This is a genomic window from Bacteroides stercorirosoris, from assembly GCF_900142015.1.
In the GTDB taxonomy this organism is placed as follows: domain Bacteria; phylum Bacteroidota; class Bacteroidia; order Bacteroidales; family Bacteroidaceae; genus Bacteroides; species Bacteroides stercorirosoris.
The window spans coordinates 1-42,448 of record NZ_FQZN01000041.1 but is presented as its reverse complement, the minus strand read 5'-3'; the positions used below and the strand labels follow the sequence as shown (position 1 = coordinate 42,448).

The following is a 42,448-nucleotide window of genomic DNA, read 5'->3' as shown; positions in this document are numbered from 1 at the left end:
GATAACCTTTGCTATGTAGTGGAAGGACTGCTTACAAAAGATATTGCAAGTGGCATTTACCATATGGGTGATGATGAAGCTCTGTCTACGAATGAGTTGATTGCCCTTATGTGTGAAGCTATGGGCAAGGAACCACATATATGGAAGATGAACAGGAAGATGATGGAAGGTTGTGCGGGTTTAGGGACATTGCTCCATCTGCCCTTGAATACTGAGCGTCTCCGGAAGCTGACGGAGAATTATGTGGTAAGTAATGAGAAGATAAAGTCTGCGCTTGGCATAGAGAAGATGCCTGTTCGTGCGGCTGAGGGGATTATGAAAACGATAAGGTCGTTTTCAGATTAAAAATTAAAGGGAAAAGTACTGTTATGTATTACTTGGTTATATTGGTTCTGCTATTTTTAGCAGAACTTTTTTATTTTAAGCTGGCTGATAAGTGCAATATCATTGATAAGCCTAATGAGCGTAGTTCACATACGAAAGTCACTTTGCGTGGTGGCGGGATCATCTTCTATTTCGGTGCATTGGCTTATTTCCTGACCAATCATTGGGAATATCCTTGGTTTATCGTGGCATTGACTCTGATAACATTCATCAGCTTTGTAGATGATATCCGTTCCACTTCTCAAGGTCTGAGACTGGTATTCCATTTTTCCGCTATGGCCTTGATGTTCTATCAATGGGGATTGTTCTCCCTTTCCTGGTGGTGGATAATCGTAGCATTAATTATCTGTACAGGTATTATCAACGCTTATAATTTCATGGATGGCATCAATGGGATCACCGGCGGTTATTCCTTAGTTATTTTAGTTGCATTGGCTTATATCAATGTTCAAATAATACCATTTATTGAGCCAGTTTTGATTTACACTGTTTTATGTTCTGTCCTGGTCTTTTGCTTCTTCAATTTCCGCAAGAAAGCCAAGTGTTTTGCCGGTGATGTCGGTTCTGTTAGTATCGCTTTTATTATCCTTTTCCTGATAGGCAAATTGATTATAACGACCGGAGATTTCAGTTGGATAGTCCTATTATCTGTTTATGGTGTCGATAGTGTTCTGACCATTACCCATCGCCTGATGCTTCATGAGAACATAGGTTTGCCCCATCGTAAACACATGTATCAGTTGATGGCGAATGAATTGAAGATGCCGCATGTAGTGGTATCGCTGATTTATATGGCGGTGCAGGCATTAGTCATATCGGGTTATTTCTGTTTTGAGGAATATGGATATTGGTATCTATTGGGAGTGGTTGTTTCATTAGGTATTGTTTATGTGTTATTTATGAAGAGGTATTTTCATTTGCATAAATAATTGAAATGCAACTAAGATCATAATAGGTTCTATTTGCTGAAGAAGTAGAGGAAACCTCGTACTGCTAAATAACGAGCGGCAAGAATATAGTGTGATAAACTATATCTTGCCGCTCGCTCTATAAATTATGGTTTAAATTCTACAACTTTTTTTCTATCCTTATAACTTTATTGTATATTTGCCGAAACAAACCTCTATATTCACTGAATGGGCTTATTTAGGAAAATAATATATAGCTTTTTGCTTTTCTTGCTGGTATCCCTTATTGGCCTATCACCGACCTTGGCGGTAATCGGAGAACATCCGGTGCTAATTATCAGCTCGTATAATCCGGATGCACGTCAGACTTCCGGAAATATCTACGACTTTATGGAAGAGTTTGAGCGTCTGGGCGGAAAAGCTCCGATAGCTTTGGAAAACATGAATTGCAAGAGTTTCTCGGAATCTCCTTTATGGAAATCTAAAATGAAGGAGATATTAGATAAATATCAAGGAAAACGTGCCCCTGTATTGCTTGTCTTGATCGGGCAGGAGGCTTGGGCGGCCTATTTGTCGCAGGAAGACTCCATACGGGGAAGCGTCCCGGTGCTGACTGCGTTGGCAAGCCGTAATGCCATTATTCTTCCTGATGATTCTGTTGATCTGAAGACATGGATGCCTGATGCTGTCGATTTCTTCGATGACTATGCCGGTTCTGCAATTAAGGCCGGTTTCGTTTATGAATATGATGTGGAAGCCAACGTCAACCTGATAAAGAAATTATATCCGGACACAAGGAATATTGCTTTTATTTCTGATAACAGCTATGGAGGTGTCTCTTTGCAAGCACACGTAGTGTCGGAAATGAAGAAGCACCCGGAACTGAACCTGATTCTGCTGGACGGGCGGACTAACACGATTTACACAATAAGTGATAAATTGCATGAATTGCCACCGAATACAGCCGTATTGCTGGGCACCTGGCGGGTAGATATGTACGACGGATATTTCATGCGGAACGCCACGTACACGATGATGGAGGCTGCCGGCGATATACCCACATTTTCCATAACCTCCATCGGCATTGGTTATTGGGCTGTCGGGGGTGTCAATCCTGCCTATCGTCCATTAGGTAAGGATATGGCGCGTCAAGTAGTGCGCCTGTTGCAGAGCCCTGACAGTGATAAGGTGGAAGTGGAGGTCATTCCGAACAAAGTGATGATGGACAGCAAGATTGTGAAAGAAAAGAAACTGGATTTATCTTTCATCCATCAGCCGATAGAAATGGTGAATGAGACTCCGTCATTCTACGAGCAATACAAATATCATATCTGGACGGTTGCCACTATTCTGGTTGTGTTGTTGAGCGGATTGTTTGTTTCGCTATACTTCTACTATCACACCAAGAAACTGAAAGATGAATTGGAGGATTCGGAGAGTGCTTTGAGAGAAGCAAAAGACCGTGCGGAAGAGTCCAGTCGCCTGAAGAGTGCTTTCCTCGCCAATATGAGTCATGAGATACGCACTCCGTTGAATGCGATTGTCGGTTTCTCGGATGTGCTGGCGTCGGGTGGAAGTTCGGAAGATGAACAGCAGGGATATGTGGATATCATCAAGACCAATTCGGATTTGTTGCTCCGTCTGATTAATGACATATTGGACGTTTCGCGTCTGGAGGCAGACCGGGTTACTTTTACCATTGAAGAGTGTGACGTAGTTCCCTTGTGTCAGCGCGTATTAGCCTCTGTCAGCCAGGCCCGTAAATCGGAGAATGAGTTTATCTTTGAGTGTGACCGTGAAAGTGTAGATATGCGTACTGATACGCAACGCTTGCAGCAGGTCATTATAAATTTGCTTTCCAATGCCGATAAGTTCACCAGAAACGGTAAGATAACCTTGAAGCTGGAAGTGGATGAGGATAGGAGAGTGGTTGTATTCTCAGTGTCGGACACGGGCACAGGCATTCCGTTGGAAAAACAGAAGTTAGTGTTCGAAAGGTTTGAGAAACTGAACGAGTATGTTCAGGGGACAGGACTGGGACTGTCCATCTGTAAACTGACGGTAGAGAAATGGGGAGGGGAAATCTGGGTAGATCCGGGATATACGGAGGGAGCCCGATTTATGTTTACGCATCCATTAGATATAGAACAACCAACGAAATAACTTATTACTATGAAGAGAGTTTGCTTTTTTTTAGGGTGGATATTCTTCCTGATAGGAGCCGTATCGGCTCAGGATAAGGTCGTAAAGCTGAAAATCATAGAAACCAGCGATATACATGGGAATTACTATCCTTATGACTTCATACTTCGCCATGAAGCTGAGGGGAGTCTGGCACGTGTGTATGCTCTTGTACAGAAAGAGCGGGAGGTTTATAAAGATAATCTGTTGCTGTTGGATAACGGGGACATTCTGCAAGGCCAGCCTTGTGCCTATTATTACAATTACATAGACACCGTTTCCCTGCATTTGGCTGCCGAGGTGCTGAACTTTATGGGATACAGTACCGGAAATATGGGAAATCATGATGTGGAAACCGGACGTGCCGTGTTCGACCGTTGGGCAGGTGACTGCAAATTCCCGGTTCTGGGTGCTAATATCATCGATACAATCACGGGAAAGACGCATTTCAAACCTTATGAAGTATTGGAACGGGACGGCGTGAAGATTGTGGTGCTGGGTATGATTACTCCTGCCATCCCCGTATGGCTATCGGAAAATTTATGGAAAGGTCTGCGCTTTGACGATATGGAGGAAACCGCCCGCAAATGGATGAAGATTATACGGGAAAAAGAGAAGCCCGACTTAGTGATCGGCATTTTCCATGCCGGACAGGATGCTCAGTTGATGGGAGGCAAATATCATGAGAATGCTTCGGTGGAAGTGGCTCGTAATGTTCCCGGTTTTGATATTGTTTTGATGGGGCATGACCATGCCCGTGAACTGAAAAAGATTAAAAACGTAGCAGGGGACTCGGTATTGATAATGGATCCGGCAAGCAAGGGAGTCGTCGTGGCAAACGCAGATGTCACCTTGAAACTGCGTAACGGTAAGGTGGTGGATAAACAGATTAGCGGAGCACTGACAGAAACAAAAGGTTATGGCGTGAGTGAAGAATTCATAAAGCATTTTGCTCCACAGTTTGATGCCGTTCAGGACTTTGTGTCCAAAAAGATAGGCCGCTTCACTGAGACGATTTCTACACGGCCTGCCTACTTCGGTTCATCGGCATTCATCGACTTGATTCATACATTGCAGCTTGAAATAACCGGAGCTGAAATATCTCTTTCCGCTCCTCTGTCATACGACACGGAGATTAGCAAAGGAGATGTCTTTGTGAGTGATATGTTCAGTCTGTATAAGTATGAGAATATGCTCTATACTATGCTGTTGTCCGGCAAAGAAGTAAAAAATGCCCTGGAAATGTCATATGACTTATGGACCAACCAGATGAAATCTCCGGACGACCATTTGCTGTTGCTTCGCAAGAAACGTCGTGAAGGGGCTAATGATCGCGCTTCCTTCCAGAACTTCAGTTTTAACTTTGATTCGGCAGCCGGAATCATTTATACGGTGGATGTGACGAAACCCAGCGGGGAGAAAGTGACAATTGTCAGTATGGCCGATGGTTCTCCTTTCTCGATGGACAAGATGTATAAAGTGGCATTGAATTCGTATCGTGGCAATGGCGGCGGGGAATTATTGACCAAAGGAGCCGGCATTTCTCAAGATGAATTGAAAGATCGCATCCTGTTCTCTACGGATAAGGATTTGCGCTATTATCTGATGCAGTATATCGAGAAAAAGGGGGTGATTGAGCCACATGCGTTGGGACAGTGGAAATTTATTCCTGAAGAATGGACCGTGCCTGCCGCTAAACGCGATTATGAGTACTTGTTTGGAAAAGTGGAAAAATAATCACTATCTTTGCAGTCGCAATTTTTAATGGACTGTAGGGACGTGAAGAAAGAGGTAAAAAGAATCATTGGAGCTGTATGCTTGTTGGTGCTGTTTGTGGCATATCAGGCAAGTATTACGGCTTTTACCCATGTCCATTACGTTAATGGAGTGATTATCACGCATTCCCACCCGTTTCATGGTAAACACACGCACTCCAAATCCGAACTTGTCGTTATAGGTCGCTTGTCGACTTTCCATGCTCCGGAAGTTGAGATATATGAGGAACTGCATCCCATGCGGGTGTTTTTGGCCGTGCTGGAGGCTGAACGGCTGACTCCCTTGGTGAAGGGAGAGCTAAAACAGTTAGTGTCTCTTCGTGCCCCGCCGGTGCTCGCGGCGTAAATGATAATTTATCAGCGTGCATCCCCTAAGCCTGAAAGGCTTTTATCTTATAGCTCAGGGTAACACCCTGGGTAATGGATGATCCCACAATCTTACGCCCTGTAAGGGCAAAAACCTATGTGTGCTGTAGTGCCCTTACAGGGCGCAAAGAGAAACACATGGCAATCCCCCAGGGCGTTGCCCTGAGCTATAAGATAAAAGGCTTTCAGCCTACCAGGTACTATCACGTCAATGAGTATGCCGAAAGGAAACCTTGATCCAGCGCTACGCCGCTAAATTATCATTTACTTACTTTCTCTTTTAATTTTACCAATACATACATTTTGAGCGCAAATTAATGAAAAAACATATACTTGCGCTGGTGCTTGCAGTGGCTTGCATCAGCCTTTATGCCGTAAATCCTATTAAGGAAGGTAACATGATTTCCGGACACGTGATAGTGAAAGGAACCGAAGAAAATATACCCTATGCAACCATATTAATCAAAGAAAATGGGCAGGGAACAGTATCTAATGAAGAAGGACAGTTTGAATTCCGTAAGTTACCTGCCGGGAAGTATACGCTTCGCGTATCGGCTGTGGGATATAAAACACAAGAAAAGGAAGTGACCGTCAGCAAGGATTTCACTGCGGTCATACATTTTCAGATGACTGAAGAGAGCTTCATGACCGATGAAGTCGTGGTGTCTGCCAACCGCAATGAGGTAAGCCGGAAAGAAGCTCCGGTAGTTGTGAATGTGATGAGTGCCAAACTTTTTGAAATGGTGAATTCGACCGACCTTGCGAAAACGCTGAATTATCAGTCTGGCCTGCGTGTGGAGAACAATTGCCAGAACTGCGGTTTCCCCCAAGTGCGTATCAACGGTCTGGAAGGCCCTTACTCTCAGATTCTGATAAACAGCCGTCCTATCATCAGTGCCCTTAGCGGTGTATACGGTCTGGAGCAAATTCCCGTGAATATGATAGAGAGAGTAGAAGTGGTACGTGGTGGTGGTTCCGCCTTGTTTGGAGCGAATGCGGTGGGCGGCACTGTCAATATTATCACTAAAGATCCTATCAGCAATTCTTTCCAGGTATCGAGCATGTTCTCTTGCATGGACGGGCAATCGTGGGAGCAATATATGGGTGGTAACGTTTCCTTGGTAGCGAAAGATAACTCTTATGGTGTCGCCTTGTACGAAAGCTACCGTAACCGTAATCCTTACGACCGTGATGGTGATGGCTTTTCCGAACTTGGCAAGCTGAACATGAATACTTTCGGTTTCCGTGCCTATTATCGTCCTACGCATTTCAGCCGCATTAATCTGGAATATCATACTACTAACGAGTTCCGTCGTGGCGGTAATAAGTTTGACTTTCAGCCGCATGAATCGGACATCACGGAACAGACCAAGCACATCATTAATAGCGGTGGTGCCAGCTACGATCTGTTCTGGCGCGAGTACAAACATAAAATTTCTCTCTATGGCTCTATCCAGCACACGGACAGAAACAGTTACTATGGTGCCCAGCAAGATATGAATGCCTACGGTAAGACCGATGACCTGACCTGGGTTGCCGGTGGAATGTATGTTGGCAATATGAATAACTGCTTTTTTGCTCCGGCCACCTTCACCGGCGGTTTGGAATACCAAAATAACTCCCTCCACGACGTCATGACCGGTTATCACCGCGATATGAAACAGGATGTGCGCATAGCCAGTGCTTTTGTACAGAATGAATGGAAAATGCGTCAGCTTACTATGTTGGTAGGTGCCCGTCTGGACAAGCACAATTTAATTGATAAGCTGATTTTCAGTCCCCGTATCAACTTTCTCTACAAACCGACTGATGATTTCCAGGCACGCTTGACATATTCCACCGGATTCCGTGCACCGCAGGCTTATGACGAAGATTTACATGTAACGGCAGTAGGCGGCGAAGGTGTTCAGATTAAGCTGGCGGACAATCTGCGTGAGGAGCGTTCCAATAGTTACAGTGGTTCTGTGGACTGGAGTACAAACTTGGGACATTGGCAGGCAAACATCTTGCTGGAAGGGTTCTATACTGATTTGCGTCATGTATTCGTATTGGAAGATATCGGAAAAGATGAGAACGGAGACAAGATAAAAGAACGCCGTAACGGTAATGGTGCGCGCGTATATGGTATCAATCTGGATGCTAAAGTGGCGCATGGCAAAGAAGCACAGTTCCAGTTGGGCTTTACGGCGCAACGTAGCCGTTATACGGAGGCAGAGGTCTGGACAAAAGTGGATGGTGAGGAACTGACCACTAAACGCATGATGCGTACACCGGATTATTACGGTTATTTTACTTTTTCTTCCGCGCCGTTGAAGAACTTCGACTTCTCCTTGTCCGGCATTTATACCGGAAAGATGATTGTGCCCCACTACGCACCGGTAGATGCACCGGAAGGAGCTTTCTGCAACATCGAGGAAGACCGTATGGAAAACACTCCCGATTTCTTCGACCTCAATCTTAAACTCAATTACACATTCATTCTGCATGATCATATCAAATTACAGCTTAATGCCGGTGTGCAGAACATCTTCAACAGTTTCCAGAAAGACCTGGATAAAGGTGAGTTCCGCGATTCCGGTTACTTCTACGGGCCTACGCAGCCTCGTACCTTCTTTATCGGCTTTAAGATTATGAATTAGATTCAGGTCAAAATTTAATATTGCGAGGTTCTGTGAGATAAATCAAGAGGATATGTTAAAAGTACTGAACTTGTATGCGGGCGAATGATTATTCGCCCCTACAAGTGCTTTTACAATGCCTGTAGGGGCGGAAAATGATTTGCTCGGTATACGCAAAGTAACTTTTGACGTAAGCCCTTTCTTGTGATAAATGTTCCCTTTTTCTTTTTTTAGGATAATTCGGACGGTTTTCAAGGAAATATTGCTTATGTTTGCCACAGAAATAAGAAAGGGAGATGAAAAATATAAAAAACGTAGATATCGCAACTATCCGCCGTTTTCCGGCAATGGATTTTATAGGAAATGACTTTGCCATATTCGACAATATAGGAGACATCCCTTTATTCGGTTATCCTACCCGCCTGAATGCGTCTTGCCTTACACTTTGCCTGAAAGGACATTGTCGGATACGCATCAACCTGAAAGAGCATGAACTTACCGAAGGTGTTCTTGTGGTTACCCTGCCCGAACAGATTTTGCAACAAGTGGAACGTTCGGATGACTTTACCGGAGTTTTTATTGTGGTTTCCGGACAGTTCATAGATGATGTGCTTCCTACGGTTCAGCAGTTGTTCCCATTGTTCTTTATGATTAAGGAGCAACCTTGTGTGCGCCTCAGACCGGAGGAAATGGAAGCTGTACAGGAATATTACTCTTTCCTCCAGAAGAAAGTGAAGCTGAAAGACAACCCTTTCCGCAAGGAGATTACGCAGGGGCTGATACTTTCCCTTTTCTATGAGATATATGGCATTTATCAGGGTAATGAACCGGCAATACGCAAGACGAAAACCCGGAAAGAAGACCTTTTCGAACGTTTCATCCGTGCCATCTCCGAATCGTATAAGGTGGAACGCAGTGTTGCTTACTATGCCGACAAGATGTTCCTGACCGCCAAGCATCTCTCTACGGCTGTGAAAGAAGTCAGTGGAAAGACTGCCGGAGAGTGGATTGACAGTCTCGTGATTCTGGAAGCCAAAGCCTTGCTGAAATCTTCTGAAATGAGTATTCAGGAAATATCCGATGAACTTCATTTCGCCAATCAATCTTTCTTTGGTAAATATTTCAAGCATCACACCGGTATGTCACCGAAAGAATACCGCAAGCAATAATTATCAATTATTAATGTGAATCAGGAGTTAAAACAGATTCATAACTGTGTAGAAATGAGTTTTCACCACAGAGTAACACAGAGTCTCACGGAGTTCTATTCTTTTGATTTCAAATTGATTAAACTCTGTGATACCCTGTGTTACTCTGTGGTGAATTAATTCATAACCGTTACAAGAAGGAGTTTATTTCAATTCCTGATTCGCATAATTAAATATATTCTCCCAAAAAATAAATAAAACATGGAAAAAAGAGAAATTGACCTTGCTGTTTCCTGCTATGGAAAAGTGAAGGAGGTGAAGTATGATGTTGTCATACTGCCTTGGGGTGCGACGGAGCCTCATAATCTGCATCTTCCGTATCTTACAGATTGTATTTTGCCTCATGACATTGCTGTGGACGCGGCAACTTTGGCACTGGAACGTTCCGGTGTCCGTTGTATGGTGATGCCGCCGGTAGGCTTCGGTGCGCACAATCCCGGGCAACGTGAACTGCCTTTCTGTATACATACCCGTTACTCCACCCAGCAAGCCATCCTGGAGGATATTGTGGCTTCTCTTTCTGCCCAGGGAATGCGTAAGCTTATTATTGTCAGCGGACATGGTGGCAACAACTTTAAAGGTATGATACGCGACCTTGCCTTTACCTACCCCGATTTCATGATTATTGCCTCCGACTGGTTCAGTCTTGTCCCTACCAAGGATTATTTCGAGGCGGAGATAGATGACCATGCCGGCGAACAGGAAACGTCTGTGATGATGTATTACCATCCGGAGCTGGTAAATCTGGATGAAGCGGGGAATGGAGATTCCAGACCTTTCGCCATCCCTTCACTGAACGAAAAAGTAGGTTGGGCACCGCGCCATTGGGATAAGGCTACTGTGGATAGCGGGGTAGGGAACCCCAAGAAGGCTTCGGCTGAGAAGGGCGAACGTTATATGAAGCCGGTGATAGAGAAACTTGCCAGACTCTTTGAGGAAGTCGGTCGGAACGAACTCTATTAAGATGAAATAAAAACCGGACGGTATGACCTGAAATCTTCCTGGTCAAACCGCCCGGTTGCTTATGCTGAGATGAAAAGTTTACTTATCTATTGACATCAACCATTTGCCGTCTCTTTTCACCATTGACTGCGAACCTTCTTGTGTTTCTCCGTTTCCGTAGGTTTGCTTAATCTTTACTGTTGCTGTGTTTCCATCAGCGGATATTTCTTCCGACAGAACTTCTATGCTTTTCAGTCCGCCCATCTTCTCATATTCTTTGGACACTTTTTCCTTCAACATGGAAACCAGACCTTCTTTCTGCTCTTTTAGTTTCTCAGGCGTTGCGCCTTCCTCAAAAGCAAGTCCGTCTACAAACTTCTCATAGTCACCTTTGATGAGATAACTACCATACTTTTTCATAGCATCTCCGGGACTGCTTGAAGAAGAACAAGCTGTCATTACGAACATAGCCATTACCATCAGACTAAAATAAAATACCTTTTTCATACGCTTTTTTTTAAAGTGATTAATGTGTATTTAAAAATAGTATATCAAACAGAGACGTTTGCTCTGTGCAATATCATTGGGCAGGAGATAATCTCCCTTGAATCCGGGAATATTTATATGGCTGATACGCCCTTCGGGCAAGTCGACCCCTTCTTTTCTGTATACGAAGTCGATAAACTCCGTACAGTACATCTTAGTTGTATCAGCCAGGTCGTAATCATGGTCGAATAACACACGGGCGTCATAAAGGCGTTCTGCATGGACTGCTGCCCGGTATGCGGCTATGGAGTCCTCTTGTACGCGCATGATAGCTCCGCTAACAGCTTTTCTCTTCTCAAAAAAGGCTTCTATGGTTTCCATTTTTACACGGTCCGGATCATCTTTGAAGTCCGGTTCACCGGGCACAGCGTGTATCACATACCATTGTCCGTCTTTCTTTTTGAGGATGCCGGTATGCGAATAGTTCCCTTCCCGGTCTGCTGCCAACACCACTCTGCTGGTAATTCCCGTTCCTCTTCTGAAAGCGATGTCTCCGTCCCGGAACAATGCTTGCGGCAATTGCACCGGTGGCGTTTCTTTATCAGAACTTCCCTGGCAACCTGCCAGTACAAGTGTGAGTATGAACGTTATCTTGGGTAGAGATACGTGTGTTTTCCTTTCCATCCGTACAAATATATGAATTTATTTGCACGATTACATATATTTTAATTGTTTTTTGTGGGGTAAACGAAAAAAGAGGTAACAACCTTCCTTCAGTTGTTACCTCTTTTTTAATTTATACCCTAAAAACTAATCTCTTTCCTTATAAAAAACCAAATCTATTTCTTTTTGCTGCAAAGTTAGGGAGTTCTTGAGTAAATTGATTTGATATAAATCAAAAACTGTATTTCTTATCGTATTTCCTACAATGTACCTGCGCGTACTCGGCTCAGGGTTTCGGGCGTCATCAGCAAATAAGATGCGATATGTGATAATGGTGCCCGTTTGATGACTTCCGGGTGGGTGTGCATCAGCATATTGTAGCGTTCGCGTGCTGTTTCGAACCGCCAGGAGTCAGCTTTCACCTGAGATACTATGAGCGAGTATTCCAGTATCTTGCGGTAGAACATATTGATTTCCCAGGAGATTTCGGTCAGTCTCATGAATTTGTCGTAGGGGAGAAGGTAGACTGTGCAAGGTTCCAGAGCTTCTGCCATCAGGCGGGTAGGCTCTTGTTTCAGGGTGCTCTCTATACAGATAATAATACAACCTTCGTAGGAAAAGTGTTCGGTGACGTCCTTGCCGTTTTTGTAATAGAACTGGCGCATCATGCCTTTGCCCACAAAGGCTATATGATGGCAGACTTGTCCTTCTTTAAATAGGAGTTCACCCTTTTCCAGCTCTTTGCGGATCAGAATTTCTTCTATCAGTTTTCTACCTTCAGGTGCCATGCCCGGATAGCGGGAGTTCACAGTGGCATTAACTGTCTCTTTTAATAGTGTATCCATAATTGTTCGCTGGTATTTGTAACCGTTTCCGGAGGCAAAGGTACGAAAGATTTGATTTAAATCAAATCTTATTCAGTGATTAGTGCCCTAGTATTACATAGCCTGCTTAATCGCTTATTGCTAACTATTAATCACTTAATAAATCCTTTCGTCGTCCACTTCATGCTATACCAGCGACGTACAAAGATAGCCCCCCGTATATTCTCGTCCAGCAGGAAAGCAACCCACATACCGCAAATTCCCCATTCCAGAGGAATGCCGAATATATATCCCAAGCCTACGGCGACGCTCCACTGAACTACCAGGCCGACATAGAAAGGATAGGTGACATCTCCGGCAGCACGCAAGGCGTTGGTTGCAAAGATATTGATGGGACGTCCGATTTCGAGAATGACATCAATGATGAGAATGGTAGTCCCCAACCGGATAATCTCCTCATTGGAAGTCAGCCAATGGAAAATGGTGTTTCCGAAGACGGCGAGGACAGTGGAAAGTATGACGGTGATCATCACAGACTTTTTCATCACATATTTCCCCATCAGGAAAGCGGCATGCGGCTTTTTCTCCCCGATAAGATGACCGATACAAATGGCGCCCCCTTGCGCCATGGAGATGCTGAACAAATAGGCGAACATGATGATATTGACGCAATAGGTACGGGTGGCGAGTGCTTCGACGCCCAGCATATTGATGAAGAAAGTTATCACTACTTGCGAAGAACTGTAAGAAAGTTGTTCTCCGGCAGAAGGGAGTCCCACCTTCATCAGATTTTTCAGTTCTATCCACGGGAACGGACGGAAATAGGCAAGAGGGAAGCGGTGGATATGCTTGCGGAACAGGATGATGAACAGAAGAACCATAGACACGCCACGGCTGAAAGCGGTGGAAATGGCAGCACCTTCCACACCCAGTTCGGGAAAACCGAACTGCCCGAAGATGAGGGAATAGTTACCTATAATATTGAGAATGTTGACAACAACGGTTACCAGCATCGGGTAAATGGCTTTATTGGCACTGCGCAGGGAGGCGGAAAGAGTGAGGGAGATGGCTTGGAAGAATGCGAAGGCGCCTACGATGCGCATATAGTCCATGCCGTCTGTCATCAGTTCCGGAGTCAGTCCCATCAGGCGGAGAATTGGTCCGGCAAGGGAGAAGAGGAAAAGGCTGACGGAAGCACCGACCACCACATTTACTATCAGTGAAACTCCGACCACCTGTACCACTTTCTTTTGCAGGCGGGCGCCAAGGTATTGGGAGCAAAGAACGGACGTGCCGAGATTGATGACCTCGAACACAAGAAAGGTAAGCATAATGATTTGGTTGACTACCCCGACGGCAGCCACACTGCTGTCGGAGTGGCGACTCAGCATAATAGTATCTACAGCACCCAGCATCATGATGAGCAGGGTTTCTATAAAGATGGGGGCAGCAAGCTTTGCAAGCCGTTTTTTCAAGCTTTCCTGATGTACCATTTCGTATGTGTTTGATATCCGGTGATGAAAAATCGCGCAAAGGTACGGAAAGAGGTGAAAAGAGAGATTGATGTGAGTCAAATAAAAAAAGGGATTCAAACTTAATCCCTGATGCTTTTCTTAAATCTTTTTTTTCTCCCTTTGCTTTTGACTTTTAATAGATTACATCTTTTTGTGAAAAAAGTCAGAAAAAAATATGATGGAAAGATTTGCATAGTCCAAAAGTTTCCCATACATTTGCACCGCATTTGAGAAACAATGCAGGTTTAAGGAAGTGTGGGTGAGTGGCTGAAACCACCAGTTTGCTAAACTGACGTACGGGTAACTGTACCGGGGGTTCGAATCCCCCCGCTTCCGCAAACAGCCGGTGGATTCGTCTAACGGTTAGGACACATGCCTCTCACGCATGTAATACGAGTTCGATTCTCGTATCCACTACGGTAAAAAACATAATGCACTCTTAGCTCAGCTGGTAGAGCAATTGACTCTTAATCAATGGGTCCAGGGTTCGAGTCCCTGAGGGTGTACAAAGCATAAAGCGGTTACTACAAAGCAGTAACCGCTTTTTTTGTGCAATTATTCCTTAATCTCCAGGAATACTTTCTATCTTTGCACTCCGAAATAAGTAAAAACGTAAACACTTTGGATTGGTTATACAGTTTATTCGTTGAACATTCCGCCTTGCAGGCGGTTGTGGTGCTCTCGCTGATCTCTGCTATTGGTTTGGGACTGGGGAAGATACATATCTGCGGCATATCGTTGGGAGTGACCTTCGTGTTCTTTGCAGGCATCATTGCCGGACATTTCGGGTTGTCCATCGACCCGCAGATGCTGAACTATGCTGAGAGTTTCGGGCTGGTGATATTCGTGTATGCACTGGGATTGCAGGTCGGTCCGGGCTTTTTCAGTTCATTCAGGACGGGTGGTGTGCAACTGAATATGCTGGCGGTGGGGGTGGTGCTGATAGGCACGGTGATGACGGTGCTGGGCAGCTATGGACTGGGAGTTTCCCTGCCGGACATGGTGGGTATACTCTGTGGTGCCACGACCAATACCCCTGCGCTGGGTGCCGCACAGCAAACCTTGAAACAGATGGGCATTGAGGCGAATACTCCGGCTTTGGGATGTGCGGTGGCATATCCGTTGGGGGTAGTGGGAGTGATTCTCGGCATTCTGCTGATACGTAAAATGCTGGTACGCAAGGAAGATCTGGAGGTCAAGGAGAAAGACGATGTGAACAAGCCGTATATCGTAGCATTCCAGGTGCATAATCCGGCAATCTTCAATATGAGCATAAAGGATATAGCGCAATTGAGCTACCCTAAATTCGTGATATCCCGTTTGTGGCGGGACGGGAATGTGAGTATTCCCACTTCCGAGAAGGTGATTAAAGAAGGTGACCGTCTGCTGGTCATCACTTCCGAAAAGAGTGCGCCTGCACTGACGGTGCTGTTCGGCGAACAGGAAAATACGGACTGGAACAAGGAGGATATCGACTGGAATGCCATCGACAGCCAGTTGGTTTCGCAACGTATCGTGGTGACACGTCCCGAACTGAACGGAAAGAAACTGGGTTCGCTGCATCTGCGCAATCATTACGGCATCAATATCAGCCGCGTATATCGCAGTGGCGTGCAGTTGCTGGCTACGGCGGAACTAACTTTGCAGTTGGGTGACCGATTGACGGTAATAGGTGAGGCGGCTGCCGTACAAAATGTGGAAAAAGTATTGGGTAATGCTGTCAAGAGCCTGAAAGAGCCTAATCTGGTTGCTGTATTCGTGGGTATCGTCCTCGGCCTTGCACTGGGAGCAATACCTATCGCTATCCCCGGTGTCAGCACTCCGGTGAAGTTGGGGCTTGCAGGGGGGCCGATTATTGTAGGCATCCTTATCGGTACTTTCGGCCCGAGAATGCACATGGTGACCTACACAACCCGCAGTGCCAATCTGATGCTTCGTGCCTTGGGCTTGTCGCTCTATCTGGCTTGTCTGGGACTGGATGCGGGCGCCCATTTCTTCGATACGGTGTTCCGTCCGGAAGGTCTGCTGTGGATAGCTATCGGCTGTGCGCTGACTGTGCTTCCTGTGCTGATAATGGGAATCATCGCTTTCCGCTGGATGAGGATAGATTTCGGCTCGGTGGCAGGGATGCTGTGCGGCAGTATGGCGAATCCGATGGCGCTGAATTACGTCAATGATACCATTCCCGGTGATAACCCTTCGGTTTCTTATGCTACGGTTTATCCGTTGTGCATGTTCCTGCGGGTGATTATCGCACAAGTGCTGTTGATGTTCTTTTTAAGTTGAGAGTTTGAGAATGTGGAGTTGAGGTTTGGAAATCTAAAGTTGAGGTTTGAGAACGTAGAGTTGAGGTTTGGAATGAAGACACAAGCCCATATGTAATTTGTAATTAGTAATTTGTAATTAGATATCATGAGTAATATTACCCCTGAAAGCATCATGAGCGACTTGCGCTATTTGCAGTTGCTGTCACGCAGTTTCCCGACAATTGCGGATGCCAGTACAGAAATCATTAACCTGGAAGCTATTCTGAACCTTCCGAAAGGTACAGAGCATTTCCTGACCGATATACACGGCGAATATGAAGCCTTCCAGCACGTATTGAAAAACGCTTCGGGTGCAGTGAAGCGGAAAGTGAATGAAATATTCGGGCATACCTTGCGCGAGAGTGAGAAGAAAGAAATATGCACTCTGATTTACTATCCCGAAGAGAAATTACAGTTGATAAAGGAGCGGGAAGCCGACCTGGACGACTGGTATCTGATTACGCTGAACCAACTGGTGAAGGTTTGCCAGAATGTGTCTTCCAAATACACCCGTTCGAAGGTTCGGAAAGCGCTACCGGAAGAATTTTCATACATCATTCAGGAATTGCTGCATGAGTCGAGTGTGGAGCCTAATAAACATGCTTACATCAATGTAATTATCAGCACCATTATCTCTACCAAGCGTGCGGACGATTTCATCATCGCCATGTGTAACCTTATCCAGCGGCTGACGATTGACTCCTTGCATATCGTGGGGGATATCTACGACCGTGGTCCGGGAGCGCATATCATCATGGACACGCTTTGCGATTATCACAATTTCGACATCCAGTGGGGAAATCATGATATTTTGTGGATGGGGGCAGCGTCGGGCAATGACGCCTGCATCGCCAATGTAATCCGTATGTCGATGCGTTATGCTAACCTGGCTACGCTGGAAGACGGATATGGCATCAACCTGTTGCCGCTTGCCACGTTTGCCATGGATATGTATGCCGATGATCCTTGTACGATTTTTGCGCCAAAGATGAACTTTGCGGATGGAAGCTACAATGAGAAAACTTTGCGGCTGATTACGCAGATGCATAAGGCGATTACAGTGATACAGTTCAAGTTGGAGGCGGAGATTATAGACCGTCGTCCGGACTTTGGCATGCAGAACCGGAAGTTGTTGGATAAGATTGATTTTGAGAGAGGCGTCTTTGTGTACGAAGGAAAAGAGTATCCTTTGCGCGACACGAACTTCCCGACGATAGACCCGGCTGACCCGTATCGCTTGTCGGATGAGGAAAAGGAGCTGATGGATAAGATTCATGCTTCGTTCATGAATAGTGAAAAGCTGAAGAAACATATGCGTTGCCTGTTCACGTATGGGGGAATGTATCTGGTTTGCAACAGTAATTTGCTGTATCATGCTTCCATGCCGCTGAATGAGGATGGCAGTTTCAAGCATGTCCGCATCGGTAAAAAGGAGTATTGGGGCAAGAAGTTGCTGTGCAAGACGGACCAGTTGATACGCACGGCTTACTTTGATGAAGACGGGACGGAGGAGAAGAGTTTTGCACTGGACTACGTGTGGTATATGTGGTGCGGGCCGGATGCCCCGTCGTTTGATAAGGATAAGATGGCGACATTCGAACGTTATTTTATAGGAGATAAGGAATTGTCTAAAGAGACAAAAGGATATTATTATTCGTTGCGAAACCGTGCGGATATCTGCGAACGCATTTTGGCAGAGTTCGAAGTGACAGGCCCTCATTCGCACATCATCAACGGGCATGTGCCTGTGAAGATTATCAAGGGTGAGAAGCCTATCAAGGCGGACGGCAAACTGCTGGTGATTGACGGTGGGTTCTCCAAAGCCTATCAGCCGGAAACGGGAATTGCCGGATATACGTTGGTGTATCATTCACATGGATTGCAGTTGGTACAGCACGAACCGTTCCAAAGTAGTCAGAAGGCAATAGAGGAGGGACAGGATATCAAGTCCACCACTTTCGTTATCGAGTTCAATTCACAACGTATGATGGTGAAAGATACGGATAAGGGCCAGGAGTTAGTGACGCAGATACAGGACTTGAAGAAGTTGCTGGTGGCGTACAGGACGGGATTTATCAAGGAGAAAAACTGAATATGAATATTTAAGTATTAGGTATTAATTGTTGATTTACAATTGCTACACAATAATGCATAAATGCCTATACACTCAACAATTAATACCTAATATTTAATATTTAAACAATACCACTCCGCCTTCCAGAATCACTCCTTTGTCATAAGTCACCCCTTTGTTGTAATAGCGGCTGCCTCCGTAACCTCCTGTTACGAATACCCCGAATCTGTCTGTCAGGCGATATTCCAGATTCACACGTGCCTGTAACGCATAAAGGCGTGCCGGAAAACCATAATCTTTGTTCTTGAAGTTTTCGATATGCTGAAATCCCAGGTCACCGCTGATGAATAGCTGTTTGTATAGGGGCAACTCCAGACCAGCACGATAAAAAAGAGAAGCCGAGAACTTGTCGCTGAAGTCCAGGTAATGTGTGCCACCACCCAAGATCGTATAGAATAACTTGTTTTTAAAGCGTGCGCCCACATTCAACTTCGTTGTGTTTCCTCCGAAAAGCATCAGTTGCACTTTTGTGTCCGGATTGGCATTTACCAGACCCAATTGGAAGCCATCGAAATTACCCTTATAATAGTTGACTAATCCGATTTGCAACCCTTTTCCATCCTTTACGATGTTGAGGGGGGCAAGTTGTACGCCCGTGGCAGTGCCACCTACCACATTACCCAATCCGGCTATCTGCAAACCGTGCATCGTTTCTCCGGTAATGTTGCCTAATCCGCTTATCTGTACACCCCGCAGACTTTCGCCTACAATGTTCAGAAGTCCGGAAACTGTAATGCCATTGAAGGCTTCACCCGAAATGTTGGCTAATCCTGCAAGGTGTACACCCGAAGCATTTTCTCCGGTGATGTTCAGTAAGCCGCCAATGACAACACCACTGGTATTGTCGCCGGTGATATTGGTCAGTCCGGAGAAAATGACGCCTTGTGCATGGTTTCCTGTGATGCCGACCAAGCCGGATAAGGACACGCCACTGAGATTGTCTCCATTTACATTGCTGATGCCCGCAATCTGTATGCCTCGCATGCTGCCGCCTACCAGGTTGGCAAGACCTGTGATCTGTGCGCCGTTCATATCCCGATACACCACTCCTCCCAGCAGGTTGATGCCTACGCCACTCAGGCGGTTCATAGAGGAGAAAAGACCGAGATTGAAGCAAGTGGTTCCAACAGTATCACTCTTCTGTGTGGACATATTTTTCCACAAGGACAGATTGATGCCGACAGGTTCTTTGTCTTTCCTGGTTGTTTTCGTTGATTCGTTATTTGTGGTTTGGGCAGAAATCACTTCTGTCGTAAGCAAAAGTAGTACGGCAATAAATGAAGTTAATCGTCTCATTCGTTTTTAATCTTATTAGTATACAATTGAATCATCCTTTCGCCTCTTGATACAGGAACCGTTTTATAGAGCGTTTCGGCGTTTTTTCAAATTCTTCGGGGTATATCTTCATTTTAAATATCTGACAGTATGCAGGAAGGGTTGTATTCAGTGCAACGCGGTTCTCTTCCATGACACGTTCGATGTCTTCAGTCTTCAGACCGTGTGCAAAGGCATCATCGAAATCAGGGTATACCAAGCCCACAAGTTTCTCGTTCTGCTGTACGATGATGCTTTCGGCAACGTATGGCATATTGTTCAGCTTGTCTTCTATTTCTTCGGGATAGATATTTTGTCCGCTGGCACCGAGCAACATATTCTTGCTGCGTCCTTTGATGGTGACATTGCCTTCGGCATCCATCAGGGCGAGGTCGCCCGTGTGCAACCAGCCGTCTGCGTCAATGGCCTCGCGGGTGGCTTCTTCATTCTTATAATACCCCAACATCACGTTAGGACCGCGGCATACGATTTCTCCCGGAATATTTTCCGGATCGGGCGAGAGGATTTTTACTTCCATACGGGGGACTGCTTTACCACAAGAACCCGGTTTGAAACGTGACCAGTCTTCATAACAGATAATCGGACCACACTCCGTCATTCCGTAACCTACCGTGTAGGGGAATTCTATCATGTGCAGGAATTGTTCTACTTCTTGATTAAAAGCGGCTCCCCCCACTATAACTTCTGCAAAACGTCCGCCAAAGGCATTGACTACGCCTTCACGCACAGTTGCTTTAATCTTATCATTGATGATGGGAACTTTCAGCAACAACTTCATAGTCGGAGTTTCCAGCTTCGGAAGCACATTCTTTTTGATGATCTTTTCGATGATAAGCGGCACGGCCACCACCAAGTGGGGCTTCACTTCTGAGAATGCCTGGAAGATAATCTTCGGACTGGGCATACGGGTGAGGAAGTATATCTGGCAACCTGCGGCGAACTCGTACAGGAACTCGAATGCCAGTCCGTACATATGTGCCATCGGCAGCATGGAGATGATCTTGTCACCTGCCTTCAGAGGCAGCACTTCGAATGCAAATGCAATATTGGACCACAGACTACGGTAGGGCAACATTACACCTTTGGAGTAACTCGTCGTACCGGAAGTGTAATTGATGACCGCCAGTTCTTCGGGCTGGTCTTTGTGATACTCAATATGTTCCTTGCGGAAGTTCTTGGGATATTTTTTGCCGAACAGTTCATTCAGATGTTCGCGGGCATAGTCTATCTTTTCGGTGCGGGATACGAGGACGGAAAAGTCAGTCATCAGTATGATGCCTTCCAGCAGAGTCATGGCACTTTCGTTAAGGTTTTCCCATACCTGGTCGCCTACGAAAAGCAGTTTGGCTTCGGAATGGTTCACGATGTTGTGCACATTGTCCGCTTTGAACTCGTGCAGGATGGGAACCACAACAGCACCGTAGGTCAATGTGGCGAGGAAAGTGACCCCCCAGTGCGAACTGTTGCGTCCGCAGATGGCAATTTTATCGCCTTTCTTGATGCCGCTTGCTTCGAAGATTAAGTGTACTTTTTCTATTTTGCGGGCTACGTCCTTGTATTGCAGGGTAGCGCCATTATAGTCAGTCAGGGCATCCAAGTCCCAATTCTCTTTTATGCTGTTCTCAATATAGGCGATAAAACTTTGTTCCATGATATTATATTGCACATTTGGTTGAAAATTGTGCAAATATAAGGCTTTATTAAAAGAATGCAAATTTTTCTCTGAAAAAAGCGGGAAGTACAGAGCATTTAAACGCAGGTATATTAAAATATGGCCAAACAGATGAAATTATTGCAAGTAATGAAATTGATATCGGGGAAACAGATAGACCTGCCGGGCAGATAAAGACAAACTTCCTGTCGACAAGAAGTTAATAGCTTGTCGACAGGAAGTCAAGAGTTTGTTTACAAGAAGTTGACTTCTTGTAAGTGGTTGATAATCTTTTACTTTCCGAGATACCAATTGTACATGCGTTGTACGCCTTCTTCAATCTCCACCTGATGGTGCCAGCCCAGGGCGTGCAATTTGGAGGGATCGGTGAGTTTACGCATGGTTCCGTCCGGTTTAGTACTGTCGAAAGTCAGTTGACCCTGATAGTCTACGGTGGAAACGATTAATTCGGCCAGTTCGCGGATGGAGATTTCTTTGCCCGTACCTATGTTGATGTGGCAGTTGCGGATATCCTTGTCACCTTGCTTGTAGGTATCTTTGAAATCTACGTGCTCCATGACGAAAACGCTGGCATCAGCCATTTCTTCGCTCCAGAGGAATTCGCGGAGCGGAGTGCCTGTACCCCATAGTTTTACTTCGGTGTTGCTGATACCGTATTTGGCGAGGATGGCGAGGATGTTTTCCCGGCTGCTGCTGCCGTCGATGCCTTCGACGGGGCGTTGGTTCAGGTCTTTGCATATGGCATCCCAGTCACCTTGTTTCAGGCAGTGGGCGAGGTGAATCTTACGGATCATGGCAGGAAGGACGTGACTGCGTTCCAGGTCGAAGTTATCGTTCGGGCCGTAAAGGTTGGTAGGCATCACGGCGATATAATTGGTGCCGTATTGCAGGTTGAAGCTTTCGCACATTTTCAGTCCGGCTATTTTGGCGATGGCATACGGTTCGTTGGTGTATTCCAGCGGGGAGGTGAGGAGTACCTCTTCTTTCATGGGCTGTTCGGCATCACGGGGATAGATGCATGTACTACCCAGGAAGAGGAGCTTCTTCACGTTATGGCGGAAACTTTCGCCGATGACGTTCTGCTGTATTTGCAGGTTTTTGTAGATGAAGTCGGCGCGGTAGATGCTGTTTGCCATGATGCCGCCAACGAAGGCAGCGGCAAGAAACACATATTCCGGTTGCTCTTCATCGAAGAATTTGCGAACAGCTACAGCGTCCAATAAATTGAGTTCTTTGTGGGTTTTGCCAATGAGATTGGTATATCCTTTGTCTTCCAGGTTCTTCCAGATGGCTGAACCTACCAGACCGCGATGACCGGCCACAAAGATTTTGGCGTTTTTGTCTAACATGAGTTTAATTATTAATTATAAGCTATAAATCATTAATTCTTGGCTGAATGTTCTTCAACTCTCAACTTCCCTTAAGTGCAGCTTCTTCACGAACTTCATATCGTGTGCAGCCATAATTTTCACCAACTCTTCGAAACTGGTTTGTCTCGGGTTCCAGCCTAACAGGGTTTTTGCTTTGGTCGGGTCACCCAGCAACTGTTCCACTTCGGCAGGGCGGAAGTATTTCGGGTCTACTTCAACAATGATTTTTCCGGTTTTCACATCAATACCTTTTTCATTTACGCCCTCACCTTCCCAGTGCAGTTCGATGCCTACTTCTCTGAAAGCAAGTGTGGCAAATTCGCGGACGGTATGCATTTCGCCTGTGGCTATCACAAAATCTTCGGGAGTATCATATTGCAGGATGAGCCACATACATTCCACATAATCTTTGGCATATCCCCAGTCGCGGCGTGCGTCCAGATTACCCAGATACAGTTTGTCCTGGAAACCCTGTGCGATGCGTGCGGCAGCCAGTGTAATTTTACGGGTTACGAATGTCTCGCCTCTGCGTTCACTTTCGTGATTGAAGAGGATACCGTTCACGGCAAACATTCCGTAACTTTCACGGTAGTTCTTTGTAATCCAGAAACCGTATTGTTTGGCTACTCCGTACGGGCTGCGGGGGTAGAAAGGTGTCGTCTCCTTTTGGGGGACTTCCTGTACTTTTCCGTAAAGCTCGGAAGTGGAGGCCTGATAGATTTTTGTCTTTTTCTCCATGCCGAGGATGCGGACAGCCTCTAGCATACGCAGCGTACCGATGGCGTCTGCTTCGGCGGTGTATTCCGGTACGTCGAAAGAAACTTTCACGTGACTTTGTGCGGCAAGGTTATAGATTTCGTCCGGTTGCACTTGCTGGATGATGCGGATGAGCGAACTGCTGTCCGTCATGTCGCCGTAGTGCAGGTTGATGGTACGCTTCTGTTTCATGTCGCGCACCCATTCATCGAAATACAGATGTTCGATGCGACCTGTGTTGAAGGAAGAAGAACGGCGGAGAATGCCGTGTACTTCGTATCCCTTTTGTAGTAGAAACTCGGCAAGAAAGGAACCGTCCTGACCTGTGATTCCGGAGATTAAAGCTGTTTTCATTATAATAGGCTTTTATTGATTGATTTTGAGGGGACAAAATTCGTTATTTTTTACGAGAATACAAAGAACAGATATTAATTATTAGGTATTAATGTGAATCAGGAGTTGAAATTAACTCATATCTGTAGGGATATGAAACAAATGGGTACGCGGACGATGCGGATAAGGCGGATGAACGCGGACTTTAATTTCTTAATAGTATAGCGCAACTTAAGCCTGAAAGGCTTTCATCTTATAGCCCAGGGCAACGCCCTGGGAATGAACCGTACCCCACAATCTTACGCCCTGTAAGGGCATAACACCACATACGGGCTTTTGCCCTTACAGGGCGCAAAGATATATACTAATCCCCAGGGCGTTGCCCCGGGCTATAAGATGAAAGGCTTTCAGCCTTAGGCTGCGCAAAATTATCGTCTATCTCATTTCTTATTTGCTTCATTTCTACACAGTTATGAATATGTTTTAGACACGGATTACACTGTTGCAGTATATAAAACAACAGTGTAATCCGTGTCTAAAATCTCATTTATCATTTGTTTCCTTTCTAAACTGAACTGCGTTGTAACACTGCTAAATCAATAATTAATGCCTGGTAATTGATCTTTATTTATAGATTTTATCCACTACCAGTGCTATTGCCCCGTCTCCCGTCACATTGCAGGCTGTGCCGAAGCTGTCCATAGCGATATAGAGTGCAATCATTAACGCTTGTGCAGATTCGTCGAAGCCCAGCATGGACTGCAATATGCCTAAGGATGCCATGATGGCGCCACCGGGAACACCGGGCGCTGCTACCATTGTGATGCCCAGCATGAAGATAAAGCCGGCGAATAGCGGGAAATCAAAAGGTATGCCCTGCATCATCATCAAAGCGAGTGCGCAGGCCACTATTTTTAGTGTGCTGCCCGATAGATGTATGGTGGCACATAGCGGGATGACAAAACCTGCAATATCGGTTGAGACTCCGTTCTTCTTTGTCTGCTCCAGGGTGACGGGGATTGTGGCGGCAGATGACTGTGTGCCCAAAGCGGTGAAATAAGCCGGCATCATCCGTCCCAATAACTTGAAAGGATTTTTGCGGACGAACAGCGCAGCGATGCAATACTGGAATATCAGCAGGAAGATATGCAGCAGGAAAATCACCCCGATAATTTTTATGAATACCATCAGCACAGAGAACACTTGTCCCGAATGGGTCATATTAAGGAATATACCGAAAATATATATCGGAAGCAATGGCAGAATGACCACACTGATCATCTTTACAATAATATCCTGAAAATCACGTGCTGCATTCTTTAAAGTATCGCTTTTCAGTTGGGCAAGTCCCAGACCTAAAGTGAAAGCCAGTACCAGTGCCGTCATCACATTCATCAACGGTGGAATGGCTACCGAAAAGAAGGGCAATATTCCTTGTGCTTCGCTGACTTCCTCCAGAGGAACGCCTGTTTCTATCAGATGGGGAAATATCGTTACTCCGGTGAAGTATGAAAGGAAGCCTGAGAACAGTGTTGCCCCGTAAGCGATTAATGCCGTAATCAGCAATAACTTTCCAGCTCCCTTGCCTATGTCGGCAATAGCCACCGTCACCAGTCCCACAATAATCAGCGGTATGGAGAAATTGAGGAATTCACTGAAAATGCCGTTGAACGTAACGAACAAACGTACCAGTCCTGCAGGCAGAAAATGACCGAAGAGAATACCTAATGCGATAGCTATAATGATGCGCGGCAACAACCCGATATGTAGTTTTTTCATAAAACTGAATTTAAGTTTTTCCAATGAAATGAAGTTATGTTTGCAAAAGTACGATTTTTATTCGGAATTCATACGAACAAATGCCCTTGGCATATTGTTTCCATTTCAATGAAACAAATAACATAAAAAAATGCAAGTTATGACAAAAAAAGAACAAAAGACAGACATAGGCCTGATTGGACTTGCCGTAATGGGGGAGAACTTATCCTTGAACATGGCAGATAAGGGGTGGCATGTATCGGTGTACAACCGCACTGTTCCGGGAGTGGAAGAGGGTGTGGTTGAGCGATTTGTCAACGGCCGTGCCAAGGGGAAGAGCATCGAAGGATACACTGAAATCCCCGACTTCGTAGAGTCCATTTCCGCACCGCGTAAAATAATGATGATGGTGCGTGCTGGCGCTGCTGTGGACCAACTTATGGACCAACTTTTCCCGTACCTTTCTCCGGGAGATATATTGATAGATGGTGGCAATTCGAATTATGAAGACACTAACCGCCGCGTGGCGTTGGCCGAATCGAAAGGTTTCCGCTTTGTAGGTGCCGGAGTTTCGGGTGGTGAAGAAGGGGCGCTGAACGGTGCTTCCATCATGCCGGGCGGTTCGGTTACTGCCTGGGATGAAGTAAAACCCATCCTACAGAGCATCGCTGCACGTGCTGCCGACGGCACTCCCTGTTGCGACTGGATCGGTCCGGCAGGTTCGGGGCATTTTGTCAAGATGATACACAACGGTATCGAGTACGGCGATATGCAACTGATTGCCGAGGCCTACTGGGTGATGAAGAATTTGCTGAAACTGGATAATGAAGAAATGGCTTCCGTTTTTGCCCACTGGAATGAGGGCAAACTGCGCAGCTACCTGATAGAAATTACCGCCAATATCCTGCGTCATAAGGACAAGACAGGCGGTTACCTTATAGATAAGATACTAGATACGGCCGGACAGAAAGGTACCGGCAAATGGTCCGTCATCAATGCCATGGAACTGGGCATGCCTTTGGGACTGATTGCTACGGCTGTTTTCGAACGCAGCCTTTCGGCACAGAAGAACCTGCGTGAGGCGGCTTCCAAGCAGTTTGTCTGCCAGCATTCGCAGGTGGTTTACAACAAACCGGAACTGGTGAAAGATATCTATTCCGCCTTGTATGCTTCTAAATTGGTATCTTATGCGCAAGGCTTTGCCGTGTTGCAGAAGGCATCCGAGAGCTTCGGTTGGGAACTCGACCTGGCCTCCATTGCCCGTATGTGGCGGGGGGGATGCATCATCCGCAGTATATTCCTGAATGATATAGCTGCTGCTTTCGAGGCACAACAGAAACCGAAACACTTGTTGCTCGCTCCTTATTTTAAGGAAGAGATACAGCAATTGCTCTCCGGTTGGAAGCATCTTGTGGCGCATGCGATGAAGGAAGAACTGCCCGTTCCCGCTTTCTCCTCCGCATTGAACTATTTCTATTCGCTGGTATCTTCGAAACTGCCTGCCAACATGATTCAGGCACAGCGCGATTACTTCGGTGCGCATACTTTCGAACGGACGGACGAGCTTCGCGGACAATTCTTCCACGAAAACTGGACCGGACATGGCGGAGATACAAAATCGGGTACGTATAATGTATAAACCTGATAACTCAGCACCAATCTAACTCTCCTCCTCCCGGGAGGAGGAGTACCCGTAGGGGGAGGTGGTAGGTAGAAAAGTGTATCTATTTAGAAATAAGGAGTAAGTTTTTTTACCTACCACCCCGCCCTTTGGGCACCCCTCCTCCCGGGAGGAGGGGAATTGAGATAGTCAGTTAATTATTTAGCTGTATGAGCTAATCAAAAAAAACAAGATTCTATGAGTAAATTTGTAATGATCATATTCGGCGCCTCGGGCGACCTGACAAAACGCAAACTGATGCCGGCCCTTTACTCCCTTTACAAGGATAACCGCCTGCCGGAGGGATTCGCTATTCTGGGTATCGGCCGTACTGAATATGCAGACGAAACCTATCGAGACTATATCCTGAACGAACTGGAACACTTCGTCACTCCTGCTGAGGTAGGGATGAAGGAGTTTTGCACCCACTTGCATTATCTCAGCATAGACCCTGCCAAAGAAGAAGGTTATGCGACGCTGGACCAGCGCCTGCAGGTAATCACCGGTGAAAAGGAACCGGACAACCTGTTGTTCTATCTTGCCACGCCTCCCTCACTTTATGGTGTCATTCCCTTGCATCTGAAAACAGCAGGGCTGAACCGCGAGCATACCCGCATCATTGTCGAGAAACCTTTCGGTTACAACCTGGAGTCCGCACAAGAACTGAATAAAATATATGCTTCCGTCTTTGAGGAACGGCAGATATACCGTATCGACCATTTCCTCGGCAAGGAGACGGCACAAAACATCCTTGCATTCCGTTTCGCCAACGGTATTTTCGAGCCGTTGTGGAACCGTAATTACATCGATTATGTGGAAGTCACCGCCGTCGAGAATCTCGGCATCGAGCAGCGTGGCGGTTTCTATGATGGTACAGGTGCCCTGCGCGACATGGTGCAGAACCACCTTATCCAACTGGTGGCCCTCACTGCTATGGAACCGCCTGCCGTTTTCACTGCCGACAATTTCCGTAATGAAGTGGTGAAGGTCTACGAGTCACTGAAACCTCTGACAGAAGAAGATCTGAATGAACATATAGTCCGCGGGCAATACACGGCTTCCGGTTCTAAAAAGGGCTACCGCGAAGAAAAAAACGTTCCCGCCGACTCGCGCACTGAAACTTACATCGCCATGAAGATAGGAATAGACAACTGGCGATGGAGCGGCGTACCTTTCTATATCCGTACGGGAAAGCAAATGCCTACTAAGGTAACGGAAATCGTAGTGCATTTCCGTGAAACGCCGCACCAGATGTTTCACTGCCATGGCGGACACTGTCCGCGGGCTAATAAACTGATCCTCCGCCTGCAACCCAATGAGGGCATCGTACTGAAGTTCGGCATGAAAGTGCCCGGACCGGGGTTCGATGTGAAGCAGGTGATGATGGATTTCAGCTACGACCAGCTGGGCGGGCAAGCTACGGGCGATGCTTATGCCCGTCTGATAGAAGACTGCATCCAGGGCGATCCCACACTCTTCACCCGCAGTGATGCCGTGGAGGCTTCCTGGCGTTTCTTCGACCCTGTGCTGCGCTATTGGAGCGAATATCCCGATGCACCTCTCTACGGTTATCCCGTCGGGACATGGGGCCCTTTGGAGAGCGAAGCCATGATGCACGAGCACGGTGCCGACTGGACCAATCCTTGTAAGAATTTGACGAATACAGATCAATATTGTGAGTTATGAAAACTTATATATATAGTACAGCTGTCGAGACGGCGCGTGCCCTCATTAAGCACCTCATTGGCTTGATGGAGGAAGAACCTGACAAGATTTTCCACATCGCATTCAGCGGGGGCAGCACGCCCTCGCTCATGTTCGATTTGTGGGCGGAGGAGTTTAAAGATGTCACTCCCTGGGTGCGTATGCGTATTTATTGGGTGGATGAGCGTTGTGTACCTGCCGAAGACTCGGAAAGCAATTATGGCACTATGCGCCGCCTGTTGTTGGATAAGGTTGCGATGCCTGACGAGTACATTTTCCCCATAGATGGAAGTAACCGGCCCGATAACGAGGCGAACAGTTATTCGCGCATAGTGCGTTGCAACGTTCCCCTCTGGCATGGCTTTCCGGCTTTTGATATTGTTCTGTTGGGAGCGGGAGAGGATGGTCACACTTCGTCCATTTTTCCCGGACAGGAATATTTGCTTTCGTCTTTCCATCCTTATGAACTGAGTGTGAATCCTTATAACGGCCAGAAACGTATAGCCATGACCGGCTGTTTGCTGTTCAATGCCAGGCAACTGATCTTCTTCGTTACAGGCAGGAACAAGGCCAACGTGGTGCGGGATATCCTGGATTCGGGCGATACCGGTCCGGCCGCTTACGTGGCGCATCATGCCTGGAACGTAGAAGTATTCATGGATGAACTAGCGTCAGTTTGACGTCCCGCTTTCGAGGATGCTGACGATAGAGAACAATGTGAAACAGATGCCGCCTAATCCTGCCAACACGCGTGCAGGGACGAAGTAGACATCATTCATCGTAGTCATCTCAAAAAGGAAAGCGGAAAGAAAGAGGCAAGCCAGTGCGGTAAGTACCGGAATAAGCGGAATACGGTTTGCCAGTTTAAAGACATTCCGCCAGATGACAGCCAACAAGATGACCTTGCTGGAGATACTGTAACAGACTAAACCGAGACCTATCATAATATAGCCGATGGAAGACTTTGCCGGATCGATGTCGGTCAGAATCCAAAGTCCCCAAAGTACACTCAGAGTACCCATTGCCAATACGAGAGCAGGCCACCATTTCCGTTCAGCATGCGTATATCCGTTACGTATCTGGCGGACAATGGTTGCGACCAGTGCAACCAGACTTGTACAAATACATGCCAGTCCCGCCATTACGTGTCCTGCCACGAAGTAGGCGTTGTGAATATCACTTTGTCCCAATAGCCAGAATGTCCATACCCATACGCTGATGGCGAAAATAATGGCAAGGATAATCAGAATATCCCCTTGTGCCGAAGAAAAAGCCTTTGCCGGTGCGGCGTGGTCGGTCCGTTTCGAGTTCTGGGTGATGAGCGTGAAGCGGGTGGAAGAAGTGGCGGTAGTGGCTACGCAAGCAGTGATGAATGCTACCCCGCAGATGACGTGTCCCGCAACGAAGTGGGCTACAGTTGTGCCGTCGTTGATATAGTTCATTCCCCCGATGAAGCACAGTACGGCTGCCAGATAACCGATGATGGGCAGAACATATTTAGCCGCTGTACTATAGGTGTGGATGATTTGCCGGATGATAGTTCCTGCCGTAGCGAACAGCGCTATGCATATCATACCTAATGAAAACACCACAGGGCCGGCAACGAAGCGGTTCATGTCCGTTCCCGTGTCAATGACAAAGGCTCCGTAACCAAAACAAAAAAGGGCCATCAGCAATGGGATAGCCCTGAAAAGGATACTAATACCGTAATTCATAACTGTTACATTTTTTAGAGTTTCCCCTTCCAACAGAGTTCGTTACGGTTTGTTTTCTTTTTTAAGATTTATTTGTTTTGGGAAGATTACTTTCGTGCGAGAATATTTTTGTCCGCTTAATCGCCTGAACTATGCCAACTTTGTATTTTTTTTGAGAACTTTACTTCCTATATCTTTGTTGTATTATGTATAATTCAGTAACTTAATATCAAGCAATTATGAGCAAAATCAATGTATATTCAATTGTGTTGTCAGTAGCTGTGTTCTTCGGAATATCAGTTGACTCTTTAAAGGCATGCACCCGTGTGGTTTATCAGGGGGTGAATAATATGATAATCACAGGCCGCACTATGGACTGGAAAGAAGATACCCGCAGCAACCTCTGGATTTTTCCACGAGGTATGGAACGTAACGGTGAGGTGGGGAAAGACCCGATGCGCTGGAAATCAAAATACGGCAGCGTCGTGACTTCGGCTTATGACATATGCAGCACTGACGGGATGAACGAAAAAGGACTTGTTGCCAATTTATTATGGTTGGCGGAATCCACTTATCCGCAATGGAATGGAGAAAGGCCGGCTTTGTCCATAGCTGCCTGGGTGCAGTATATGCTCGATAACTTTGCAACAGTGGATGAGGCTGTTGCCGGGATAGAGAAAAATACTTTCGATGTAGTATCGGATATGATGCCCGACGGCACGCGAATGGCTACCCTCCATCTTTCGGTCTCAGACGCTACCGGAGATAATGCAATCTTCGAATATATCGACGGCAAACTGAACATTCATCATAACCGCTCTTATCAGGTGATGACCAACTCGCCTGTTTTCGATCAGCAACTGGCACTCGATGATTATTGGAAAAACATCGGTGGGACTACTTTCCTGCCGGGAACCAACCGTGCCGCCGACCGTTTTGTGAGAGCTTCTTTCTATATAAATGCAATTCCTAAGACGGAAGATACACGTACTGCTTTAGCCAGTGTGTTCAGTGTGATACGCAATACTTCCGTTCCGTTCGGTATCAGCACTCCTGACCAACCGAATATATCGTCAACACGCTGGAGAACTGTTTCTGACCAGAAGAATAAGATTTATTACTTTGAGTCTACTCTATATCCTAATGTATTTTGGGTTGATTTCAGAGATGTGAATTTCTCTGAAGGAGCTTCGGTTAAGATGTTGAATCTTGTTTCCGGTAAGACGTATGCGGGAAATACGGCGAAAGAATTTGTCAGTACGAAACCTTTCAAATTCTTAGGAGTAGAGTAAGTGATAGTTGCCGGTATGTTAATTGCGTGTAGATGCTTAGAGTGAATAAAAAAGTGCTTCCTTATCGTTCTCTAACGGGGAAGCACTTTCACACAAAAACTAAACTAGACTTAACTAAACTATTCTATTGGGGGAAGTTTCACAACTTCCTTTATCTGTTCGATGCAAAGATAAAAAAACATTTTTTAATATGCAATAGGAAAATATGTTTTGTCGACAAATTCAGATATTTTATCGACAAATAGATGTTATTTCCTAACTTCTTTTATCTAAGAACGCTTGAAATACCTGTTTATAACTGTCGCTGACGGGGATATACGTTTTATCGAACACAATGCGTCCGCGATCAATGACTCGTATTTTTTCTTTCTGTACAATATAAGATCTGTGAACCCGCATGAAACGGGAAGCCGGTAATAATTCTTCCATCGACTTCATACTCATAAGTGACAAGATCGGGCGAGGATTGTCTTCTGTATAAATCTTGACATAATCTTTCAAACCTTCCACATAGAGTATCTTTTTAAGCTCTATCTGCACCAATTTATAGTCACTCTTCACAAAGATGCTTTCAATTTCATCTTTCGGCTGCTGTAATAGTTCGAACCACTGCACGGCTTTGTTGGCTGCCTGCAAGAAGTCTACGTAGGAGATGGGCTTCAGCAGATAATCCAAGGCATTTACTTTGTAGCCATCGATAGCGTATTGCTCGAAAGCAGTGCTGAACACAATGCGTGTATGTGAATCTACCATTTTAGAGAACTCGAGGCCGTTGAGTTCCGGCATCTGTATGTCGAGGAAAAGCAAGTCTACCTGCTTTTCCGGCAGTTCCTTCATAGCCTGTACGGCACTGGAATACTTTCCCGTCAATGTCAGGAACGGGGTTTTGTTGACGTAGCTTTCCAAAAGACCTAAAGCTAACGGTTCATCGTCTACTATGGCACAAGTCAGGTTCATGAGGTTTAATATTTGATATTTAACACCGATTTATACTCTTTCCCGTCATCGCTCACTCCCTGATTCCATTCGTACCGACCCGGATAAGTCAGTTCGAGACGTTTCCGCACCTGCTCCAGCCCTATGCCGCTTCCACTTTTGTCAGCTTGGTTTTTGGGGTGGTAGCTGTTGGTGATTTCACAGCATACCTGACCCGGACTTTCGCTGAAATGAATGCGTATGAAGCTGGATTCGGTGGGTGAGATGCCATGTTTGAAGGCATTCTCTATGAGGGAGATGAAAATGAGTGGGGCAATCTCCGTGCGGCTGTCGGCGCGGACGTCGATTTGTGTCTCTACGGTCACATTGGAGGCAAGACGGATGCGCATCAGTTCGATGTAGTTGCGGATGAAATCCATCTCTTTACCTAAAGCTACGTAATTTTGTTGATTGTCGTAGAGGACATGGCGCAACAGGCGGCTTAGTTCCTGAACGGCAGCCTGGGCTTTCTCGCTGTCGAAGGCGATGAGGGCGTAGATGTTGTTCAGAGTATTGAGCAGGAAGTGCGGGTTCAGTTGGTTACGCAAGTTCTTCAATTCGGCTTCTGTGCGGCTTTTTTCTGCTTCGCGACGGGCGGCTTCCACATTCACCCAGCGACCGCTCATGCGGATGGCGGCAGCCAGTCCCACAGTGAGAATCATGGAGAACATATCGCGTAGGATGAATATCCAACTGGGAGGTCCGGGGCGTCTGGGACCTTCGGGTTTTGCGAATGTGTGGAAGATGAAATTCTGCCAGAAGTGTACTCCGATGGCGGTGCAGAGGATGAGTAGCAGGTTCAACATTATATATTGTTTGATGCGTCCCTCGAACAAGAAGCGGGGGATGAAGAAACAATAGTTGACATAGAACACGATAAGGAACGAGATAGGAACAGCACTGCCATGACGCAGGTAGTCTATCCAGGTTATCGAGAAACCGCTACGGTTCATCAACAGAAATGGAAAGCCAAAGATGATACCCCATCCGATAATATGAATGAGGACTTTTGCAATCCAACGGGGTTTGGGTTCTTGCGTAATCATGTTACAAAAATAATAATTTTAATGAAGAATGAGGAATTCTTCATTTATTCGTATCTTATCGCCTCTATCGGGTCCAGATCAGCCGCCTTCTTGGCGGGGTACCAACCGAAGAATACGCCGGTGACGGTGCAGACTGCGAAGGAGAGGAATACGCTCCAGGCTTGGATATAGATAGGCCAGTGGGCTACGTTCTTCACGATAAATGCAGCTCCGCAGCCGATGATGACTCCGATGATACCTCCCGTGATACTGATGAGGATGGCCTCAATCAGGAATTGCGAAAGAATATCTACACCACGTGCTCCGACAGACATACGCAGACCGATTTCGCGGGTACGTTCCGTTACGCTGACGTACATGATATTCATGATACCGATACCCCCTACCACCAGAGAGATGCCGGCGATGCACGCCAGAAGCGTAGTCATCAGGTCCGTAGTGGAGTTCAGCATGGTGCTGAGCTCTTGCTGGCTGCGGATGGTGAAGTCGTCGTCGTCACTCTCTTTCAGCTTATGGTTGCGGCGCAGGAGGGTGGTGACTTCTTCGGTCGCATAATCCGTCATATCCTCGGAGAGGGCGGAGGCGAAGATACCTTGCAGATAGGTGACGGCAAGCATACGCTTCATTACGGTGGTGTAAGGAGCCAGCACAATCTCGTCCTGGTCCATACCCATAGAGTTGTAACCTTTGGCTTTGAGCACACCCACTACACGCAGCGGCACCTGGTTGAAGCGGATAGTATGTCCGATGGGGTCTTGTCCGTTCGGGAAAAGATTGTCCACGATGGTCTTACCGATGATGCAGACTTTTGCTGCACTCTGAATGTCGGCTTCGGTGAACATTTCACCGCTTTCCACGCTCAACTGCCGGATTTCGAGATACTCGGTACCTACACCGTTCACGGAAGCAGGATAGTTGTTGTTGCCGGCAATGAGTTGTCCGCTGGATGATACGTTGGGGCTGACGGCTGCCAGGAAGTTGGTTTCGTCCCGCAGCGACTCGTAGTCGGTCAGTTTCAGCGTCTGCATGGACGAGGCGTCTTGCCGGACACCGCCACGTGTGTCACCACCCGGATGGATCATGATCATATTCGAGCCCATCTCCGATATCTGTGCCTGGATGCTTTTCTTCGAACCTTGTCCGATGGCAAGCATGGTGATGACGGAGGCCACACCGATGATGATACCCAGCATGGTGAGGAACGCGCGCAACTTGTTGTTGGCAAGGGCGCGGAGGGCTATTTTGAAAAGGTTTGTTCCGTTCATAATGATTTGTTTTTAATCTTCTTCATTCTTCGGCAACGCTGCCAGGGCTGCGGCAGCCGAGAGGATTTTCGGATTTACGGTATCTTCCGTCACGTGCCCGTCGCGCAGGCGGATGTTCCGGCTGCTGTATTGGGCTATTTCGGGGTTGTGAGTGACGAATATGATGGTACGTCCTTCGGCATGCAGCTTCTGGAAGAGAACCAGGATTTCGAAAGAAGTACGTGTGTCCAGGTTACCCGTTGCCTCGTCGGCGAGGATTACCGCAGGGTTGTTCACCAGGGCGCGGGCGATGGCCACACGTTGCATCTGCCCACCGGACATCTGGTTCGACTTATGTTCCAGACGGTCACCCAGTCCCACGGCTTGCAAGGCTTCGATGGCACGGCGGCGGCGTTCGGAGGCCGAGACGGAGGCGTTGTACATCAGGGGAAGTTCCACATTCTCCACAGCGGTAGTCTTTGCCAGCAGGTTGTAGCTTTGGAAGACGAAGCCGATTTTGCGGTTCCTCAGTATGGCGCGTTGCGGTTTGCTCATGGTGCGCACGGATATGCCGTCCAGCAGATATTCGCCGCTGGTAGGAGTATCGAGACAGCCCAGGGTGTTCAACAGCGTTGATTTACCGGAACCGGACGTACCCATGATGGTGACGAACTCCCCTTCGGCAATGGAGAAGGAGACGCCACGCAATGCGTGTACCGTTTCCTCGCCCACCTGGAAGTCGCGCCGGATATTTTGCAATTCTATGACTGTTTTACTCATATAGTTCGTTTTTTATCACTTACTCTTTTTCTTGTTTCCTCCCGGAGGGCCAGGCATGAACGGGCTTCTTTCGCCGTCAGCTTGTCCTTCGGTCATGGCAGCCTGTTCGCCACCGGTGCTGATAGCTGCATCGGCAACAATCTGCGTGCCTTCGTTGACACCGCCTGTGATTTCCGTCATGATTCCGTTTGAAATACCTATACTGACCGGATGTGCGGTGAATGTGTTTCCTTCTTTGGTCCATACTTTATGTTCGCCCTCGCAATCCTTCACCACGGCATCCTGGCCAACCAGTGGAACGGCAGGCGTAAAGCGCAGCGCTTTGGCAGGAACGCTCAGTACCCCTTGCTTGTCCAGCGTATAGATGGTGATGTTCGCTGTCAGCCTCGGTTTCAGCTTCAGGTCGGGGTTGTGGGCAGAGATGACTACTTCGTAAGTGACTACCGTAGTGGTTGTGGTGGTGCTGCTCGAACTGCTTGTAGCTCCGAGGCGGATTTGCGTTACCTTACCTTCGAACACATCGTTCGGATAAGCATCCACCGTGAAACTTACGCGTTGTCCTTCTTCCACATCGCCTATGTCAGCTTCGTCCACATCGGCCACTACCTGCATTTGCGTCAAGTCCGCAGCAATGGTGAAGAGGGTCGGGGTCTCGAAGCCGGAAGCTACGGTCTGTCCTTCTTCCACATCACGGCTGATGACAACGCCGTCGATGGGAGAGGTGATGGTGGCGTATGACAGGTTGCGTTCTGCCTTGGCGAGAGAAGCCTTGCTGCTGTCGTAGGCACTTTTTGCTTTCTGATAGTTGTAAAGGCTTTGCTCGTAATCCGTATCACTGATGAGCTGCTTTTCGTGCAGGCCTTTGTTACGTTCGAAGTTTTTCTGCTGATACTCATATTCGGCTTTGGCACCGTCGTAGGTGGCTTTTTGCGAGGCGAGTTCGCTTTGCAGGGTCACTTTATCCATTTCGGCGATGAGTTGCCCTTTGGTCACTACCGAGTTATAGTCCGCATACAACTTGTCGATGATACCGCTGACCTGTGTACCGACTTCTACTTCAGTCACCGGTTCGATGGTGCCTGTGGCGGTCACGGAGTTGGAGATGTCGGCACGTCCCACGGTGGTTGTCTCGTACACCACTTTCCGGCTTTTGGCTTTTCCGCCCAATACCCAGATAGCTATGCCGGCCACTATGATGATTCCGGCTGCTACAATGATAATTTTTTTCTTGCTCATACTTTATATGATATACTTATTGAATTAATTTTACGTTTATCTCTTGTTTCCACATCAGTCGTTATTTCATCCCTATTCAGTCGTTACTTCATTGCCATTCGGTCGTTACTTCATCCTGTTTCAGTCGTTACCTCATTCTACCTTGTTTTAAACGGTCTGATAATCACCTGATTATGAAAAGCTGGGAGAGCATGGAAATATTTTAACAGAAATACACTTCTGGAACGTATTTACAGCACTATCGCTTCTCCCTGGTAGAAGCGCAGCAACTGTGCATTCAGTATCGCCATATACTTGGCCTGCAACGTTTCCTGCTGTGCATTGAGCAGATTGCTCTTTTCAGTCAGCAACTCTACGGTATTCTTCATACCCAGGTTGAACTGTTCCTGAATGAGGTCGTAGCTTGCCTGCGTGCTGCGCAACTTTTCTGCGGCAGCGGTATATTGTTGCTGCGCACTGTTGGCGTCCAGCCATAGGCTTTCGATGGTCTTGTACAGGGTCTTCTGCTGGTCCAGCAAGTCCAGTTCGCTGGTTTGCTTTTGCAGGCGGGCTTTCTGCACGGCGCTCTTGGTCTGGCGGTTGTTGAAGATGGGGATGCTTACGGTCAGTCCCAATGAGTTGTTCCAGTTGTTCTTCACCTGTTCGGAGAAAGAGTAATCGTTGCCGTTGGCATTCGTTGTTCCGATGCCGGCGCTGAGGCTCAGGGTAGGGATGTAGCCTGCTTTGGCAATGTTGATGTCGAGGTCGGATGCCTGTACATTCAGCTTGCCCGATTCTATTTCCGGACGGAAGGTGAGGGCGACCCGATACACATCCGTCTTGGTGGGCAGCGGCACCAGTACACTTTCATCGCCCAGGGCGGGGAGGTAGAGGTTCATTTCTTGTTCACCGTCCAGTTCGAGGAGTTGTTTCAGTTGCAGTTTGTAATCTTGCAGGGTGGCTTGTGCTGTCACCAACTGGTACTTATCCGTACTGACCTGTGCTTCCAGTTGTGCGAGGTCGCTTTTGGCGATGCTTCCGGCTTCCAACAGTTGCTGTCCGCGGTCGCGTTCGGCTTGGCTGACGGAAAGGGTGTTTTCGTTCACCTTCACAGCTTCGGCGGCATAAAGTATCTGTACGTATATTTGTGCGATGCTTTCTTCGATGGAGTTTTCGCTTTCGGCGACGTTGAGTTCGGCGATGCGGTTGTTCAGCTTCTGCTGCTTGATGGTGTTCAGACGCTTGCTGCCGTTGTAGAGTGTCCAGTTGGCATCGATGCCGTAGCTGCCGTTGTATGACGTCTTGCTCGAACTGCTGGTGATGTTGTCACCACTGATGATGGTGCCGCTTTCACTGTTGGGGCGGTTTACGATACGCTGGCTGACGCTTGCCGACAGGCTGGGGAAGAAGGCTGCCTTGGCGGTCTTAACGTCCACTTCGGCACTTTCCGCACTGATGCGGTTGCGTTTCAGGGTGATGTTGTGCTGCAAGGCATAGTCGATGCAGGTTTGCAGGTTCCATTGTGAGGGAAGAGGTTCACTGTCTTGCAGAGTGGCATCCTGCACCGTGCTTTCTGTTTGCACGGTAGAAGCAGGTTCCTGCGCACACAGCGTTGAGCTGCCTGCACAGGCACTTGCCACGCATAGTGTTATCACTGTCAATCTTCTTACATTTCTCATATCTCTGTTATTACTAAATATGTTTTTTACCTGTGCAAAGGTATGGGGCACCGGGAAAACCTGCAAAACGAATAGACGGTTTGCAAGTTTTCAATGTCGGAATGCGTTTTTGTGCCGACAACTAACTTCGCTTGATGATGAGATTGGCTTATATCTGATAAAAAATGAACTATAATTCTGCCAACCAATTAACTTTTTCCTCTTTTATTTGTTTTATATGTATATAAGTTTTATATTTGTAATGATTATAATTTTGTTATTATGAAGAATACCGTATTTAGCATCTGGCGCTTTTACGTAGACGGCTTTCGCAGTATGACGCTGGGTCGCACATTGTGGTTCATCATTTTGGTGAAACTCTTCATTATGTTTGCTATTCTGCGTGTTTTCTTCTTCCCAAACTTCCTGAGTTCTGTTGCCACGGACGGCGACAAGGAAGGTTATGTCAGCAATGAACTTATAGAACGTGCCGTCGGCGATTCGCCGCCCTCTATTTCCGATTAATCCCACAGCAAATAATTGATAATTAATATTTAATAATTAACAACTTACTTCTTATGCTTGAGCACATAGACACTTCGTTGATTGACTGGTCGAGGGCGCAATTTGCACTGACCGCTATCTATCACTGGATTTTCGTGCCCCTAACGCTGGGGCTGGCAGTCATCATGGGCATCATGGAGACAATGTATTACAGGACGGGCGATGAATTCTGGAAACGGACGGCCAAATTCTGGATGAAACTATTCGGTATCAACTTTGCCGTAGGAGTGGCTACGGGATTGATTCTGGAGTTTGAATTCGGAACCAACTGGAGCAACTATTCCTGGTTTGTAGGTGACATTTTCGGTGCGCCGCTTGCCATAGAGGGGATTTTGGCTTTCTTTATGGAGGCTACGTTCATCGCAGTGATGTTCTTCGGCTGGGATAAGGTGAGCAAGCGTTTCCATTTGGCCTCTACCTGGCTGACAGGACTCGGCGCCACGATTTCCGCCTGGTGGATACTTGTGGCAAATGCCTGGATGCAGAATCCGGTAGGGATGGAGTTTAATCCGGCAGCAGGGCGCAATGAGATGGTGGACTTTGCAGCAGTGGCACTTTCACCGGTGGCAGTGAATAAGTTTTTCCATACGGTGTTGTCCGGTTGGGTGCTGGGTGCAGTGTTTGTTGTGGGGATAAGCTGCTGGTTCCTGTTGAAGAACCGGGATAAGCGGTTTGCCTTGTCAAGCATCAAGATAGCTGCCTGGGTGGGACTGGCTTCGGCTGTGCTTTCGGCATGGACGGGAGACGGTTCGGGCTATCAGGTGGCACAGACGCAGCCAATGAAGCTGGCAGCGATGGAAGGATATTACGAAGGGCAGCAGGGGGCCGGATTGGTAGCAATCGGTATGCTGAATCCGGAGAAGAAAACATATAATGACGGTGTGAATCCTTTCCTGTTCAGGATAGAGATACCGAAGATGTTGTCATTGCTGGCCGAAAGGAAGTCGGATGCCTTTGTGCCCGGCATCACGAATCTGATAGAGGGGGGGTACCGGCAAAAGGATGGCACGATAGCCTTGTCTGCCGAAGAAAAGATAGAGCGTGGAAAGACAGCGATTGCCGCATTCGGCGCTTATCGGGCCGCTATGGAAGTAGGCAATGAGGCTGACATGAAAGTGGCTGAGCAAATATTGAAGGAGAATGTAGCTTATTTCGGTTATGGATATATCAAAGATGTGAACGACCTGGTGCCCAATGTGCCGCTGACGTTCTATGCGTTCCGCGTGATGGTGATATTGGGTGGATATTTCATACTTTTCTTTATTGTCGTGCTTATTCTTTCTTATAAGAAAGACCTCTCGAAAATGCGGTGGATGCATTGGGTGGCACTGCTGACTATTCCACTGGGTTACCTTGCCGGGCAGGCGGGATGGGTTGTTGCGGAATGCGGACGCCAGCCGTGGACGATACAGGATATGCTGCCTGTAAATGCCGCCATCTCCAAGTTGGATGTCGGCTCTGTGCAGACCACGTTCTTTATCTTCCTGTTGCTGTTCACTATCATGCTGGTAGCGGAAATCGGTATAATGCTGAGGGAAATACGTAAAGGACCGAAAGAATTATGATTTTAAATCATAAATCATTAATCTCTTAGCTTATAAATCATAAATCAAAAATCATAAATCTTATGACCTACGCTTTTCTACAACAATATTGGTGGTTCGTGGTATCATTGCTGGGGGCCCTGCTCGTATTCCTGCTGTTTGTGCAGGGTGGTAATTCGCTTCTGTTCTGTCTGGGTAAGACGGAAGAGCACAAAAAGATGATGGTGAACTCTACGGGACGTAAATGGGAGTTCACGTTCACTACGTTGGTGACGTTCGGTGGAGCATTCTTTGCATCGTTTCCGTTGTTTTACAGCACCAGTTTCGGTGGAGCTTACTGGCTTTGGATGATTATCCTGTTCAGCTTTGTGTTACAGGCGGTCAGCTATGAGTTTCAGAGCAAGGCGGGTAATCTGCTGGGGAAGAAAACATACAGGACATTTCTGGTGATTAATGGTGTGGTTGGTCCGGTGCTGTTGGGCGGGGCGGTGGCTACGTTCTTTACGGGGTCGGAGTTCTACGTCAACAAGAGTAGTATGGCAGATACGGTGATGCCGGTAATCAGTCATTGGGCGAATGGCTGGCATGGGCTGGATGCGCTGACTAATCTGTGGAATGTGGTGCTGGGACTGGCGGTGTTCTTCCTGGCCCGTATTCTGGGGGCGCTATACTTTATTAATAATATTGATGATAAAGACCTGGTGGCACGCAGTCGCCGTTCATTGATAGGTAACTCGGTGTTGTTCCTGGTGTTCTTCCTGGCATTCGTCATCCGGACATTGCTGGCGGATGGGTATGCTGTGAATCCCACTACGGGAGAGATATTTATGGAACCATATAAGTATCTGACGAACTTTATAGAAATGCCGCTGGTATTGATAATCTTCCTTATCGGTGTGGTATTAGTGCTCTTCGGCATTGGAAAGAGTTTGCTGAAGAAGACGTTTGATAAAGGTATTTGGTTTACGGGTATAGGTACGGTGTTGGCTGTGCTTGCTTTGCTGCTTGTGGCTGGATATAACAATACAGCTTATTATCCCTCTACGAACGACCTTCAAAGTTCGCTGACACTGGCAAACAGTTGTTCCAGTGAGTTTACTTTGCGGGTGATGTTCTATGTTTCCTTCTTGGTTCCGTTTGTGCTGGCGTATATCTTCTATGCGTGGAGAAGCATTGATATACATAAGATTAGCGAAAAGGAGATGAAGGACGGGGGACATGCATATTGAGGAATATAATGATAATTTAGCGAAATGAAGAACTAAGAATGAAGAATGAAGAATTACCTTGCGGCATGCTTGCATAGCGCAGCCAAATTCTTCATTCTTCATTCATCATTCTTCATTAAATTATCAATTTAGGGATATTCCTAAAATAATAAAATTTAAGGCAACTAATTCATTGCGAGTTAGTTGCCTTTTTTGTATCTTTAAGCATTCCCCCTAAAAAACGGTTTGACGGCCAAAACGGGGGTAATCTAAACTAAAAACACATGGTAAAGATACAAAAAATCTCAGAAATCGAACCTCGTTTAGGTTT

General features: G+C 46.8%; 33 protein-coding genes, 3 tRNA genes and 1 pseudogene. 21 read left to right on the top strand and 16 right to left on the bottom strand.

Annotated elements, in window-relative coordinates; genetic code table 11:
• The 9 genes and pseudogenes from BUC01_RS21725 to BUC01_RS21690 all read left to right on the top strand — a co-directional run.
• Nucleotides 1-345 (top strand): annotated as a pseudogene (locus BUC01_RS21725) (NAD-dependent epimerase/dehydratase family protein); the annotation flags it as partial.
• A 23-nt stretch (nucleotides 346-368) separates the two neighbouring features.
• Entirely contained in the window at nucleotides 369-1,313 is a 945-nt protein-coding gene (locus BUC01_RS21720; RefSeq protein ID WP_025835238.1) for an MraY family glycosyltransferase, read from the top strand.
• Nucleotides 1,314-1,520: 207 nt separating this feature from the next.
• Nucleotides 1,521-3,455 (top strand): sensor histidine kinase, encoded by a 1,935-nt coding sequence (locus BUC01_RS21715; RefSeq protein WP_025835239.1) that lies wholly within the window; start codon nucleotides 1,521-1,523, stop codon nucleotides 3,453-3,455.
• Between the two features lie 9 nt (nucleotides 3,456-3,464).
• Nucleotides 3,465-5,210: a bifunctional metallophosphatase/5'-nucleotidase gene (locus BUC01_RS21710; protein ID WP_073314884.1), complete on the top strand. Its 1,746-nt coding sequence runs from the start codon at nucleotides 3,465-3,467 to the stop codon at nucleotides 5,208-5,210.
• A 27-nt stretch (nucleotides 5,211-5,237) separates the two neighbouring features.
• Entirely contained in the window at nucleotides 5,238-5,594 is a 357-nt protein-coding gene (locus BUC01_RS21705; RefSeq protein WP_034524719.1) for a hypothetical protein, read from the top strand.
• 74 nt (nucleotides 5,595-5,668) lie between these two features.
• Nucleotides 5,669-5,851: a hypothetical protein gene (locus BUC01_RS25290; RefSeq protein ID WP_139261904.1), complete on the top strand. Its 183-nt coding sequence runs from the start codon at nucleotides 5,669-5,671 to the stop codon at nucleotides 5,849-5,851.
• An 80-nt stretch (nucleotides 5,852-5,931) separates the two neighbouring features.
• Nucleotides 5,932-8,253 carry a TonB-dependent receptor gene (locus tag BUC01_RS21700; RefSeq protein ID WP_025834263.1) on the top strand — a complete coding sequence of 774 codons (2,322 nt, stop codon included), beginning with the start codon at nucleotides 5,932-5,934 and terminating at the stop codon, nucleotides 8,251-8,253.
• 275 nt (nucleotides 8,254-8,528) lie between these two features.
• Complete coding sequence (locus tag BUC01_RS21695; RefSeq protein WP_025834262.1) at nucleotides 8,529-9,401, top strand: helix-turn-helix domain-containing protein; 873 nt, start codon at nucleotides 8,529-8,531, stop codon at nucleotides 9,399-9,401.
• A 240-nt stretch (nucleotides 9,402-9,641) separates the two neighbouring features.
• Nucleotides 9,642-10,403, top strand: coding sequence for a creatininase family protein (locus BUC01_RS21690; RefSeq protein ID WP_025834260.1), 762 nt, complete (start codon nucleotides 9,642-9,644; stop codon nucleotides 10,401-10,403).
• A gap of 78 nt (nucleotides 10,404-10,481) precedes the next feature.
• Here BUC01_RS21690 and BUC01_RS21685 read toward each other — a convergent pair whose 3' ends face one another.
• The 4 genes from BUC01_RS21685 to BUC01_RS21670 all read right to left on the bottom strand — a co-directional run bounded on the left by BUC01_RS21685 (nucleotide 10,482) and on the right by BUC01_RS21670 (nucleotide 13,848).
• Nucleotides 10,482-10,889, bottom strand: a complete 408-nt coding sequence (locus BUC01_RS21685; RefSeq protein WP_025834258.1) for a DUF4878 domain-containing protein — start codon at nucleotides 10,887-10,889, stop codon at nucleotides 10,482-10,484.
• 30 nt (nucleotides 10,890-10,919) lie between these two features.
• Nucleotides 10,920-11,552: a C40 family peptidase gene (locus tag BUC01_RS21680; RefSeq protein ID WP_073314882.1), complete on the bottom strand. Its 633-nt coding sequence runs from the start codon at nucleotides 11,550-11,552 to the stop codon at nucleotides 10,920-10,922.
• Between the two features lie 239 nt (nucleotides 11,553-11,791).
• Nucleotides 11,792-12,376, bottom strand: a complete 585-nt coding sequence (locus BUC01_RS21675) for a Crp/Fnr family transcriptional regulator (RefSeq protein WP_025834256.1) — start codon at nucleotides 12,374-12,376, stop codon at nucleotides 11,792-11,794.
• 131 nt (nucleotides 12,377-12,507) lie between these two features.
• Nucleotides 12,508-13,848, bottom strand: coding sequence for an MATE family efflux transporter (locus tag BUC01_RS21670; protein WP_025834254.1), 1,341 nt, complete (start codon nucleotides 13,846-13,848; stop codon nucleotides 12,508-12,510).
• A 270-nt stretch (nucleotides 13,849-14,118) separates the two neighbouring features.
• Here BUC01_RS21670 and BUC01_RS21665 point away from each other — a divergent pair.
• From BUC01_RS21665 to BUC01_RS21645, 5 genes are all read left to right on the top strand, one after another.
• Nucleotides 14,119-14,205, top strand: a tRNA-Ser gene (locus tag BUC01_RS21665).
• Between the two features lie 9 nt (nucleotides 14,206-14,214).
• Nucleotides 14,215-14,286 (top strand) — tRNA-Glu (locus tag BUC01_RS21660).
• Nucleotides 14,287-14,302: 16 nt separating this feature from the next.
• Nucleotides 14,303-14,375, top strand: a tRNA-Lys gene (locus BUC01_RS21655).
• A 115-nt stretch (nucleotides 14,376-14,490) separates the two neighbouring features.
• A complete protein-coding gene (locus tag BUC01_RS21650; RefSeq protein WP_025834252.1) occupies nucleotides 14,491-16,155 on the top strand; it encodes a putative transporter in 1,665 nt (554 codons plus the stop codon).
• Nucleotides 16,156-16,281: 126 nt separating this feature from the next.
• Nucleotides 16,282-18,267 carry a fructose-1,6-bisphosphatase gene (locus tag BUC01_RS21645; protein WP_073314880.1) on the top strand — a complete coding sequence of 662 codons (1,986 nt, stop codon included), beginning with the start codon at nucleotides 16,282-16,284 and terminating at the stop codon, nucleotides 18,265-18,267.
• Between the two features lie 96 nt (nucleotides 18,268-18,363).
• On the opposite strand, the gene BUC01_RS21640 is transcribed toward BUC01_RS21645, so the two are convergent.
• From BUC01_RS21640 to BUC01_RS21620, 5 genes are all read right to left on the bottom strand, one after another.
• Complete coding sequence (locus BUC01_RS21640) at nucleotides 18,364-19,605, bottom strand: LA_2272 family surface repeat-containing protein (RefSeq protein ID WP_073314878.1); 1,242 nt, start codon at nucleotides 19,603-19,605, stop codon at nucleotides 18,364-18,366.
• A 31-nt stretch (nucleotides 19,606-19,636) separates the two neighbouring features.
• Nucleotides 19,637-21,295, bottom strand: a complete 1,659-nt coding sequence (locus BUC01_RS21635) for a long-chain fatty acid--CoA ligase (protein ID WP_025834250.1) — start codon at nucleotides 21,293-21,295, stop codon at nucleotides 19,637-19,639.
• 293 nt (nucleotides 21,296-21,588) lie between these two features.
• Complete coding sequence (locus BUC01_RS21630) at nucleotides 21,589-22,665, bottom strand: GDP-L-fucose synthase family protein (RefSeq protein WP_073314876.1); 1,077 nt, start codon at nucleotides 22,663-22,665, stop codon at nucleotides 21,589-21,591.
• A 54-nt stretch (nucleotides 22,666-22,719) separates the two neighbouring features.
• Complete coding sequence (gene gmd, locus BUC01_RS21625) at nucleotides 22,720-23,796, bottom strand: GDP-mannose 4,6-dehydratase (RefSeq protein WP_025834248.1); 1,077 nt, start codon at nucleotides 23,794-23,796, stop codon at nucleotides 22,720-22,722.
• A gap of 603 nt (nucleotides 23,797-24,399) precedes the next feature.
• Entirely contained in the window at nucleotides 24,400-25,554 is a 1,155-nt protein-coding gene (locus tag BUC01_RS21620) for a dicarboxylate/amino acid:cation symporter (protein WP_025834246.1), read from the bottom strand.
• Nucleotides 25,555-25,684: 130 nt separating this feature from the next.
• Between BUC01_RS21620 and gnd the strand changes: the two genes are divergently transcribed.
• The 3 genes from gnd (at nucleotide 25,685) to pgl (ending at nucleotide 29,577) form a co-directional block, all read left to right on the top strand.
• Nucleotides 25,685-27,172: a decarboxylating NADP(+)-dependent phosphogluconate dehydrogenase gene (gene gnd / locus BUC01_RS21615; protein WP_073314875.1), complete on the top strand. Its 1,488-nt coding sequence runs from the start codon at nucleotides 25,685-25,687 to the stop codon at nucleotides 27,170-27,172.
• A 219-nt stretch (nucleotides 27,173-27,391) separates the two neighbouring features.
• Nucleotides 27,392-28,879 carry a glucose-6-phosphate dehydrogenase gene (gene zwf / locus BUC01_RS21610; RefSeq protein WP_025834244.1) on the top strand — a complete coding sequence of 496 codons (1,488 nt, stop codon included), beginning with the start codon at nucleotides 27,392-27,394 and terminating at the stop codon, nucleotides 28,877-28,879.
• Entirely contained in the window at nucleotides 28,876-29,577 is a 702-nt protein-coding gene (pgl, locus tag BUC01_RS21605) for a 6-phosphogluconolactonase (RefSeq protein WP_025834242.1), read from the top strand. The genes zwf and pgl overlap by 4 nt, the downstream gene beginning before the upstream one ends.
• On the opposite strand, the gene BUC01_RS21600 is transcribed toward pgl, so the two are convergent.
• A complete protein-coding gene (locus BUC01_RS21600; protein WP_025834240.1) occupies nucleotides 29,569-30,612 on the bottom strand; it encodes a DUF2776 family protein in 1,044 nt (347 codons plus the stop codon). The two genes, pgl and BUC01_RS21600, sit on opposite strands and share 9 nt — an antisense overlap.
• Nucleotides 30,613-30,830: 218 nt before the next feature.
• On the opposite strand from BUC01_RS21600, the gene BUC01_RS21595 reads away from it, so the two are divergent.
• Nucleotides 30,831-31,883 (top strand): linear amide C-N hydrolase, encoded by a 1,053-nt coding sequence (locus BUC01_RS21595; RefSeq protein WP_025834238.1) that lies wholly within the window; start codon nucleotides 30,831-30,833, stop codon nucleotides 31,881-31,883.
• A 255-nt stretch (nucleotides 31,884-32,138) separates the two neighbouring features.
• Here BUC01_RS21595 and BUC01_RS21590 read toward each other — a convergent pair whose 3' ends face one another.
• The 6 genes from BUC01_RS21590 to BUC01_RS21565 all read right to left on the bottom strand — a co-directional run bounded on the left by BUC01_RS21590 (nucleotide 32,139) and on the right by BUC01_RS21565 (nucleotide 38,822).
• Nucleotides 32,139-32,840 carry a LytR/AlgR family response regulator transcription factor gene (locus tag BUC01_RS21590; protein ID WP_025834237.1) on the bottom strand — a complete coding sequence of 234 codons (702 nt, stop codon included), beginning with the start codon at nucleotides 32,838-32,840 and terminating at the stop codon, nucleotides 32,139-32,141.
• 5 nt (nucleotides 32,841-32,845) lie between these two features.
• Entirely contained in the window at nucleotides 32,846-33,904 is a 1,059-nt protein-coding gene (locus BUC01_RS21585) for a sensor histidine kinase (protein WP_025834236.1), read from the bottom strand.
• Nucleotides 33,905-33,948: 44 nt separating this feature from the next.
• Entirely contained in the window at nucleotides 33,949-35,169 is a 1,221-nt protein-coding gene (locus tag BUC01_RS21580; protein ID WP_025834235.1) for an ABC transporter permease, read from the bottom strand.
• 12 nt (nucleotides 35,170-35,181) lie between these two features.
• Nucleotides 35,182-35,928: an ABC transporter ATP-binding protein gene (locus BUC01_RS21575; protein WP_073314873.1), complete on the bottom strand. Its 747-nt coding sequence runs from the start codon at nucleotides 35,926-35,928 to the stop codon at nucleotides 35,182-35,184.
• Nucleotides 35,929-35,943: 15 nt separating this feature from the next.
• A complete protein-coding gene (locus BUC01_RS21570; RefSeq protein WP_073314871.1) occupies nucleotides 35,944-37,164 on the bottom strand; it encodes an efflux RND transporter periplasmic adaptor subunit in 1,221 nt (406 codons plus the stop codon).
• Nucleotides 37,165-37,394: 230 nt separating this feature from the next.
• Entirely contained in the window at nucleotides 37,395-38,822 is a 1,428-nt protein-coding gene (locus BUC01_RS21565) for a TolC family protein (protein ID WP_073314869.1), read from the bottom strand.
• 261 nt (nucleotides 38,823-39,083) lie between these two features.
• On the opposite strand from BUC01_RS21565, the gene BUC01_RS21560 reads away from it, so the two are divergent.
• The 3 genes from BUC01_RS21560 (at nucleotide 39,084) to BUC01_RS21550 (ending at nucleotide 42,138) form a co-directional block, all read left to right on the top strand.
• Entirely contained in the window at nucleotides 39,084-39,326 is a 243-nt protein-coding gene (locus tag BUC01_RS21560) for a DUF4492 domain-containing protein (protein ID WP_025834233.1), read from the top strand.
• A 53-nt stretch (nucleotides 39,327-39,379) separates the two neighbouring features.
• On the top strand, nucleotides 39,380-40,930 hold the full coding sequence (locus BUC01_RS21555; protein ID WP_073314867.1) for a cytochrome ubiquinol oxidase subunit I: 1,551 nt from the start codon (nucleotides 39,380-39,382) through the stop codon (nucleotides 40,928-40,930).
• 62 nt (nucleotides 40,931-40,992) lie between these two features.
• On the top strand, nucleotides 40,993-42,138 hold the full coding sequence (locus BUC01_RS21550) for a cytochrome d ubiquinol oxidase subunit II (protein ID WP_025834231.1): 1,146 nt from the start codon (nucleotides 40,993-40,995) through the stop codon (nucleotides 42,136-42,138).
• The last annotated feature ends 310 nt before the right edge of the window (nucleotides 42,139-42,448 follow it).

Bases quoted from the DNA above. Each gene is read 5' to 3' on its own strand.
- BUC01_RS21570 (WP_073314871.1), bottom strand. From the start codon at position 37,164: ATGAGCAAGAAAAAAATTATCATTGTAGCAGCCGGAATCATCATAGTG.
- BUC01_RS21640 (WP_073314878.1), bottom strand. From the start codon at position 19,605: ATGAGACGATTAACTTCATTTATTGCCGTACTACTTTTGCTTACGACA.
- BUC01_RS21720 (WP_025835238.1), top strand. From the start codon at position 369: ATGTATTACTTGGTTATATTGGTTCTGCTATTTTTAGCAGAACTTTTT.
- gnd (WP_073314875.1), top strand. From the start codon at position 25,685: ATGCAAGTTATGACAAAAAAAGAACAAAAGACAGACATAGGCCTGATT.
- BUC01_RS21645 (WP_073314880.1), top strand. From the start codon at position 16,282: ATGAGTAATATTACCCCTGAAAGCATCATGAGCGACTTGCGCTATTTG.
- BUC01_RS21680 (WP_073314882.1), bottom strand. From the start codon at position 11,552: ATGGAAAGGAAAACACACGTATCTCTACCCAAGATAACGTTCATACTC.
- BUC01_RS21590 (WP_025834237.1), bottom strand. From the start codon at position 32,840: ATGAACCTGACTTGTGCCATAGTAGACGATGAACCGTTAGCTTTAGGT.
- BUC01_RS21620 (WP_025834246.1), bottom strand. From the start codon at position 25,554: ATGAAAAAACTACATATCGGGTTGTTGCCGCGCATCATTATAGCTATC.
- BUC01_RS21670 (WP_025834254.1), bottom strand. From the start codon at position 13,848: ATGGTACATCAGGAAAGCTTGAAAAAACGGCTTGCAAAGCTTGCTGCC.
- BUC01_RS21685 (WP_025834258.1), bottom strand. From the start codon at position 10,889: ATGAAAAAGGTATTTTATTTTAGTCTGATGGTAATGGCTATGTTCGTA.
- gmd (WP_025834248.1), bottom strand. From the start codon at position 23,796: ATGAAAACAGCTTTAATCTCCGGAATCACAGGTCAGGACGGTTCCTTT.
- BUC01_RS21565 (WP_073314869.1), bottom strand. From the start codon at position 38,822: ATGAGAAATGTAAGAAGATTGACAGTGATAACACTATGCGTGGCAAGT.
- BUC01_RS21595 (WP_025834238.1), top strand. From the start codon at position 30,831: ATGAGCAAAATCAATGTATATTCAATTGTGTTGTCAGTAGCTGTGTTC.
- BUC01_RS21560 (WP_025834233.1), top strand. From the start codon at position 39,084: ATGAAGAATACCGTATTTAGCATCTGGCGCTTTTACGTAGACGGCTTT.
- BUC01_RS21555 (WP_073314867.1), top strand. From the start codon at position 39,380: ATGCTTGAGCACATAGACACTTCGTTGATTGACTGGTCGAGGGCGCAA.
- BUC01_RS21600 (WP_025834240.1), bottom strand. From the start codon at position 30,612: ATGAATTACGGTATTAGTATCCTTTTCAGGGCTATCCCATTGCTGATG.
- BUC01_RS21695 (WP_025834262.1), top strand. From the start codon at position 8,529: ATGAAAAATATAAAAAACGTAGATATCGCAACTATCCGCCGTTTTCCG.
- BUC01_RS21715 (WP_025835239.1), top strand. From the start codon at position 1,521: ATGGGCTTATTTAGGAAAATAATATATAGCTTTTTGCTTTTCTTGCTG.
- BUC01_RS21675 (WP_025834256.1), bottom strand. From the start codon at position 12,376: ATGGATACACTATTAAAAGAGACAGTTAATGCCACTGTGAACTCCCGC.
- BUC01_RS21700 (WP_025834263.1), top strand. From the start codon at position 5,932: ATGAAAAAACATATACTTGCGCTGGTGCTTGCAGTGGCTTGCATCAGC.
- BUC01_RS21575 (WP_073314873.1), bottom strand. From the start codon at position 35,928: ATGAGTAAAACAGTCATAGAATTGCAAAATATCCGGCGCGACTTCCAG.
- BUC01_RS21635 (WP_025834250.1), bottom strand. From the start codon at position 21,295: ATGGAACAAAGTTTTATCGCCTATATTGAGAACAGCATAAAAGAGAAT.
- BUC01_RS21690 (WP_025834260.1), top strand. From the start codon at position 9,642: ATGGAAAAAAGAGAAATTGACCTTGCTGTTTCCTGCTATGGAAAAGTG.
- zwf (WP_025834244.1), top strand. From the start codon at position 27,392: ATGAGTAAATTTGTAATGATCATATTCGGCGCCTCGGGCGACCTGACA.
- BUC01_RS21710 (WP_073314884.1), top strand. From the start codon at position 3,465: ATGAAGAGAGTTTGCTTTTTTTTAGGGTGGATATTCTTCCTGATAGGA.
- BUC01_RS21580 (WP_025834235.1), bottom strand. From the start codon at position 35,169: ATGAACGGAACAAACCTTTTCAAAATAGCCCTCCGCGCCCTTGCCAAC.
- BUC01_RS21705 (WP_034524719.1), top strand. From the start codon at position 5,238: ATGGACTGTAGGGACGTGAAGAAAGAGGTAAAAAGAATCATTGGAGCT.
- pgl (WP_025834242.1), top strand. From the start codon at position 28,876: ATGAAAACTTATATATATAGTACAGCTGTCGAGACGGCGCGTGCCCTC.
- BUC01_RS21585 (WP_025834236.1), bottom strand. From the start codon at position 33,904: ATGATTACGCAAGAACCCAAACCCCGTTGGATTGCAAAAGTCCTCATT.
- BUC01_RS25290 (WP_139261904.1), top strand. From the start codon at position 5,669: ATGGATGATCCCACAATCTTACGCCCTGTAAGGGCAAAAACCTATGTG.
- BUC01_RS21630 (WP_073314876.1), bottom strand. From the start codon at position 22,665: ATGTTAGACAAAAACGCCAAAATCTTTGTGGCCGGTCATCGCGGTCTG.
- BUC01_RS21550 (WP_025834231.1), top strand. From the start codon at position 40,993: ATGACCTACGCTTTTCTACAACAATATTGGTGGTTCGTGGTATCATTG.